This is a genomic window from Blautia sp. An249 (assembly GCF_002159835.1).
In the GTDB taxonomy this organism is placed as follows: domain Bacteria; phylum Bacillota; class Clostridia; order Lachnospirales; family Lachnospiraceae; genus Blautia_A; species Blautia_A avistercoris.
This window is the reverse complement of record NZ_NFJL01000021.1, coordinates 1-57,671: the sequence shown is the minus strand read 5'-3', so window position 1 is coordinate 57,671 and position 57,671 is coordinate 1. Positions and strand designations below refer to the sequence as shown.

Sequence of the window (57,671 nt, the reverse complement as noted above, 5' to 3'; positions counted from 1 at the left end):
TCTGGGATCCAGCGCGCCTGCTCCCTTAAATGTATAGCCCAGATACAGAGACTCCCTGGTAGGTTCCCCCGTCTCTAAATCCAGGAAATACACGTATCCGTCCATGCAGGCATATATAACTTCCACCAGTTCATCGTCTTCCTTCGCCCAGTCATACATATTCATATGTGCCTTCACCTCTCTGGGCCATTTGGTCATCAGCGGCTGTCCTGTCCATCCGCTTCCGCTCCAGAAGGTTCCTCCGGAAGAGAGGGATCCGGTATCATGGGACCATTTCTGTGTCAGTGTATGATTCTGGATTTCCGCCGTTCCATATGCAGGACTGTCCCGGAAATTATTTCCGCGGAAGGTAAGGATTCCCTCTGCATCTGTATAATCCTCTCCTACAGAAAAGGAAATCTCTGCGTCGGGAACATACTGGGCTGTGCTCTCCAGTTTCGTTCCGTCCACTTCCACTTCTGTATAACTAATCATTTTTTCCGGAGCAGTTGTCTCCACGCAATGGGGCTCAAAGAGAATATCCTTGCTGGGTTCCATGGCAATCGGGACGCTTTCTTCTCCCTTCTGAATTTCCGCCCCTGTCTCCTGGGCCTGCTCTCCTGAGAATTTGTCGCCTCCCGGGGATTTTCCCAGGAGCAGATATGCTCCCACCCCCAGCAGAACTGCCGCTTCAATCACAAGAAGAATTCCGGTGAAAAGCAGACGCCTGCTGTGCCCCTTCTTTTTCCGGGCATGTCTGACCTGGCCCCTTCCCCCGCGGGCCTGTTTTTTCTGTTTCATCTTATTTCTCCTTCAGTTTCTGTTTTTTCACAGCGAAAGAAAAAGCCAGGGTATGTTTTCTCCCTGGCCCGCTGCTTTTTAGTCGAATATTATTTTATTCCCTTTTATTACCATATCACATTTTTCTCGATTTTTCTACATCAAGATATGACAGAACATCGCTCCTGCTGATTTACGAACCCTCTTAAATGTGCTATGATGATAATCAAATTCAGCAAAGGAGTAATTCGTATGCCAATTTTCGATTTTCGTAACGAACCACCGAAAAAGAATCAACCTGAATGTACTTATACAATCGTCCGTTCCAATGAATCCTGCTCTTCTGTAGAGCATCCCATTCTGGTACTGGACAACCAGGCCAAAAACTGGAAACACCACTCCTGTGGTCTCTTTACCAATCCCAACACCAGAACCTCTTTTGAATTTGACGAGGATGACGGAGCCGTAAGCGCAGATATTCTGAAAATAGATGCCCGCTTTGTCCCTCTTCTGCGCTGGCTGGGAGAAAACCATATCCGCGTACGCTTGTCCGGCCAGAACACAGAAGAAGGCTACGCAGTCTATAAAATCCGGGAAATTTCTGCGGGAGTGGGAACGAAACTTTCCGCCTCCGACGGCTTTTTACAGCTTATTATTGAGAGACTTCTGGCCAGCCACGCCCCTGCCCCGGAAACGGAAGATGACGATGCGGAAGAAACCGGCGATGAGATGAAACTTACAAGTCTGCAGAGTATCTCAGATTTCATGACCTGCGCCGGGAAAACCCTGCCGGATACCATCAGTCTCTGGGCGAGGAGGAATCTGGCCGTAGCCCGTTCCCATGAAGTCACTCTGGAAGAACGCCGCCATGCCCAGCGTGCCCTTTCCATGGTTTTAAACATCCAGTGGAAAAATGACTACTTTGAATCCATTGATCCCGTGGAAGCCCGCCGTATTCTGGACGAAGAGCTCTATGGCATGGAACGGGTAAAACAGAGAATTATAGAAACCATTATCCAGATCAACCGCACCCATACTCTGCCTGCTTACGGACTTCTGCTGGTGGGACCGGCCGGAACCGGAAAATCCCAGATTGCCTATGCAGTTGCCCGGATTTTAAAGCTGCCCTGGACCACTCTGGATATGAGCTCAATAAACGATCCGGAACAGCTTACAGGAAGCTCCCGAATCTACGCCAATGCAAAACCGGGTATCATCATGGAGGCTTTCTCCATGGCCGGGGAGTCCAATCTGGTATTTATTATTAACGAGCTGGATAAGGCAGCGTCCGGAAAGGGAAACGGCAATCCGGCAGACGTACTTTTAACACTGCTGGATAACCTGGGATTCACTGACAATTATATTGAATGTATGATTCCCACCGTGGGAGTGTATCCCATCGCCACCGCAAATGACAAAAGCCAGATCAGCGCGCCCTTAATGTCCCGTTTCGCAGTGATTGACATTCCGGACTATACGCCCGAAGAAAAGAAGATCATCTTCTCCAGATATGCACTGCCCAAAGTTTTAAAACGGATGGGGCTTCATGAACAGGAATGTCATGTAACCGAAGACGCCCTGGACGCTCTGGTGACAAAATATGTCACTACCTCCGGGATCCGTGATCTGGAACAGGCGGCAGAACATATGGCTGCAAACGCTTTATACCAAATCGAGGTCAACCATCTGACTGAAGTGGTGTTTGATTCTCAGGCACTGGAAAATCTGCTTGTATAGAAGGGGAAATGGCGGTGAGGTCTCCCTTCACCGCCATCTGAGGGCAGTTCTATTTAATAAAACACGCCAATGCAGCCGCCAGTCTTTTTATATCCTCTCCGCCGGTATTGATGCATAAATGATAATTCCTCTTATCTCCCCAGGTATTATCCGTATAAAATTGATAATAGCGCGCTCTTTTCTTATCAACAGAAACGATCTTCTGCTGTATTTCCCTGTCTGTCAGCGTTGCTGCGTCCATCCCTTTCCTGCGGCAGCGGGCGATTCTGGACGGCATATCCGCATAGACAAAAATCCGGTATGGATTCCAGTCATGCAGAACATAATCCGCACACCGTCCCACAATTACACAGTCTGATTTTTCTGCCATTTCCCGGATGATATTACTCTCCTGTGTATAAACAGATAAACGCTCCTCCATTACATAATTATAGGGAATTCCGAACGTCCTGCAGGTTGTTATCGGAGGCAATGGCAGAGGCCGGCTTTCATCCACTCTTTCAATGTAATCCTCTGCCAGTTCTGTCCTTTTCCCCAATTCCTCCACAATTTCCCGATCATAATAGGCTATCTTTAGGTTTTCAGCCAGTCGTCTTCCCAATTCACGGCCTCCGCTTCCAAATTCCCGCCCAATGGTAATAATGCGATTCATGCTAAATCCTCCTTATATTTTTTTCTTTTTTCTTTCCGTTGTAAGCAGTATAAATGCAGTAACTGCAGTCAGCGCCTCACTACAGGAATGACAAATCCAGACCATCTCGCTTCCCAAAAGCAGCGGCAGCGCCGCAATGAGTACCGGAGGCCAGATGACACTTCTTGACAGCGATACGGCGAGGGCTTTCCCTGTCCGTTCATTTGCCTGCCAATAGGCAATCATTAGAATATTGACCCCCGCCAGAAAGAAGCCCGAAAAGTAAGGCAGACTCCTGCTTTCCGTAAAATTAATCAATTCCATATCTCCCGGATTGAAAATAGTGAAGAAGTTCCGGGAGAAAAAGAAAATGAGTATATAACACAAAATTCCAATTGCCAGAAATATTTTAATGGAAAAATTCAACAGCGCCTTACTGCGGTCTTCTTCCCCCGTCCCCATAAAATAGCTGAATACCGGCTGCAGACCTTGTCCCATACCAAGAAACAGGGTCAGGATAATCAGCATAAGATAGCCGATAATAAGATAGGCCGCAAGGCCAATCTCCCCGAATCCATAATGAACAATGGCGAAATTATATACAAAAGTAATAATCCCAATGGTAAATTCCATAATGAAGGATGGAAATCCCAGCACATAAATGGAACGAATATGATGCCATTTACACTTTAATTTTGCAAAATATAAGTCTCCCCGCTTTAATATAAAATGGGGCAGCATAATCAGCACACTGAAAATCGGGCCGAGAGCTGTTGCGAATGCCGCTCCTGCAATTCCCATGTTCATGGGGTACATAAACACATAATCCAATACAATATTTGACACGGAACCAAACATCAGCGCGAACATGGCAAGTTTCGGACGGTTGTCATTACGTACCAGCCCGCTTAGCAGAAAGCTGAAAAGCAGGAATGGCGAAAACGTAAGGATATACCACATATAACGAATCGCTTTTTCATGAATGGCCGGAGTAGACCCCAGCAGTTCTGCCAGCGGATGAATAAATATATTTCCGAATACGCAGATACATATCCCCATCACAGCCGTACACAGTACAGAAAGATTGAAAATGGTCCGGGCTTTTTCTTTCTCGCCCTGTCCCAGATGAGCTGAAATCATGACCCCTGCCCCTGTGGCAACTGCCATAGACAGCGCAATTAAAATTTCCACCAACGGTACTGAAACTGCTGCTGCAGCCATAGCGTCACGCCCGAGACGATTGCCGATAAACACTCCGTCAACAATCATATAAACGGAATTGAATAACAATCCTATCATCTGCGGAACCGCATATTTCATAAATAAAGTATGTGATTTTCCTTTATACATGATTAAACTCCTCCTATAGAGAACGCCCTGCGCGGAAAATAAAAAGCCTGCGTTTTGTGTTACGCAGGCCTGATACACAATAAAATGAAACCCCGGCAGGTTGATTTTATTTCTGTTTTATTTACTATTTATTTTCTTATTTTTCTTAACAAGTTCTATGGCTTCTTTCCCGGTTTTATAATCGATATGCATTTCTAACATGCAAAGGTTTTCCCATTCCCGGTCAATGGCCTCTCTGCGCTTTTCCTCCTTTTCATGGGGTGCATATTTGGCAGCCAGTTTTTCGATCGCCTCGCGCTTCTTTCCCTCCTCTTCTATGATTTCTATCTGTCCGAATACAATCACACTTTTAAAATATGTAGTGTATTCTTCCGGAACAATCTGATCCTGGGCGACAACACAGAAAGAAGCTTTCCCATTCCCCCGTATTGCATCCAGCTTGTATCCGCTTTTGGCACAGTGAAAATAAATCTTCGCCCCGTCATATACGTAGCTGAGCGGAACCGCATAAGGATAACCGGCTACTCCCGACAGAGCCAGCACCCCGGATGTTCCTTTCCCTAAAACATCAGAAATTTCCTCCTGTGATAAAGCCTGCCGTTTTCTTCTCATCTCCTGAAACATAAAAACACCTCACTTACAGATACAGCTGCCGGCACAGGAAACCATATGGAATACTTTCCTATTACACAAAAAAGCCTTATCTCATCATTCCTGCTACGGCCTAATGGAATGAGAAATAAGGCTTACCCGGCGGCATTATTATCTTTAATTTTGCATCATCCTAGCACATGTAACGGAAAAAGTCAAGCTCATTCCTCTATTTTCCCTCCAAGGGTTTCTAAAAAGACCTGATTCAATTTCTCCCAGTCCTCCTTGCGATCCTTTGAAAGGGAGTCCGCAATCTCTTTTTGCCGTTCCAGTTCAGAAGCAATAAACTTTTGAATCTGAGGATTCTGAGGATGTAACTCCTTTTCATCAGAAACCATTTTGACCTTCTGCACATGGGCAATCTCTGTTCTCAGATTTTCCGGCAGCTCCTGTTTCATCAGATCCTCAAATAAAATCGGAGCCGGACAACGGTTTTCTTCAATATATCTGGCTGCCAGAAGAGGACGGATGGCATAGAAATATTTCTTATACCTTACCTTGTCTCCCTGAAGATACTGCATATAGGTGTTATTTGCCGTACCCAAATAGTGGTGTACGGCCGTCTTCACGGAAAAATACTCCTTCGCCGTTTCATAAATGTGCTCCCACGCCTTGCAGGTACGATATACAATGGGAGAAACTGCCCATTCAAACAAAGTGGCATTTCCCTTTTGAAACTGAACCAGCGCTTTCTTTAAATCCCATCCATTAATATCCAGCACTTCATCCAACTGCCACTCGATTACATCCCGAATCCCCTCCAGCCGCAGATAGTCTTCTGCCGGACGAACATAAATAAAACGCACGTCGTAATCACTGTCCGGAGAGGCAAATCCCCAGGCCCGGCTGCCGGATTCTGCTGCAAAAAGGATACGAACCTTCTCTTTTCTTTCAATCTCTTTTAACTTTTCTTCAATTTCTTTCTCAATATTTCTCAACTTATCTACACCTCCAGCGCTTTTCTGTTTATCTTTTCCACAAAAGCCTCCACTTTTTCCATATCCGGTTCTTCCGGTAAGATACTCTCTTTGGATGCCTTCTCCAGTCTCTGTTCATAATCCGCCAGAATATCATAAAACTCCGGTGCAAACCCACCGTCTTCCCGGCGGAAACCGCCGTTTCGAATCTTTAAGAGAAGTTCCTGTTCCCGGGTTCTTCTGGTACAGATCTCCCCTTTTTCCAGAATATCAATGGCCATCATAAACAGACGGATCGTATGCATGGCATGTTTATTCAGATGGTTATCATCTTTCTGACCCCGTTTTCCTATTTTATCATAGCTCTTTACCACACTTCGCATTACGCCCCACATATTTTCATAATCCCTCAGGGGCAAATGCCTGTAGCTGGCGTCTACAAAGATTTCCGTCTCAAACCCGGGATTCTCTGCCTTATCAATATACAGCCGGATGCTTCCTTTATCGAAGGATTCATAATGACTCCGAAAATCCTCCAGAGAATTCTGAACCGCGTGTAAAATGTGCTGTTCCTTCCGGGCCTGGGGCATGGAATCTCTGGCAATGGCATTCTGAAGCCGGCGAATCTGTCCCTGAGCGTAACCACTAAAAGACCTGGCCGCCCTTTTGGACAGAAATAAGGAACGGTTATCCAGAAGCTCCTGTCCCAGTTCCGTGAGGATCAGGTACCCTTCTTTTTCAAGTCCCAGAATTTCACAGGTATTGGGATTACAGTCCAAAAGCAGCCGAACCATTTTATTAAAGGAATAAATCACCGTATCTGTATCCCTGTCCTCAAACTGCTCAAATTGGGTCAGTCCCAGAAGATCGGACGGCAAATTCAAGGTAATCCCACGAAAGTCAATATCACTGTTTTCGTTGTCCGTCCCGTAGGCATAGCTTCCGCCCACTCCCAGAAGGATAATCCGCTTTCCCAGCCTGGGATGCTCCTTTAAAAATCCATATTCCTCTGTATCTAATAATCTTTTAAAATCACGCAAAACAAACACCCCTGTCTTACATTTGATAACAAAAATTGATAATAAAAATCCTCCGCCTTACGGCGAAGGACTTTATTCAGTACATCTGTTTACATCTTAGCAAGGACATAAGGAAAAGTCAATGGGTGAAAACAGGAGGAAATTTTTATTCTATTTTGTATTTTTCCAGCATCTTTTTCCACCTGCTGTTTTCTTTCATAAATCCGTAACTTTCCTCATACCGAAAGCTTTTTAGAAGGGTTTTCTTTAAATTCCTTACAATATCCGGGTCCGTTTTCTTAAATTCCAAATGTTCATAAAGGGGAGAGCTGTTAAAGTCTCCAATCTTCTCAACACCGGATAACATTTTCTCAGCAATTTCCAGAACCTCTTCTTCTTCCTGTTTTAAAGCGGCAAGTTCCAGCCCGCCGTAGACCTCATAATATTCCCCCATATCAAAAAGTTTTGCCAGCTGCGTCTGTTTTTCAAGATAGAACTGCGCCTTCTCAAGATTCTGTTCCTTTACTGCCAGGCTATACAGGCCGTTAAAAACCATACTTTCAATCTGGTAATCCGAAAACAACAGTTCTTCATAAGCTTTATAAGCTTCCTGTGTTCGTCCCATTTTACCGTAAAGCGCCGCCTGCTTTCTCTTTCTTTCCGGACTCTGCGCTGACAGATAATTCAGATACTTTTCCGCTTCTTCATATTGTTCATTCCTTAAATAAAAATTATACAGCGAATCTGCCCCGCAAGTTCGAATCTCTTCTTCCCCGCTTTCCAGGGCACGAAAATAACACGCTAAAATAAATTCATCATATTGTTCTGGGTCTGTAACCTTCTTCAACAGGCGGTGGGCATCCAGCATCACCGCTAACTGCCAGGCCAGCTTTTCACAGTTAGTATATTTGTGTAAATAGTTTTTAATTACCTGGAAAGTCTCCTCATAAGTACTTTCTTTAAATCGTCTGTCTACTTCTCCAATAATATTCTTTATTTCGGCTTCCGTCAGCTCGCTCTGAAAGGCCAGCAAGGTATCCAGAGAAATATTCAGAAGTCTGGCAATGGGCCCAAGCAGCAAAATGTCCGGATAAGAATTTCCGTTTTCCCATTTATTAACCGCCGAAGGGGTTACGCCCAGCCGGTTCGCCATTTCTTCCTGGGTCATATCTCTTTCTTTTCTGAATTTCCGTATCGTTGCTCCTATTTCCATAAAAAGCACCTCTTTTTCATTTATTAACATCGGCCTTTGTTACCCTCTATCATAGCAGACAACGCCCCTGGGGACAATTGAATCGATGTTAATTCCTGCTCTTAAAAATTAACCATTGCTCATAAAACAGCGGGTAATCGCAGAATTTTCCATGAAAACTATCCTCTCTGCATGTGCACCGTTCTTTCTGTCGTGTTATACTATACTTACTTCAAAAGGAAATTTATGGAAAGAATAGGAGGCTAAAACTTTGCTTTATTATATAACTGCCTGTATCACTTTTATCAGCGCAACTTTGGGCGCCTGTTTTGCCGTCCAGTCAGCCACAGCCCAAAACGGCGCCGGCCGGACAAACGCTCTTTATATGTTCGCCCGGAGTCTTGCACTATCCGGAATCGCTTTTATCCCATTCTGCTTACAGGCGCCGGCAATTTTAGAAATTATTACTGTGGCCATGCTCCTTGTACAGTTGGCCGATGGGATTATTGGTATTTTTATAAAAAGCAGATTACGCGCGGCCGGCCCGCTGTTCATGGCCGCATGCCATGGCATCTGTCTGTTTCTCATGCACTTTTAGGGAGGCAGCAAAAAACGAATGATTAAAAATGGAATTAACAAAAAACCTCCGTTCATACCTTGATACCTCCTGCTGATAATTAAATGACTTTACGCAATTCTTTCTTTATTTTTTCAATCAGTACAAGATCCGCAGGAAGCCAATTTACCTCATCTAATTCATCCAACGTAAGCCATTTTGCTTTCTCTGCCTCTTTTAGAATCAGATGTCCTTTTATTACTTCGCACCAGAAACACTCCATTGACAGATGAAATTTCGGGTAATCAAACTCGACGGTATCAATCAAATCATAAATCTCTATTTGTGTCTCTAACTCTTCCATAATCTCACGTTTCAGAGCCTGCTTAGATGTTTCTCCTGTTTCTATTTTTCCTCCTGGAAATTCCCATTGCCCCTTAAATTCTCCATATCCTCTAGCTGTTGCATATATTTTTGTCTTATTTTGAACGGAGTCACAGATCACTGCTGCAACGACTTTAATTGTTTTCATCTCATTTCTCCTTTTATTTTGTAAAATTAACCATTAACGATATATTCGTATATATCTTCCCTTATGGGCGTATCAAGCACCCATTCAATTTCCACTGCTGTTTTATCCGTATTTGGCATAACAATTTCTTTCGTTCTGCCCGTTGCATTTATCCGTCCAAGGAAATAAAATTCTTTAGATATTTTATCTGCTTTGTTCTTTCTTACAAAAAGCTGGACATCGATTCCTCTCTCTTGGGAATTCAGGAAGTTCTGAACATCTTCCGACTGCATGCTTCTTCCGGATTTTGATATGGCAATCAAACGATTACTGCCTGTAAAATGATCCTCATACTTTATAGTATCACTTATATCATCAGATTTGTCATAGTTAATAAATACAGGAAATGTCTTTGTTTTCCTATCATATTTATATCCTCCAATATTAAGAGGAACTTCATTATGTTCCCATTCCAGCAGCCGGCAAACATCTTCGTAGGTATATTTCTGATAAAGTACCAAATTTGTATTCGGGTATCTATCTTTGTAGCAGGAAGCATATTTCCCGAGTCCGTAATCAACCAATTCCTCAATCATGTCTCGGAATTCTTTATCAAACAACATTTCTGAAAAAGCATCACTTATACAATACTCTCTGTCGTTCCCCAGCAGTTTTTCAGCATACGCTCGCATTCGTTCAGCTACTCGGTAATCTAAATTTGCTTCTCTATAAAATGCTTCCGCTTTTTCTATTGGCTCTGGCTGCATGAAAATGCATTTCTCATACGTTTTCTTTTGAGAACCTGATGAAAATTCGTTCGTCATGATGTTAATAATATTCTCTACTGTGTTCTCATTCATCTCTATTCCATAGTCGCGAAGCAATACCTCCTGCATATCACCAATTAAACCATGTGGCCTAGAAAGCATATTTTTAAGAAGAATTAACTCGTGAACTCGCTTCCCATTAGCTATTTTCTTAGATACGAATTCAATCATCAGCTCTTGGCTTTTAGTAAACCTCGTAGTATATTCTTTTTCATACTTTACAAGAAACTTGTAATAAGAACCTAAACTCTGATTATCAAATATTCTCTCTATATCCATCTCCCCATACTTATCAAAGTCAGCTAATGCCGGGATATGTCCCAGTTTATTCTTAAGATTAAAATAGTTTTCTTTAATCAGTTTCATGTCACTGAAATTTGCATTATCTATTGCCTGGAATATCCGCTTCTTTGATATTTCATCGAAATGCAGAGTACTCTCCCCGGGAATTATACGCGATCCTTCCATAATATATCTGCGCACATTGTCTTTATTATAGCTTCTGTCTCCCGACAGGGCGATAGGCACCATAAAGTTATTCTTATAATTGCCTATAAAATCAAGTACCACAACATACTCTTTTCCTTCGGCTTTTCTAAGCCCTCTTCCCAACTGTTGTATATAAACAATTGGTGACTGGGTTGGCCTTAACATAATTACCTGATTAATTTCAACTATGTCTGTACCTTCTGAAAAAACATCCACAGAAAGAATATAGTCCAAAGGCTGCCTTTCTTCTGTGGCATCACATGCATCCATAGCGAGCCTCTCTATGGCTTCTGTTCTGACTTCATCGGAATCTGTCCCGCTTAGTGCCATCGTCCGCAGGCCTCTTTCATTGAACTTTCTAGACAGTTCTTTTGCCTCATCTACCCTGCTGCAGAAGATAAGTCCTTTTACTCTTTCTCCACTGTAACCATAATACTTTGCCTGTTTGAGCACATAGTCTACTCTAGAATCGCAGGTCAAATATCTAAAATTCTCAAATTTTTCCTCATTGCGCACATTCTTACCCGTACCATCCCCGACAAATTCTAAATCCGTAATTCCAAAATAATGAAACGGACATAACAAATCTTCCTCCATAGCCTGCTGCAATCTTATCTCATAGGCAATGTTATGTCCAAAGATTTCATAAATATTTTTTCCGTCAAGATGATCATCTCGTTTATCCGGAGTTGCGGTCATACCCAAAGTGAATTTCGGTTTAAAATATTCCATTACCTTTTTATAACTTTTTGCGCTTACGTGATGAGCCTCATCATATATTATGGCATCAAAATGTCCCGGAGAAAATAAGCGCATATTTTCCTCTTTACTCAACGTCTGAATCGTAGCGAATATATAATCTCTATCTTCTTCCTTTTTATTAAGACTTCCTGAAAACAATCCCAGCGATATACTTTTTCCAAATACATTTCTATAGGATTCAATCGCTTGTTTTATAATCTGATTGCGATGTACCAAAAAAAGTACTTTTTTAAATCCCAATTCCCTCATAGCAAAAGCGGATGCGTATGTTTTCCCAGTACCTGTACTTGAGAGCAACAGAGCTCTGTCCACGCCTTGACTTCTCATCTCAGTTAAATTGTTAATAAACTCAACCTGCATTTTATTGGGCTTTAAAGTGTATCTATGGAATTCTACTATCTCTTCCGCTGCCGCCTGACGTTGCTGTTTTCTTATAATCTGCTGCTTTACATACTTCTTGCGGTATTCTTCTATATATTCCTCATAGTCCGCAGATTTGTCATCCTCCCAGAGATCACGAAATTCATTTACTATATCACTGGCAACTTGTCCATATTCTGTTGATACAATTTTTGTATTCCATTCTCTATTGGTTGTTATGGCACTAATTGTCATATTGGAACTGCCAATGATAATTCTATAAATTTCATCTTCTTTAAACACATAGCCTTTTGTATGAAAACCGTCTTTCACTGGATTACAACGATATATCTTTAATGATATATTCTTTAATTCTGCAAGTTTATCTAAAGCCTTAGGCTCTGTAAAGATCTGATAGTCCGTTGTGAGAATTTTGCCTTGAATCCCTCTTTTCTCCAGTTCTTTTAAAGTCATTAGAAAGGGAGTTATTCCACTCATTTTAATAAAGGCTACACTGATAAAAAATTCATCACAACGGTTTAATTCTTTATCCAATGAAACTAATACCTTTCTTCCCTGCTTGTAATCATTGGAAAGAAATTCCGGGCAATATGCAAGATTTGAATTGGTTTCTTTATCTATGAAAGCAGTTCCCATTGCCTTCATTAACTCTTTTGTATCCATTTCTTTTCCTCTAATAAAGCTTTCTCTATTTCAAAAGTTCATCTGCTTTACGTTGAATGCTTTTGCAGCATCCGAACAGACAAATCCCCTACATATTCAACACATAATTCATCTCATACCATTGTTCCCCGCCCCATGAGGATTCTGACAATCCGCAGTTACGAAACCCCATTTTCTCATACATCTTCACCTTTGGTTTCAAACATGTCAAAAATACCATTTTTCTGTCCCTGTTCCATTCTCTGCGGAGATACTGGAACACAAGCTCCCGCGCAAGCCCCTGTCCGCGGTATTCCGGAAGGACGTCCAAACCTAACAGCATAATATTCTTTCCATTTGGGGTATGTAAATCTACATTTGTAAAAAATTCATCTCTGAACGAATACTCATCTGTGGCGATTCCGTTTAAAAACCCGGCTATTCTTCCACTGGTTCTGTCAACCCCCACCAGAAACAATTCTGATGCTACGAGAATTCGCTCTCTCATTCTCTCTGCTGAACACGCCTCGTTTGGCGGAAAACAGATTTTTTCGATTTCAATGGCCTGTTCCGTTTCTTCGGGCAAAATATTCCTGAATTCAAACTTTTCATTCAATCTTTTGTCCGAAAAACTGTATTCCTCAAGAAGCTCCTGTGCCCGACGCCTGCCCTCCTCGGTCAGATAGAGATATTTTTCGTACCCTCTGCGATATTGGGGCTGCCAGAGCAGTTGTGCGTTTTCCAACTGATTAAGGACTTCAAAGTCATATCCTTTCCAACTCAATTCCCGATAACGGCAAAATTCATTATTATCTGACACTCTCGTAAGATAAAGTAGCATTAAAGTTAAATCCTGGATTGTCTGTTCATATTCTTTTTTATTCTTCACTGTTCCATACATCCTCTTTCCCGTTTTATCACTATTCTATATTATCTTTGTTTTTTTATCTATAGAATCCGTTTCTTTTTGCAAAAAAAGTGGTGTTCAGCAAAAACCAAAACTTCTAACCCTGCCTGGCGAAGTACATCCATCACCTTTGTGGCAACCTTAAACTTACAAAGAGCCCGTTCCGTAACAACTATGACTTTATGCATTCCAAACTTTTGTCTTTTCGCCTGCTTCTTTCGCTGAACCTGTCCCGAACACAGTCGGACAAAAGATATTCCATAAATAAGCACTCATATTCTGTGATTCCCACCCCCAGCATTACAACAGACGATTTAATTATCTGCACTTTACTTTGTATTCGCCAGAACGTGTGCCACTACAGCTCTCCAACCGTTTTCTCCGCAGACTCCATCCTGACTTTGATCTGTATTCTTCTGGAAATCCTTAAATGCCTTTACATCATCGTCATTAAAGGTTCCAGTTACTTTTGTTCCGAGCATAGTTTGCAGCATACTTGCACCGATTCCTTTGCTGCCTTTTTTGATATAAGGTAATGTCACCTTATCCAATACCGCTGTCTGCAACTTATTTGTCTCCTCCTTTTTTCTCTTTTCCTCCACCGATTTATCTACAGCGTTTTTGGTCTTCAGACCATACTGACCGTCCTGGGTTAAACCATAGGCTTTCTGGGCTGCCTTCACCGCTTTGACGGTGTTATCCCCGTATTCTCCGTCTGCCCCATCCGGGCCGCAGGAAAAACCTAAATAAATCAAGTCTTCCTGGATTTCTTTTACCAGTTCCCCGCTGTCTCCTTTTTCTAACCAATGGGACGCGTCAATTTTCAGCTCTTCCGTAACTGCCAGGAACCAGTCAGGCCTTGCAAACTTTGTTCCCGGAAGCTGGCTGTTATAGTAAGATTTCTCCCAAACCCCACCACCGTTGGCTACCACACCGGAAGCTCCAGACGTATTGCCTTCAATTGTCCAGAACCGGTCGCCAGAAACTTTGGTCACAATTCCAGTATGGGTAAATTCCCCATTTCGGTAAAAGCAGACAATATCTCCGACTTCCGGGTTTGCATACCGGGTAAATAGGTTCATAAGCGTTGGTACATAGACATATGGGTAATGCTTCAGCATCTTTTTCGCAATCTCTTTCCCAAAAGCCTGCTGAAACACCCAGGTCACGAAAACCACGCACCAGGGCTGTGCCTGATAGGAAGGATAAATATCGCTCCAATATTTCGTATAGTTGTTACTGCCCGCGTTGGCCGTCTTGCTGTCCAGACTACTGTTGCTGGCCTTTTCCAGATAGCCTACTTCGGCTTTTGCGATAGAGAGGACTTTGTTTATTACTTCGGTCTTGTTCATTCCATTTTCCTCCTTGTCATACTGTGTCAGGTTGTACTGATTAACCACTGCCGTCGTATTGGCCACATAATTACTGCTTGTGGCATATCCATCCGCTTTGATTGTCTCCAGGTAAGTCTGTGGGTCCTTAATGCCTTTTAAATTCTGATACCGGGACAATTGGATAAATTCAAAATATCCTTTCACGCCTTCTTCCATGCTGCCATAAACACGGAAATTATCCTTTATTGTAGTCAATGTCCCCGGCTGATACTCTTCCTGTGTGACCAGGTTGACAGAAGGTCCTGTCCACTTGGTACCGCATTTCAACCCAAAATAATTATGGTACTGGGCTGCCAGCCGGCTTTCTCCCCAGCCGCTCTCTAAGATAGCCTGGGCAATCACAGCGCTGCAGCACTTAATTTCATACTGCGGCGCATATTTCTGTACATACCCGGCGATCTGGTGAATAAATTCTTGTTTCGTCATAGTCAAAAGCCCTCTCCTTTCGTATTTTCCCATTAAAAAAAGAACCCGAAACGGATTCTTTTCTTCGATGTTTTATGCTATAATCTTCCTGTTACCGCCCCTAGACAGGTAAAGGAAGGGGGTGACACAATGGATTTTGTACTATCTTTCTTAGTCGCTGTCGCGGCTGGTGTGGTTTGCCACCTCATCATCAAATGGTTAGACAGCGACAAATAGTCGGTAACTAGCCTGCGGTTTTAAACCCTGCCGTTCCAAAAATGGGAATAGAAAAACCCCAGTGTTGCAGCACCGGGGTTTTCGTTTTCATCCACAATGGATTGTACTATCTTCTTGCCTATCGGCATTATAGCATATGCTGTTTTAAAGTTCAAGATACAGAATTTTTCTTTTCTGCTTCAGAGTCTTCTTTATTTACCATTTTATCTACTACTTCCAGGCCCTTAATCAGTATAGCCGGCACATGATAACCAGTCTCTACAAAATTTTCCAGGATAGACCTTATCTCATTAATAAGTAGGGATGCTAACACAAACCATCCAAGTAAAGTGGGTAATCCCGTAATCTTCTAATTTTATATTACGCAGCCTCTTTCTTTTCTCTATCGTTCTCACCTCTTTCTAAAAATTATCACTGTACGACTAACATCATTCTTATTTAAAAACTCCTCCCTTCTTTTGTCTATTATCATTAATATTTTCATATTGCAAACTCCGCCTCTAATACAATTGTATTTTGCAATTTTATTAACACAAATATTTTCATATTGCAAACTTTTTTCATTGACAGTTCTTCATATCGCAACTATAATTAAAGTATCGGAGGTGTACGAATGGGTAATTTGTTTAATGAAAATCTGAAAAAAGCAAGACTAGAAAGAGGCTATTCTCAAAAAGAAGTAGCTGAAAATATTGGAGTAGCAAAATCCACGTATTCTTTATACGAGAGTGGAAATAGGGAACCTAATGTAGAAACAATAAAAAAAATAGCTGACTTTTTAGAGATTTCTTCCGATAGATTACTCGGCCTCAGAGATCCAATTACCATTGCTGCCCATTTTGATGGAACCCAATATACACAAGAGCAACTTGAAAGAATTAAAGCTTTTGCTGCTTTCATAAAATCAGAAGATAACAATAAATAATTGGAGGGATTTCTTTGAACACATATGAACAATTGCTCCAAGAGGCATCTGACCAAAATATTAGAGTTTATGAATCTTTTGATTTAAACGGCCACGACAGTAATAACCAACTATGTATGAAATTGCTGAATATCTAGATGTAACAGAAACATATCTGTCAAAAGCTATACAATGCTATCGCAGTAAATATGGTCTTTATACTTTTTTTGATAATTATATTATTTATTTTGAACCATATTTAATGGTTGCAGAATTTATCGATTAATTCACCATATGGTGTCTTAATAAATAACTTTTAAGGGAGGAAAGCAAAATGAAATGTCCCAAATGTGGAAGTGAAGATTTGGAAATTGTCAGTGATGTAAAAGGAAAAGGCGCAAGTTTTTGGAAAATCTGTATGTGTGGGATTTGTGGTTTATCAGGAGCCGGAAAAACACAAACAACTCATTATTGGGTTTGCAAACAATGTGGCCACAAATTCAAAGCATAATGGATAAAAAAGATAAAGTATGGGTAAATTCAATGGAATGGTTCTATAAATATTGGGGATGTCACCAATTATCTGAACGAAGTTTTTTTATTGGCAAATATCAGTTCCCAGTATGTGCCAGATGTACGGGAATTATAATTGGCGGACTGCTCTCTTTTATTTTTTCTTATTTTATTGACTTTTCCTACATCATTCTTATTTTTTGTTTACCGTTAGTTATTGATGGTGGTATCCAACTTAAAACGTCATATGAATCAACAAACTTTAAACGCTTTCTTACAGGATTTATGTATGGTTTTTCTATCATCGCTGGAATATTTCATACAATCAGAATTGCTGTTTCGTTTTTTCATGACGTATAAAAGCGCCCTGGCAGAAAACTTCTAAAAGGAGTGGCGGTAGTCTGTCAGGGTACTTTTATGTATTTTTCTCCAGTATTTAAAGTTAAATCCTGGATTGTCTGTTCATGTTCTTTCTTATTCTTCACTGTTCCATACATCCTCTTTTCCGTTTTATATTCTATATTATCTTTGTTCTTTATCTATAGACTCCACTTCTTCTCCACCTGCCTGAACCTGAATATTTTTTGTCCGGCAGTCTGCTTTCATACCAGTACAGTATCGCTCGAAAAAACGCTTCTCTGCCGTTCTAGTTTCCGGTACCTGTTCCGTTCTTCCTTTACTGCATCGCCTAAACGCTTCTTATACATCCATCAAACATTTTCTACATTTATTTTATCTTAATTATGAGTATATAGTGTGCTATAATGCTTGGTGATAAACGATATAATGTGTATTTTGAGTGTGAAGAACAAAGGAAAGGACAAAATGAGGAAAGGCGTTATATGGGTTAGGGTAATCGCCATAGAATACTTAAAAAAATTCTATACGTAAGTATAGACTATATTGCCCCTCAGTGTGCAGTATATGTGTTGCCTGTCATCACATATACTGCATCTATTCTTTTCATAAGTTTACAGAGCGGCAGAGCGTTAACTGGTTCCGGTCTTATTATTTTGCGCCTATTCTCTTGCAAATCTCTATACAGGTGCCGTTCACCTCCACCCTTTGGAATTTCACAGCAAACCAAATGAAATTCCGGAGGAAGAAAGATGAACGAAAACCATACTTATACAGGAGATAAAGTGAAAAACCACTTTACAGCATACTTATTAGAATTTATCCGTGGCAGAAGGACCGCATATCTGAATAAAAAGATAAAGGCTGCCAGAGGAGAATACTCTATGGAGGGAATTGAAGAACTGGAGGAGCGCATCGCATTTGACGAGATATGTGAAAAACAGGAACGGGAGCAGATGCTGCTTAGGGAAAGCTGTGGCAATTACCCGAAGTGGGATGACTTGTCAGACAAAAAACTGGTGGAGTCCCTTCTGCTGCTGAAGGAAGAAGAACGGAGGCTGATCTATCAGCATGTTTTTGAAAAGCGCTCCTTTAATGAGATGAGCCGGATGAACGGGCTGACACCGGAACGGTGCAAAGGGATTTATTACTATGCAATCCGGAAGATTCGCAAGAGAGTGGGGGATAAATAAGATGAGTTTTGATGAGTTATTATTCCGGGCGAAACCCGGTGATATGGAGGCAACAGCAAAGATCTTTGAAATGTACCGTCCGCTGCTGATTAAAAATGCACTGGTAAACGGAAGATTTGATGAAGATCTGTATCAGGAGCTGGCAGTAGAACTGCTGAAATGCATCCGGTATTTCCGGAATGTAGAGTAAAAGGAAGGGAACCGGGCGGCTGTGATCTGCCCGGTTCTTTGTACAAAAACGATTTTTCTTTCAATATGTGCATCTGACTGTGCAGTTTTTAACCATTCAACAAAAATTTTTTACTTACAGAACTATTGTATGCTGTAACCGCATTATAAAATAAATTCACCTGCTCCATTCTCTGAATTTTATCAAGGCTTTGACAGGCGTAATCAACACTTCTTACCATCGAATTAATGCTCTGTGCAATCTGCCTCTGACCCTCAATAAGAATTCTCTGATTTGATAATACCTGATCCAGTTTATCAATAATAATTCCTCTATATAATTCTTCTTCATAAATATTATAAGCACCCCGATCTGCTCCCTCGGCTTCCAAAGAATGGGTCCGACCTGTAGACAAGTATTCTAAAAACATTCCGCAGGCCTCAAGATGTCGATACTTCGGGTGTATAATATTCCATGCGTACAGTTGGTTCAGAAGTTCCTGCGTCTGCTGATGCGCTGCCTGAATCGGCCCAAAATTTTCATTAATCACAGCCATATCCTTTTTCCCCATCTCAGCTTGCTGAAACGCATAATCGTCCTCCTCCTTCTGCTTCTCAGCCGTTTTCCTATTCATATTCAAATAGCATCCGCCAGAAACCAGAATAATGATTCCACCTATAACTAAACTAGCGGAATCCGCGGTAATATTGGGAGATATGGTCGAGTAAATCCCAGCTGCTTCGAAGCAAATCGCCCATATACAAATACCCAAAGCAAAAATACTGGACGGGTTCTTTTGAATAATACGTTTTTGATTCCCCCTGTCAAAATTCTGTTTTGCAGCCTTATATTTTTCTGATAATCTTGTCATTGTGTTCTGTGCAATTCTTTTTTGTTTCTCCAGTCCATATACAGCTTCAAGATATTCAATCAACTTTTGTTTTTCCATTTTTCTTCTCCTTTCACGTTTTTGGTAGTGTCAAAAAACTACCCTGCACTTCGGGAGGACTGAACCGATTCATTGCATGCTCCACGCTTTAGCGTTTGAAGGAAAGACAGCCTTGTCTCTCTCTGGGATAATAGTAGTGGTCATAATGACTGCAGTACTGCCGGCCATTATGGTCTTTGTCGTACGGATTCCAATAGATGCAGCCTTCGGCGCAATTATGACCGCAGAATTTTCCCTCCGGTAGATTTACAGTACATTTCTGTTCTCTTTTACTTGTTTTTCTCATTTTATGTTTCCTCCTCTGTTTATTATTTCTATATCATCATCAACAATATCTGTAATGCCATTTCTCCGATTAACGCAATACCCTTTGATATTTCGGCCTGGAAAGACAAGCGGAAAATATAGCTGCATAATATTTCGCGGCATGACATTTAATATGTCAATGATATAGACCCTATCGTCATGTGACAGTTCTGGCCACTGTGGGGCATGTGTGTGAAATATACCCTGGAATTCAATTCCATCCTCTGCCCATTCTTCAATTACTCGATTAAGGAAAGGGATATTAGGAATATATACACCGCCATTGCCGGTACGTATTCCTTTATCAAATCGGATGTGATTTATCGTATTCTCTCTGTCTGCCCCCAGTATGCCGCCGCACTCTGGTGGGACACTGGGGCAATCTATCATTTTGTGGTATATATCTTCAAAGATTTTCATCCGTTTGTACCTCTTATGCTAACTAATTTCATCTATTGAACTAAAGGCTTTACTGAACCGTTCTATATGATTTGTCTTATCTAGTCATCGGAATCCTGTGATTCTATTTCATATAAGGTCTGTATGTCGGGTTGCCTGGTCGAGCAGATCTCAAGGCTCCATCCCCACATGATACCCACCAATACAATGAACAGAATTCCAATCACCGCCTTCATAACAATACTATTATGAATACACTCCTTAATCTTCTTCATGTTTTTCATCCTCCACTTCCATACAGGCAGGTATTCTGCAGGAAACGAACACTTTCATAACGAATTCACTTATTTCCTGCTCGTCAACAGACGCCCAGTCGGCTTTATTGATCTGTTCTAACAGAAAAACTTGATGATTAGGGTTATCGACAGGAATAAATACCGCGAATTCTCTGTCATCTGCATATATCCATTCAACATCACAAAAGACTCCATCAGTGCTATCCTTCACCAGCACTCGTTCCAATACACCCTCCTCCTCATAATTTTCATCTTTAACCCAAAGATGGTACGCTGGCTCTTCATTCAAAAATGCACTGGCTCTAACCAATGTATATGTAAGCAATCGCTCATATTTGTAATTTTCCCATGCACCGTAAAGAATTAAACCAAACACAATGCTATCGGTAATGATAGAGTAGGTTCCTCCAAATGGCAGGCTTATAGGGCACGGAAGCAGGGTTAAACTATAGAGGGTTCCCATGATTACTCTGACAGACAAGATTGTAAATGATGCCGTATACACCAACTGATACCTGTGGATCCGGAAATTTTTTAATCCCAACAGCCGAAAGAGCAGGATAAGGAATACCGCCATAAATAGAATGAAACCTGCCACTGCAATCCAGCCTCCATAGAAAAGTAATTGAAGAATATAATTGTTCCGATTAATAAGCCAGTCATGTATATAAGCCGATGACAGCAGTGTGCTTGATGTTCCAGACAGAGAGGCATGATTGATGATGTAGCGTGCCCCCTCGCAGTATTCTGGCCACTCTGTTCCATACATAAACTCCGTAAAACTCGTTCCATCATAGGCCAAAAAGCTAAGAAATAAAACATTCAGCAACGCATAAAGTATTAGACATCCAACCACATTCCCCTTTTTGATTTTCTGAAGCGGGAAAATGTATTTCATCGTTCCAACGACAACTGTACTTATGTTAATTACAACTAAATCAATCAGCCATATATTCCTCATTGCCAGGAAAAAGAGAAATCCCAGCAATGATAATAAAAGAATTGGGATGATTCCCCATATTGTAGTTCTGAGGCTCATTTTCTCATTGACGATGGATTTTAAAGCCATTTCAACGACGACTGGGAAGAAGAGCGCTGCAAAAATATCAAAAATATATCTTTTGCTCAGTGTTATGGCAAACACTCTTATTTCTTGCTCACTGATAATAGAAACAACTCCGGTAGTAATCTCTATAATGAGAAGCGCAATCGTAATTACGCATACTATGTCACAAAATGTAGCGCTCTTTCTATAATTTGTATCCGTCAATGAATCAAGTGAATCCAAAATCCCAGTAAAACACCAGTAATAGAAAAGTGTTCCCAAAACTGCGATTACAGCTTTTCCTAAATAGACATTCATGTCATCGTTGTCAATATAGCTATTCAGGCGAATAAATGTATGGAGCCAGATAAACCCTAAAAAGAAAAGAATACTGAAAAAACTATTGCGTAATATCTTACTCACATTTAGCGCCTCCTCTATCGTGCGAATTCTGGTTTTGAATTATCATTGCTGATAAACTGGGAAAAGAAATTGCCACAGAGTTCTGTGAGCCCAAATCCTGTGCTTTCTTCATCTTTAACTCCTCTGACTGTTCTTTTCAAACAGTCTCTCTGAGCGATATATTCTCCAGTTAAAACCGGTGCAACCAATTCCGTCGTTATTTTGGCATCATAGAGCGCTCGATGCGCGCCTTTCTGATTGAAATCCACGCCATACCATTCAGTAGCTTCATGAAGAGACATCCGTCTGTTTCGATTTCTCAGTTCCATAAGCTTCGGAAAAATCACCTGGAAATCTAACCATCTTGTCATATTGCTGGGATAGCAGATGTGCTTATAGCCACATTCTCTTCTCAACTGAATCCGATCACTATTGCTCCAGCTGTAAATTCTCGTTTTTTCCGAACCAATCCATCCTGAAAAATTCTGGAGCGCTTCAGCAAAAGAAGCGGCCTGATAAACATCTGTTGTTTTAATTCCTGTTAATTTTGTGATATACCTGGCAACATCAGAACTAAATTCCGGTTTTACAAAGCAGCTGAAGGTATCTATAATTTCTCCGGAAGAGTTTACTTTGGTAGCTCCAATTTCTATAATTTCTCTATGCAGCTGCTGTCTGGCCTTTTCATATTTTTTTGCTACTGGGTTCATTTCGAAATCTAATATAATGTGCTGAGCATACATATATGGACAACTCCTCTCTTTCTGTTCTTGTTTCTATATATAAAAATTCGAGAGGATTTCTGTTTTCCCGATAAATTTTTAATTTTTCTTATAAAATTGGTATATCAGATAAAATTATGTGTCATAGGATACTCGAAAATTAATGGAAGATTCTCCACAACCATAGGGTAACACCGGTCATGGAAAATTACAGTTTCGCTTTTCTTTAAATGCTGAAGCCTTGAAACTGATAGCAGAGGACGGTCAAATTCATTCTTCCCTGCAAGTTTACTAATGTACTCCAAGAAGCTTATTTCACGGGTATGGAGATAAATCAGATTTCCACAGTTATCCATAACCGTTTTACTAACAGGCTCTCCATATTTGTCAATCATCTGACTATAGGACTGAAGCACGATATGGAAACGAATGTTCCGACTTCTGGCCGCAGTCAGCATAGCAACAATATCTTCCAGCTTTGGCATATTACAGAATTCTTCCAGAATAAAATTGACGCGGACCGGCAGGGAGCCTCCATATTGATCTGCTTTATCAAGCAGGCTTTCGTAACACTGGGAGATAAAGAGTGTCGCCAGAAAATGATAGGTTGTTTTCTCGTCAGGAACCACCAGAAAGATTGCTGTTTTTTCCTTTCCGATCTTCTCCATCGAAAACGTGGTATTTGACATCATTTCTGTCAGCGCCTTTGATGATGCAAATAAGCCTGTCAACTGATCGAAGGTGGATTCTATACATGTTTTTGTACCTTCAGCTGTTAAATTCATGAAACCGGCTAAATTCTGATAAATATCGGAATTAGTCGGAAGTGTCATGAAGTATTTTTTTAGTGTGCCGTCCTTCATTTTGGCATGCCGCCATTCCAAAATAGATTTCATCGAAAGCGGCTCATTAATTTTAAGGATCAACTTACAAATTCCCCGCGCAACCTGACCGGCTACCTCGTTCCAATAAGAATCCTTCCCCTTCACTGTACGACCAAAGAACAGGCTTTGAAGTAAGTCGTTTAAATAATTCTCAGATTCGTCTTCTTCTCCCCGATTATAGGCTTTTTGAACCCGCTCGAATGGATTCCAGTTATCCGGCGACTCCTGCGGCCGTCTCCAATTCAGAATAACTTTTTTATACCCTTTATTATCTAAAAACGCTCCCGCTTTTCGGACGAGTTCCCCTTTGGGATCAACGATAACCATAGATTCGCTCGCCATAGCGCAGGAATAAATCAAGGGTAAAACAAATTTGAGAGTTTTCATTGATCCTGTGTCTCCAATGACAAGATCATGCACATCGCTTCCATCAGTAAAGCAGAGATTATCTTTTCGAAACAGAACAGGCCCGCCCACATAAGAACCATGGGAAGCTTTCAGATCAAAAGAAGCCAGATTATCTATAAATTCATGTTCATATGCCATTCTGGAATCAGAGTATTTGAGTCCATTGTTCAACATTTTTTCTCCCTCCCATTATCTTATTTTCGCATTAAATCCTATTCCGAAACTATTTGATCTATCGCTTAGACCGGAAATAATCTCTAAATCATCCTCCATAATCAGGTTATTGGAGTCTGGCTGAAGTATTTTATTCAGTTGGATTTGCTTCAGTAACTGCATTACAGCCTTTTTGTTCTCTACCAAAAACTCACTGCGCTCGTGTAACATCTTGTTTAATTTACACTTTGTATCATTCGTTACACTGTAACCGATGAACTCCGCTTCTTTGCAAAAAAAGTCAATGCATTCCTCTACATTTAATGTGTTACACCGGTAACGAATCCAGAGCCGGTTTTTAGTAAATTCTCCGTATAAGGCATCTTGATATTTTGATTTATTCTTTTCCGGGAACAGCATCAAAAAGCAAATCTCTTCATGTTCTTTAATAAATGAAGTTAATAGTTCCATGTAGCTATTGTATCCATATTCATTCCAATCTTCAGAACACTCAATAATGATAATCCCCTTATAGACGTCATAACAGTCCCTCGCGATACTGTAACTGGCCATTAAACGATTCATAAACTGTTCTGCATTGCTCATAGAATCATAATAAGGCATCAAAATTGAAAAACATGGAACAAGCCCTTTAAATTGAAGTAATTTCTTATCTTTAATAATTTTAGCTATTTCCATTGCAGTATCTTCAAGCAAACCAATGGAATGACCAGACAAATAGAAATTAGGGCACTTTCCCGGATAAATTCTATCCATGATATGAAAGCGATTTATAAAATTAATTTCAGCCATCAATATCCCCTCCTCTTCTTCCTTACACTTTCTACAAATAATAAATCGCTCTCTTCGTGAATTTCCCGACAAAATTGGCCTCGATATTGTTAATCGAGGCCAAAAAACTAAACAGGCTTAATTCTATGACAGGGCTCATGTCTCTTCAATACGCACTTCAAAACTTCCTGAAGGAACATTTGATAAAATCCCCTTTAAATATACGCCTTTTCTTTCTAAAGGAATATTTATTATCGATTGATCTTCAAATTGCAGGTATGCCTTTATCTTTTCAAATTCATTATTTTTCACAGTAAATTGCAGCATAATTTTATGGTTCTCTGCGTCATAAACGAAACAGGTCCCTTCGTCTTCTATATCTTCCATACGCAATATTGATGTTTTCCTACTCCTGCTCCCTCTAACGGCCGATGACAAAACCGGTTCAAAGGCAAAGGCAGCTATATTTTGCTGAATCTGCTCTCCCAGCAAGGTAACTGTATCCTGTACACATCTGTATGTGACTTTAAGGGAAGCTAAAATCTTTCTGACTGGAGAAGCAGCTTTTTCTCTCAGTGCAGTTGAATCAAATATCAGGCTGCTGTTTAAACTTGTCGCATCCAGTATCGTCCCAAATACGCAATATTGTTCAAAACATTCCCGGCATGACTTTACATGCTCCAGCTGCTGCTCTTCTTCTGGATTTAATAATTCTGCATCGCAAGATAATTCTGCCAGATGATACAGCTGATCTTCTGTCAAATGCTTCATCTATCACGTCCTCCTTTGATTAAACAGTAAATTTTATCCCGGTCAGAAATATATTCTACAGCGGATTCAACTAGCCTTGAGTCTTTCATAACGTTTTTCACTACCTCTTTGACCACTGTCCTGTGCATAGACTCCGACCAGTCTTCGATTTTGTTCTTGCCGTACACATCCGTATATATAACATCCTTCAGCAATGTTTTTTCATCGCCTGCACAAATTGTCTTCTCTAACTGAAGCCAGAAATTCTCATGCCATCTAAGTGTCTGGTCAATCAGTTCTCTCATCTCAGCTTCCGACTTTTCCCCAAGCTTCTGTACTGTTTTTCCTTTCATATGTTCAAAGGCCCATTTTGCAGATGCCATCTTTTCTTCTGGTATTACTTCAACCACATGAGGGAAAATTCTTGCATAAAACAGAGCAAGTTCTCTTGGCGGTTCAGCTTTCCCATTGGCAAGACACTGGCAATAAAGGATAAAAAGGGAATTAAATACCCAACGTTGTTCATCCAACGCTATGCCTGACTCGAGGCTGTTCCGGACATCTTCAATGGTATCGCCAAGATTTTTACCTCCCTCTTGCAAAGGCGCATCAAATGAAACCGGTGCTCTTCCCGAGTTATCACTAAAACGTCTTCTATATGTATTCTGAGTACGTACTGCATCCATCCCTTTATGATAATAGATTCCTTTGCAGTAACGAATAAAATCCGGATCAGGCGTCCCATTTTCTCTGCATTTACGAACTTGCTGCCAGATTGCCAATCTCGCTTCCTGTAAAGCAGTATGCTCGGACTCCTCATTAAAGCATCCGTTCTGTTTTAAAAGATTACGTACCTGTTTTCCATAGATCGAGTCTGTTAAAACGAGAAGCTGTTCAAAGAGATTTTCATCATTAGATACATAGTATTGCTCATATAACTGTTGCGCTTTTTGAAAACTCTCCCGCTTTTTACTGTACTGTATATCCATAGCCATTTACCTCTTTATCCATATATTTGCTTAGTAGCATTCATAGCAGGTAAAACCTCCCCAAAAGGCTTCATTTCGAAATGGTTTTCGTTTTCCATTTCTCTGTTCCAGTGTATAGAGAAAATTACGACTCTCCATATCCAGCATCTGATACGTAGTTGGATGAAACCACCCTTGTCTCCGTAATTCATCTATTGTCACACTTTTCAGATAGTCCCGTGCTTTACTCAGGGCAACTGGTGGTTCATTCCGGCCATTTGCATAGTAATAATAGAACGCATCCATAAAGACCGCAGAAGCCAGGTCGTTAACACTCCATAAATTAGATATGACATACTTTACCCCCGCCGCTGAAAGAGCACTTACCATTCCGTAGAATCCGGCATTAAACTGGACGTCATTCATTCCTGACAGACAGGAAGACAAGACCACTAATTTCGTTGACGATAAATCCATACGACTCACTTCATCTGCGGTTAATAAACCATTGCCATACAAAGGACTTATTTCCCCCGTTTGATACCAGTTTTTGATTCCTGCAAATACTAGACCAGAGGAGTAAAGTGATGCGTCTGTATTGTCTGGATCAAAATATCCATGCGTTGCAATATGGATATTTTCATATCCACTGGCAGAGAGGACAACCTGCTTCGCAGCGTATGCTCCCGTATATAATTCTCCTCCAATTCGGTCGCTGACGCGATAAGATTCTACTTTTGCAAAAGGTAATGAACTTATTTCGTTAACGTCTAAATTCCGTATTCTTTGTTGATCTTTTTCTGTTTTGACCGTTTTCTCCGGTTCAATCCCTCTCTCTCTAACTTCATATTCCGGATCACCGACGATCAAAGTGCCGCTGCTGCCCGAAATCTCATCACTTCCGAAAAGAAAATCCCTGGCACATTCTATTTTGACACAGTTATGCCGATCGGACAGACATATTTTTTCTTCTCCATACAGTAAGTCAAAAGGAAGATTAATTAGCTCACCATCTGGCGCTATATACACAGTACTGTATCCTTCAATGGCTGGCAAAACAGGTGCAATAATTGCGTCATAAAGGCGAAATCGTATTCCATCTATTTGGTCTAATTCATCTATTGTAGCTTCTCCACTAGAGATATGCTGCATTGATATAACAAATGCCCTGACATCTTCTAATATTTTCATTCCATCTGGAATTGTAATGCGCTGCATCCTACATTTTCCAGACTCTTTTCTTGTGATGTAAACATCAAATATAAGCTGATTTTCTGAACTATTATTGAGTTCAGCTTGTGTTTTTCCATAGCTTTTAACTGTACCATAATATTCCACCACAGCTGTATTATCCGGTATTTTGTCCTGTACGGCTTGTAGAGAAATCTCTGTAAAAGAAGCACCCTGAGGAAACTGTATGGCAAAATCTCTTTCCGCACGCCGCAGTTGTTCTGACAATTTTTCATAGTCTTTCTCCACGTTCCGAAATATATTTTCAGACTCTAATGCCGCCATCGCATTTTGGAGTCTCCGTATTTTACCAAGCAGTTCCGTGTTCGAACAACTTCCATGGATAATTCGGTTTCTTTCCCGGCCTGCAAGAGAAGCCAACGCCTTAAAGCGCAGCAGCTGTTCATAAGCCGTATTGATATTCTCCGTCTGCCTTATTACCGCATAACAGAAAAAAAAGTTTAGCTGCACCGGCCTTAAAATCATCAGTAAACGATAGTCATTTATATATTGTACATACTGCTGCCATGCTGCAGTAATTTTATCCAGTGCCATTTGGATATAATAGTGTCCTGCATCAAACCTCCCCTGTCTACACAGATAGGTTCCATAACTTTGAGCTATTGCCGCTTTCTGGGTATGCTGCAATCCATTAGTATCGAAATTATTTATTGTTTTTCGGAAGTACTCTTCTGCCTGCGCCTCTCCTATTTCGTATAATATTAATGCATTATAATAATAGAGCATTGTCATCTGCATAGGCGCCAAATCAAACACTTCTTCATTCTCTTCGATTTTACATAAAACAGAGCTGAACTTTCTCTGTTCAGAGATGGAAAGGCTATCCTGCTGAATCAAATAACAAATGCACGTAATGAAAAATCCAGCTTGTTCACGAGGGGCATCTAAAATACCATCTGATAAAATCCTATCATATGTCTCCTCCAGAAGTTTTTTGATATTATCAATCTCTTCCTGTTCCGCTGTGGTCAGCGCCTGTACTTGTATAGAAAGAAAAAGGGTATAAATTCGATATACATCTGATTCTTCAATGTGTTCTTCGGCATACTCATTTTCAATTGTTTTGAGTAATTCTACTGCAAGAGGATATGCCTTTTTTATATCATTTTGCAAATGATAAACTAATAGCAAATTACTCTGTACTCGTATGCGAGAGATTCCACACTTTTCCTCATTTGTTACATTTACACGCAGTGCATTCAGGAAAGCTGATTCCGCGCGAATGTAATCTCCCACATTCAAATAATATCCGCCTCGTATATTCCACGCCGTACGCATATTAATACAGTACTCACCTTTATATTCATATCTCTGACATAATTGCTCGTATATTTTCAAATATTTCTTATATTCAACAGGATCAGAAATATCCGTGAAATCCCGCAGCAGAGTATACAGAATTCTCGCTTCCTGTATTTGCAATTGTGTTTCATCCACTTCGGAATTAAAGAAACCCGCTTCGCTTTGATCCACAAAACGCTTAAGGTCGGCCCTCCCTTCACTCCCATCGGTCAGTTTGAACTTGCAATAAGCTATTTCACGCCGCGCAACTTCTGTATAATAATTGTTATCGCCCAAAATCTTTCTTCGTATTTGATAACACTTCTCAAATGCATAAAGGCAATCTTCGACACACATTAAGGACATTAAAGCGCATCCGTAAAACCAGAAAAAATCACCTGAATAAAGAGAGGTATCGTTCATAAAAAGGGAATACTCTTTCCTGCAAATTCTGCAGGTAGTCTCAGGACTGTCATCACAGATCTGGGTAAGGGCTCTGCATATCAGTTCCTTATGGTCGGGATTGTCCCGTTCCCTGCTAAACATACATAAATCTTCTAATAAACTCACAGCCTCAGAAATTCGATTCATATTCCGCAGATATTGCGCCACCTTCATAAAGAGCCAACACATTTCCGGTGTAATTTCTTTATTGATGATACTTCTCTGGTTCCAAACATAGCTTTGGTCTATTATTGCTCTGTCTTCAGAAGAGCAGATGGAACAGAGAAGATCATAGGCGTCACTTTTTACTGCATCAGATATTTCCCACTCATATTCAAGACTTTGCACATAAGAGATTAATTTCTCAATGTCTTCTTTCATCTGTCTGATATGATTAGATAGATGAAATCTAATTCCTTCACATTCGGCTTTGATTCGAAGAGCGAGTAACGCAGTCATTGCCGTGTTCTCCTCATCACGTCTCTTTCTGGTGTCATCATCAGATGCTTCCGCAGCGTCAGTATTCTCGTTTTCCCCTTGATAGACGGCCGCAAGCGCAGTAATCAGACGATTCAAATGCCGCTCTCTTTCCGCATCAATTAATTCTGTAATTTGTTCATATTCTTCTTTTGCATTCATATGTAGACCCGCCCCTCACAGGCATTGCTCGTTTTCCCTCACTCCCCTTTTGCCAATCTCTTGATTTCATCCTCAACAAAATTCCTCCTCAGCTCAGCAACCCGGCAAAAGAAAGGATCCACCTGTTCTTCATCTCCATAGGCAAGCATGAAATTGGCAACGCAGTGTTCGCAGAACCTGATGTTTTCACACGAATTGCATTTATAATTTAAAGTCGATTTCTTTTCAACAAATTCTTTCTGCAGATACGTCCATCCCTCATCAAAGCTTCCTTTTCTTAGATCAAACTTCCGGTAAGAGGCTCTGACACACCCCTGCATCTTCAGATCAGAGGTAATAAACACATGCTGGTTCGCGATGGAACAGGGGTACAAATAACCCTCTCTAAACCGCTGAATTGTTCGTTGCGGGCGCAGCTCAATTTCTCCTGTCAAAAGCTCTTTTGCTACATCTTTCCAGAACTGTTTTCTACCCTCATCCCGAACATCAAAGTCAAAAGCAGCCTCAGGCGTCAATCGGAAGGACACCGGTTCCATAGACCCATCGCTCATAGGATGGACATCCAAGATAACCACCATCGGCACACCCAACTTATTTCCAAACTCTCTTACCTTATACAGGTCGTCTATATTCTGCTCCATGGCCACAAATTTCAACTCATACTTGATGTCATTCTTCTGGAGCAGTTCCAGCGCATTCATAAATTTGCGAAAACTGCCTTTTACCCCAGTTACCTTTTCGTAAGACGCCTCAGAATATCCATACATGGAAGTGCTGATCACTTCAACAGGATATTCTTTAAAAAGTTCGATGTGATGCTGATTCAGCAAGGTGATATTGGAAAGAAGGGATACTAAGACTCCTTTTTTCTTTGCATGTACATACATCTTTTCAAAATCAGGCCTGGTAAAAATCTCACCGCCTGTAAAATAACAATCCAGAAGCCCACGTTCAACCAGGGTATCAAAGATGGATTTGAACTCATCTAAGGTAAAATCCTGATGGTTTCGATCCGGCTTTGCATAGCAATGAACACAATTTAAGTTGCATTTGGCGGTTAATTCAAAACCAGCTGTAAAAGGAGCGCGGATGTCTTCAAAATTTTCATCGATAAAATCATTCATGGATTGATTATGCATACAATAACGTTCTGCCATTTTTCTCCCCTCCTTTACTCTGCCAAAATCAGCTTACTTTCCAAAAGCTGATTGATAAATCCTTCTACTGCAGCTGCCTCGGCAGAACCAGTTTTCAGATTATATGAGCGGCAGACGGCATTTAATAAATCGGTTGGATCTTTCGCCTCGTCTGATAATTTCCAAATTAATGCGGCTACTTCGTTAAAATAGATTGGGTCATTGCTTGCTTCATTATATCTAATCGGCATAAGAATGTTTTTTCCGTAAATCTCTCTCAAAATCAAATCAGGGTTTTGTTTCATACATCCTCCTTCCCATAAACGGTAGTTTATGAGTTATTTTTCTGTCTCTCGCAGACTGGCACATAAGGTACACAGCTACGAGAGACATTTCTTTGCCCCTGCCTCAACATTGGCAGATAAAATCATTTGCCCTGATAGCAACAAGATTTAAACGTGCAGTGATATGGGTTTTCTGGCCCGTATGCCGCTGTTCTGTTACTTTTCTTCAAGACAACCATCTGTGGAAATGAAAACTTCTTCATATCTCGCTTCCTCCTTCCTCTTAAAATTGTGTTTATATTGTAACCGTAATGGCATAAACACCTTTATCTATTAGTTACTCCTTTTCAGAAAGCAGATTCTCAATTTTTATTCCTGAGACTTCTCACACTTTGCGACAGCATCCTTTGCTGAACAGTCAGCAAAGATAATATCCGTGATGCCCGGTGCATAACGCTTGTACATTCCAAAAATGCAATAAATGTTGTTTCTTATCACTTCAGTAGACGGAAGCACCCCATCACAATCCACATAGCTCTTGTACCTGATTTCACCATCACGGAAATCAAACTCAAAGGACCCGTTTAGCAGACTATGATTAACACGGCAGAAAAATTCAGCCATCCGTGCCATCATTTCAGCGTCATCCGGATCCGCGCTAATCGGACAGAAGCCATAGAATACAACTCCGTCCTTCTTTACATCCACAAGGTACTTGATTTTCTGAATCCTGCTTCCAGTTCTCACTCCGAAATCGAAAATACCAAGATTCTCATCAAAGGAATAATGCCAGTCATCTGCATCCAGAAACTGCTTAACAATTGCTGCGATCTCATTAGAATATGTAATCTTTTCCATGGTTAAATCCTCCTTTTTGTTTTAAATAGAACTTCATTCCTTTGTATAGGTACCAAATCCATCTAACGTCAGTGTTTTACCATCGATAGAAAAATTCCTCACTCCGCCGATATGCCACATATCCTGGCCCAAACCCGACTGAGATGGCATCTGGACCTCATTTTCTGTTCCTTCTGTAATCTGCCATGTCCCATTAGCAGGGCATGGGCTGACATAAGACCACGTTCCGTCAGAATTAAAAATAAGTTTTCTATCTTCATGTTCGTCATCTATCCATGTTCCAACTAAATCAGACTTTTCCGAACTTCCACATGCTGAAAAAGCAATTGTTCCCATTACAAATAAACATATTAATAAAATACCTAACTTAAACTTATTATGTTTCATTTTCTCTCTCCTCCATTTTCCTGTTCCCTGTAGACTGGTACATAAGATGAATGCAATGATACAGCTTCCAACCGGCTACGGAAATGAAAGCTTCTTCATATCTCGCTTCCTCCCTTCTTTTCTCGTTTGAATCATTGCTTGCTTCATTATATCTAATCGGCATAAAAATGTTTTTCCCGTAGATTTCTCTCAAAATCAGGTCAGAATTTTGTTTTACACGTTTTCCTTTGTTGTTCAAATTACCAATTTACAAGGACACCAGGCTGGAGAATCCTGCTTCAGCTACTCTAAATTCATTCCACCGTCACTTGTCATTCCGTCACTGGAAGCAGAATAATCATTGGATTCTGATATAGAACTGTTCATTTCCTCAGTCTCGCCTAAATCATTAAGCAGTTCTGAGTTATTTTCCATCTCTGTAATCTCATCACTATTGTCTAAATCTTCAATCATAACAGAGTTTTCTTCACAGCCAAAATCTTCACTCTCTCCGTTTTCAATATCATCCATCATAACTGAATCCATCTCCTCCGATTCTACTTCCTCTACTGATTTTGCTTCTTCAATTTCGATACCTTCCTCGGCTTCTATCTCCTCAGTTTCGGCTTCCTCGGATTCAACTTCATCAGCCTCTATCTCGTCTTCTGTCTCGACTTCTTCCTCTTCCTCAATTTCACCTGCTTCCTCTTCGATCTCTGTTTCCGTCTCTTCTTCTACCTCGGCCTCCTCCTCTTCTTCTGCCTCGACTTCTTCCCCTTCTTCCTCGGTCTCTTCCTCTTCTTCCTCAGCCTCTTCCTCTTCTTCCTCGGTCTCTTCCTCTTCTTCGGCTTCGGCCTCTTCCTCTTCTTCCTCGGCTTCTTCGGCTTCTTCCTCTTCTTCCTCGGCCTCTTCCTCTTCTTCCTCTTCTTCCTCGGCTTCTTCCTCTTCTTCCTCGGCTTCGGCCTCTTCTTCGGTCTCGACTTCTTCCTTTTCCTCGCCTTCCTCTTCAGCGTCTACTTCTTTTGACTCTTCATCAATCATTTTAGCCTTTGCATCATTAGGTTCATCCGTAGCATTCATGTCTTCCGTATCAATCTTTTCTTTTGAATCGCCTAACGGCGGCAGCTCATGATCAGGATAGGCAGCAGCATGCAGTTCTCTCCAAACTGGATCCTGAGAATATTCCGCATAATCATCCCTGCCGTAATTATGCTCATTCATATACTGCGTTAATTGTCTCTGTGCATTTTCCTGCGTAAGTGGCGGCAACTCACAATCGGGAAATGCTTCTCTTTGCAATGAGCGCCACTCTGGATCCTGAGAATACTCTGCAAAATCAGCGAGACCATAATTGTGTTCACGCATATAGGCAGATAACGAATCTGATGTATTACGGATATTTGACAGATTCTCATAGTAATTCATAATTACAGGCTCTTCGGAATTAATAACGTTGACCGGAATATAACACCCCAGCTCCTTTGCCGCCATTGCACGATGACGGCCATCATCCTGATATTGGTAGGTGCCATTTTGATCCTGAACAACCTGAATCATTTTGTCATCCGAATAATATGCTGCCAACGTATCCTGTAATTCTGAATCGGCTTTAATTTCCGCATATGTTTTTCCATTTGCAAACGCATTCTGTATTTCTGGAAGTTTAGAAGCTAATTCCATGTAGTCTTCTTTCGTATATCCATGGTGATTCCAGAAATTATCGCTTATATTATTAATGTTCTGTATCTGCGCAGCGTCAATCACCTGGTATCGGGGAATACCCTGATTCTGCAAGTTAATCTGATTTAATAAATTATTAATCTCAACTGCCCGTTTTTCACACGAGTCATAATTTTCCGTGTCTGCAATTAATTCCCGTAATTCGCTATATATACTTTCAGATAATTCATTACGTGCATAAGCACACTCAATAGTATTAAGTAGTGCAGCCTTTTTTTCCGGAGCTTTCACAGCAATTACATCTGCAAGCCCATCATAATACTCTTGTCGCCCAGACAGATACTCCTGATATTTTCCCTCATCCTTATATTCGTTTCTCAAAGAACTTACTTTTTCAAAAGCTTCATTATTGGCATCCAGCTCAGATGTCATTACTTTGTATAATGATGCTCCATATTTATTGTAGTGACTGCTTATTCCATCTGAAGATACCATATCTTCAATTCTCATCAATTTCTTATCATTTTCAGAGAAAGAAACGCTGCCTGTGGATCCTCTGCTTTGATTCGCGTGTTCCGATTCATGATATAAGGTATCAAGATCTTCAAATGGATTGTCCGTCAGCCTTATCTCAATTCTATGTGCGCCACTACTATAGCCACCATGACTGCTTCCATAAACTTGTACAACTTTTGCGGCAGGTCGATTATGCGCAGCAGCCTCTCTATTTTCAATTTCCTGTAAAACAGCGATTTTGCCTTTATCTGTTTTGATATTCCAGTTTTGACCTTTAAATTGAGCAAATAACTGCCGTTCTGAATATTTACTATAATCTTCTGTTATTTGACTGCGAAACTTTTTTCCGGCAAATACCGTTTTTTTCTCGGCTTGTGCGGGCCTGTTATTCTTATTGTCTCTCGAGAACAGTCCCATACTACAAGACCTCGCTCATGAAGTGTTCTGCAACATCACGACTTTCAAGCAGCATATTTTCAAAATCCACTAAACGACGGATTTCCGAAATTTCTGTCCCACTTGCATCCTTTATAAGTTCCAGAATTTCACCACACATATTTCTTCCGGTTACAGTCATTCCAAGACGTCTGTTTCCATCAATAAGCTTAATCGCCAGCATAATGTCAGATGTCTCTAATTCTTCTTTATTTTCAAAATAAATCTGCAGCACTTCATTTGCCTGCTTCAAAAGCCCTCTGGAGAGGCCTGTTTCTTGCAGTTCTTCGGCATAAAAACTGGCTAACCTCAAAGTATATGCATAAAGTCTGTAATCTTTATTTTTTTCGTATATATCTGCTGCTTTTAAAATAGAAACAAAGACTGGATCCGTGATTTTCTCAGTTCCTGGTCTCATTCGGAAGGCATTTAACATTCCTTTCGTAACTCTTACAGAGGTATCTTCAATATCTAAGGATGTATAATGACATTCCGGACATTTCTCCATCATATATTGCATTGCTGTATGCTTATTACCACTTAATCCTATATTGTCAGAGGAGAAAGAAAGTACTCTGTCGATGCTTACTTCACTTCCACAGCATGCACATATTATTTTTTTATTTACAATCTTTGACATAATTCGCCCCTAATCTATCAGAATATCTAAAACAACACTAAGATTGTTAAGAAATATGCAATCCCTGATAATCCATTTATAATCATTTTTGAATTAGCCTTTTCAAAAGCTATTGTTTTAATGTTGGCGGTGTCCTTCCACGAAAGTGCGACACTACAGGTACACCAGAATAAAATTGTAAAAAGAATTACTGAAAATAAAGATGCGTTTATTTTTCCCAAATATTGCATCGTAGTTTCCAACAGAATCCATGGAAGCGCTCCATATATTACTGTTCCATAAATTGTTCCCTTCACCCGAACAAAATTTCCCGCATAAACAAACAGAAAAACAAGTCCTATACAAAGGATTATTGTGGATTTAGTAAAATCATTAGCTATGAATACGGTCAGGAGGAATGCTATCATATAACAGGATGCCAGAAGGGCTTTTAAATAGCGTCTCTTTTTATAGTCTTTATCAAATCCAAATACATTTTTCACAATATAGAAAAAGGAAAGCGCGCTGATATGAAACAATACAATATTTGCAGGCTCAGGCGCCACATGATTGAGCCTCCCATAGAGAAACAGGAGAATCGTTCCCAAAATAACAAATCCAATAATAATATCCTGCATTATTTTTTCTGACAAAATGCAGAGCACACACATAAGGAAGAGTCCTATTAAATAGATCCATGTTATACCCTGTGCCTTTAGAAAGTTCTCCACGAAAGATATATACTGATTGGGGTAAAGCAGAATAAAAACAGATATTTCCACAACCAGTAAAATTGCCTTTGCCACATCTTGGGGCTCGAACTTCTCTTTTGTATACGCAGTCCAGAATGCACTCATGAGAAATACACAAAAAATCACATTTTCTATAAGTTCGTATTTAGTAAAACACGCAGCACACATGTGGATTACAATTGCCCAAATCGAATATCTTCCTAATATATTGAAAACATTTTTCAGAACATTGGACTGACATAAATTTGGCGCGAATCGGTATATTAATAATATAAGCACACCTATCAGATAAAAATAAATATGCGGCGTTGACAATACTACTTTCATATACGATTTTGCTGAAAACTCAAACTGTTTCCCCAAAGTCCCAAAAATCCATGTAAAACTTTCAAAATACAGAATGCAATTTTTGAATATTTCTCCAGAAATCAACAGCGCCGTAAGAGAATAAACAGATTCATAAAAACTTGTCTTCTTATCGCAGAGGTATATACTAAGACCCAGCAATACCGCGTATATAGCTCCAATCAACAGTCGCTTGTCATTCAAAAAATCCATAATAAAGTATATTGCCAATAGAAAGACAGCAAGTATTGTAATTAACGAATTTTCTATTTCAATTTTTTTATTGCTATTTAACATCATACCTTTCGCTCCCTTACAATATCAATACGATCAAAATCATGCACCCCAGAATGAGAAACCAATAGCTAAAATCAAAGATAAGCTTCTTTTCGTATGTCATGGCAAACAGAAGATTTCCAGCAACTAACAGCGCTGTATTGAAAAGAGCAAAACCCAAATGATTGCTAAAGAATCCAGTAACCAGCATAAATAAAAGCGCAAGCACTGAGCCTGCCAGACACACCACTGCCGAATACATCGCTTTATCTCTTAGTTCAAGCAGACTGTTTAACATAGCTCGTTCTTCTTTATCCTGCTGTCTGCTCTTTTTATGAGGATAGGTCAGGTAAAACAGAGCCTTATTGTAATCTTTGTAAGTCCCATATCCATAGAAATATGACTTACTTAATAATGCCGCTGCCGAACCCACTCCATTTTCAAATAATGCTTTACTCTTCTCTAAGGCCACACGATAGTCCCTGCACTCATATGCAGCTTCTGCACTGCTTAATTCATTCAGAAGAACCTCTTTATCATCAACCTTAAGTTTCTCTGGTGTAATCGTCACCGGTATCCCAGATACATTTATTCCTGCGACCTTATAAAGTAATCTTAATAAATGTTCCATATGTGCCGGCTCATTGCTGTCATTTTTCCAAAAGCGATCGCCACTGTAAATCTGTGCAATAAATACATTATATTCCGCGCGGCTTACTTCATGATTCTTATTTCTTAGCGCTTCGGTTATTGATTTGTACAGTGCATTTCCGCCTAATAACGTATGAATACAGTAAGCGTCATCTCTTAATGGGCCTTTCGGATATTTATCTAATAAATTCACCAAAAGTTGATAGTCTGTGTGAAAAATTGCAGCTCCATCTTTTTCATAAAGTTGCATTAAATATTCTTCCATCCAATCCCTCCGCTATTGAAATATCTCCGCTTTATGATAATAGGCAATTAATTTATGGATTTTTTCGAAAACAAGCTCCTGGGTATACTGTTTCGGAATATCCATCGTCAGAATATGATGAAAAAAATCACATATCTTTTGATCTGTTTCTGACCACTTCTCAATAATAGCCCTCTGTCCAATCAAAAAACCTATTTGATTACGCTTTTTTTCTCGTTCGAAAATAAAAATCTTTTTTCTGAAATTATTATAAAAAATCTCAAACTGATATTCTTCATCTCTGGAGAAGGACGTCATCATCCCGGAAAAAGGATTCCATTCATACATATATTCAAAAATAATTGCAACCAATGAAAATGCATCAAGCGCCCACGGAATCGCTGAATAGTTCTTTGCAAAGCAGTCTGGAACCCTGTAAATACTGTTTCGATTGTGGTTCTTAAATCCGTTGTATCGAAACTTAATTTCACCTGATTTAAGCAATATTTGTTTTTTATCAAATCCATTGAGAAAGATTCCGCTTCTGTGAATGTCTTCTAACACATTACATAATTGTTGGAAAAATTTCACTTTATCATCTTTGCTGCAGCTCGCCAGATTATGGTCAATAGAATCAAAGTCCAAAAATGATACAGGATAGACAAAGCCGATTTCATTCTCATATATATAGGTATTCGATTTTCCGATTAAATCTATCGGATAGACGACAGCCTCGTGAACCGGCAGTTCAAACATAAGGTTCTTCAGATTTGGCAAATCGTTGCCTATTCTTTCAAAAAGTATCACATACTCCGTATTATATTCATCCACGGTTTTCACACATTTTTCGTATGAAGACGGACTATGTAATTCTTCTCTTACACAATATCTGTTTTTCAAGCTTAAAGAACTCGTATAGTATTTTTTCTTATCAAACATGCATATACGTCCTTTCAATATGTAATTGCAACTATTCCCTTGTCAGGGTGAGTTCTCTGCCTTCATTGCTCAGCTTTAATTTTACTGCATCTTCGGTAACAGTCAGTATAACAGCCCCGTCATATGCGGTTTCAAAAATTCCTTTAAAGAATGCTGGATCATCAGACTCCATCAGCCGACATCCTAATATCTCACTGGATTCTTCTCCATTCAGATCAATATCCGCGCTATTACTGCCATCTAGTCCTTCGTACATATTGTATTCGTCAGTGTTCAGACCATCATTATCAGATTCATCCTCCAGCATTTCTTCACCTGCCGTCTCGTCCTCCGCCATTTCTTCCGCCAGGGCGTTAACCGAAGTTTCTTCAGCCATAGCAGGATCAGGGCTTTCCTGGATACATAACTCCGCTTCTAAATTATCCAAAAATGAAACCTTATATTTGGTTCCATCTGGCTCTGTTGCCGACCACTCAGAATTTTCAAAGAACCATTCATTATTTAAAAGAGTAATTTCAGCAGGAAGGCTTACTGCCTTCCAGACTCCATCTACTAATTTGAAAGTCAACTTTACGCCATAATCCGTACTGCATAAGTCTTTTGCACGGATAATATCAATATCTGCTGTAAAAGACTTTTTATCATCCGCCAAAAGTGTTTCCACATCCCAGTTATCATCCATTTCAAACTCGAAATCTGAATACTCTTCTTTAACAACCTTAGCAATTTGTTCATCTGAATATACTTCTGGTATTCTATTAGAACAATATCCCCTGATTGATACGAATCCCGTAGCAACTACACTGATGACAACTATTACAATCAACACCAGATTAAGCATCACTCTAAAGGGTGATCGTTTATTCATAAATATCATCTCCTTGTCTCATTGCTTTTTTGGATTTTCCGATTACCTTCCTTGCTTTTATATTCAGAATGATTACAATCACCATGCATACTATGGTTACTGGCAGGCAAATAAGCAGATTGGTGAATTCTGCACTCAATATGATTGCTGCTGCAGAAAACAATACGTTTACAATTAGCAAACCGAATACATATCTGTCATATTTTCTGCTTCTTCTCATATTTGCACGTCTCATTAATAAAACACTTACAAGAGCAACCACAACAATTAACAGAATGTATCCCGTGTAATTACAAAGTGAAAGTAAGTTTCTGGTTTTTAAGTCCTCAGAGGTCTCGATTACAAAAACCCTGAAAATATTATTGGCAAGCAGCAAAAAGAGTACCGCAAATTGTTCGAAAAACAGGCCTCTGATTACTTCACCATAGGATGGGTTATCGCTTTGATAGTTCTTATACCTGGATATTTTTTTTCGTAATTGATCACTGACCCTGACGTACCCGAATATTTAGTTTTCTCATCAATACGGTGATTGTACTTCTGCAAAGTATCAAAAAGCTTTGTATAATCCATCTGGAGACTGTCCTTATTAACACTGATAAAAGCAATGTAATCCGGATCAGACATACTCATACCCCGATTATGATATTTCTCATCAAAATCTTTGATGATCTGATTACGAATATCATCCTGAGAAATATACTTTCTGGTAAGAAGTATTTCATATACTTTATCCCAGTTCACATAGGAATTTTCAAGCAGTCCACCGATACTTTCTGCTAATACGTGGTTTTCATGATCTTTAAATTTCTGAGTATAGATGACACTGCCTGATTTATACATATCCCAGTGTGCATAGTCAAATGTATGAATATCGGACGCTTTCCAAAAGCTATCCTGCACCTGGAGCATCAACTGGGAATAGTACTGATTTCCAAATTGAGTATGTAAAAGGCTGCCAAGTCTGCCGCACAGTTCCTTACACTTCAGATAACGTTCATAATCAGATCCAGCCGTTGCTGTTTCCTGAGCAATCCATTTCTGACAGGCCAGATTAATCTTGTTAAAAGATTCTTTATGATATTGCAGCTTTTCTAAATACTGGAGAACACTGACAAGATTCCTGTCATCTTTCAAAATTTTATTATCCAGTTTCGCCGCCCAATAACTGTCATAAGAAGGTATATATTCCTTATTTAAATATGAATTATTAAACAAGCGGGGTTGTTTCGTCTCAAGAAAATCATATATCGCAATACTGCTGTCAGAAGAAGTCGATAAATACAACTTACTGATATAAGATGCCAGTTCGTTTACGCTTTCCTCTTTCACTACAGCAGCAAGCACTTTCAATACGGCAACAGAAACCTTCTTCTTGTCTCTTGTCAGGAAGTAGATGATTTTGTTAAGCAGACGATCCTCACGCTCGTTGGTTTTCGCCTGTTGTCCATACTGACGAATCATATTTTCTAATTCAAAAATCGGAACGCACCCAATATATTCCAGATATAAATCACAGATTTCTGGATTTGAAGACTTACAATACTTATCTTTAAGGCATCTTAAAAATTCAACATCCGCAGCGGCGCTTATGTAATCTTCAATGGCATTATATGTCTCAAGCCAGATGAAATCTTCCGCTTCATCCACATCATTATATTCCTGTAAAATTTTCAAACGATACTTATCGTCTTCCTGATGAATGACATCCTTAATACGTGTATAACAACGTTCCCTGAACTGTTGATTTTGTGATTTGATAAAAAGATTAACCAGTGTATTGAAAACAACTTTGTAAAATGGTTCATCGTCATCACACAAAATATTGTAGAAAAAGCCTTCTCTGGCATCTGCATTTGCACTGTTATACATACGATTCCAGATTTTCTCTTTACCGGGAATATCGCACTGTTTAAAGACAGTAACAATCTTCCAGTACAGGGCTGACTTCCATTCCGTTTCAAAAAATTCTTCGTACAGTTGGATATACTCATTAACTAAGGAGACGTCCAGCTCTATCTTATTTATCTCCACAAATTTCTCGAGTATCGTACCTGCTCTGGTATGTAATTCTTCCGACTCAAATACCAAAGTGAATAGTCGTTTTTTCTCCTCCGTTGACGCGTTATTATAATTTTGAATCAAATTTTCTTCAATCTGAGCCATGATTTGTCTGTCAGATTCTTTTTCAGAATCCAGTTTTCTATATAACTCAAAATTAATATTAAACGCTTCCATGTAATGGTTGGAATCCACAAATGGCAGTAATCGGACTACAATTGAATTAATCACATCCATATTGGAAGCCGGAAGTGAGAATACATCATTAATGAATGTAAATTGCGTCTCTGCCGTTTCTGATGCAAACATCGAAGGTTTCTGCGATAATTTCGAAAGCTTTGATATAACATACTCTGCTTCGCTGCCTTCAGAAAGCTTAAGGTTATCCCTGAATGTCTCCAGAACGCCAAAATAATCCTTCAGCGCTTCGTCAGACATCGTTAACAAATCCTCCAAATAAAAATCCATTATTTCAACAGATGAGTTGTTAACGAAGCACTCGCCTGTATTTATATCGTAGGTTATATCTGTTTTTTCCGGATCTTTCTCCTGAAGAATCTGAACCGTTACTCCAATGCTGCTCGGTACGCTTCTGCTGCAGAAGGAAATCTTCTCACGTAATTCATACGGCAGCATGCTCATGATTAAATAACCCAAATGACGCATAACTTTATTCGCATTTTTGGAATTATCAATCCGAAGACCGCATGAATAGTTTTTATTTTTGGAAAGGGACGTGTAAACTGCATTTAAAAACTTTAAATATCCTTCATTGTTAAGCTTATATTCCTGAAAAATATAGTCTTTACTCAGCTCAGCATTCGCAGAGATATTTAAAGCCTTTAAAGCAAACATCTCTTCCCGATGATTTACTTTTCTTGAAAGGAAGTTCTTATTTGTGAATCCCCAAATTTGTTCCGGATTCTTAACAAGTTCCCTGTACTCCGTATCTTCGATTAACAACCCATGGTTTACAGAATTACTTCTTCCCATTGAAAATTCTCTCTGGAACGTAGCAAGACAGAATCGATGCATCTCTTCAAAAGGATAAAGCATAAATGGGGAATCCGCTCCTGAGCCCAAATCTCCAATATCTGAAGCCGCCATATCCATGACAACATTCACACGGTGGGCTTCCTCTTTCGATAAACCACGAGAACAATATTCCATATAACCTTGTTCAACTGTTCGTCTATATAAAACTTGCTCAATCATTTTTTCTTACCTCCAAAAGGCCCCAGATTCTTCAACAGGTTCTTCCACCAGTTCCCGCTTACTCCCGACTGTTCCGGATCATTTTGTACATTTGACGTATACACGTTTCCACGGGCGATAATATCCATTTCACTCAACAGCCAGAAAAGGGGTTCCTCAATACGCAATGACCTCAAATCCCCATTCCCTCTTGGATAACCCTGCATATAAATATCAAAAGAGTAATCATCCATCTCTTCTTTCTTGCTGCTGATGTATCTGATTAAATCTCTCATGGACAGCGTTTCATTTCCTCCATGGTCTGCCGCAACCAGTTCTATAATTTCATCCTCGTCAAACCTCTCATAGACAGCCTCTCTAACGTCCGCCCGGGTATTTAATATAGATTCATCCCTGAGAATTTCATCCAATTTTCTGGCAACCTCGTCGCTCTGATCAAAAATGAAAGATCTTCTTACAATAATATTATTTGTATCAATGATATTATCAGCCGGATTGGCTTCCTGATCCTCCAGGTCAAGCTGGATATTTTTCAGCTTCTTGCTTAAAACCCCAAATTTCTTCATATACGCTTCTATGTAATTGCTTTTCCATTCATCCCTTGAAACTAACTCGAAGGTAAGTTTCTGATCTACCCCGTCAAGAAGAGCAGAAACAGCAAAGAAGGAAGGATTGGCAATTTGCTGTTGCACATTTACATAAAAAGGATTGGCTTTTGAAGTATAAAATCTTCTAAGCTGTCCGCTTAAGAGGGCATATTCGTCAGCATAAAAATATTTCTTCTCCGGATCCCATGGAATATTTTTCATTATTACTGAATTGGGATTAAAGAAAACGCCGTCCGGATTGAGGCTTTCCTTAATCAGTGCGCTGGAAAGAAGCAAATCTGATTTTGATATTGTAATTGCCGTAGGTACCGGAACCTGTCCGCCAAATACCCTATATAAAGTTGAAATCATATTACTGGCCGGATATTTGGGTATTGGATTGTTTACTAACTGCATCGGATCGATAAGCATGATAATGGCATCCGAGCTTTTAATATAACCGGCAAAAAATTCAAACCTGTTCGGATTTTCCTTCACAAGATCAACAAGAATTTCTCCTGCAACATCATAAATAACAAAGTCATACGTTTTTAATTCCTTCTTCTTTTCAAAGGTCATGGTCACAAAATATGGAACCTTAAAGTTTAGCGTCTTAGTTGAATCCGGCAATGGCTGATTTAAGGTCAGGTAGGAATTATCATCATCTGGTAATGACAACTGGTCAACAAAAGAACCATTAACATGACTCAGGATGCCCCCCTGCAAAGAATCCTGAAGTTTAGACAGAAGCTGTTTCAGGAATACCGTCTTACCTGATGTTGATACACCCAGGATCGATATAAACTTCTGTGGATTTTTTCCGTAATGAAGGGGTAATTTATTATGACAATATGGGCAAATTCTGGTTTTACTCTCAAAATGACCGCATTTATCTTCAATTTTTTCTATAAAACCATCGTTATCAGCGATGTAGTCCCCTACAATCATGTCTGATTTATTCGATGGATCCACCCAGGGTATAAAGAACGAATCTTCCACATTGGGTGCTGGAATCCCTCCACGTAAACTTCCCCAGACTTTATCGTATTTCGGATCCACTTCTTCTCTCTTTAGAAACTTAGAAAATTCCTCCTGTTTCGCAGGATCTTCTTTCTTCGCTGCCTTGTTCTTCGCATCTTCACATGCCTCTTCTGCAATTCGAAAATGCACTTCATCGTGTGCAAATTCTGCAAAACAGTAAGGACATTTAATCCTTTTCCATGATTCTTTCATAGCTACTCCTCGCTTATCGTCAAGTTATATTTGCTGTTCAAATTCTTTGTAATACACGGCTGACATGTGGAATTTTTAGGAATTTGAATACTAATTGTCTGACCAAGCATTGCTGCTGTCACGGGATACCTGAGGTTATCAACCATATATTCTGCTACTATTTCATCTCCTTTTACCGGTAAAGAGTCATTGACAAATGTAAGATGTTCCGCAGCCTTAAATACCGGAAAAAAGGACTTTCTCTTTTTTATGCACTTAATAACCCCTTTAATCGTTTTCTGAAGTTTGGCACATTCTTCCCCGTCAGCCGGAATAAGAATTTCATTCTTTGTAACAGGCAGCAAGATAACATCAACCGGCGCTTTTATCGTAGTTGTTAAAATTTGTAATGAAGTCTGTCTGGTCACCTTTTGCCAATACACACCATTTCCCTGATGTCTCATTTCTTCACAGTGATTTTCCAATATTTTTTTTAATTCATCGTAAGTTATCCATGAAGACTTGACGCATACCAATATGTCCGGATGATATACAGACGCCAGCCAACTAATCGAATAATTCTGGTTGACAATTTTCGCATCCTGAATCATGATCTGATTCTGTGGGTTCATATATTTGATCTCCATTATTTCACCTCCGGTTTCAGAGATAAGGTATGGAAATCAATTCTTTCCACACAATCTTGCCTGCTTGATTCCAAAGGTTTATAATTGTCAGCAAGCCTCAAAAGTTTTGAGTTCGGATGGATTAATATTAATACATCTCCTGTTTCCATCTTCTCTAATTTAAACTGAAGATTCATCCAATTAATGCAAATATTTCTGGTAACACTGTCTTTTTCACTGATTTCTTCGAACATCTTCTTCGCTATATCAACCTTTCCAACGCGCGTGTTAATTTCCTCTTCAAAAGACTTGTAATAAACAGGATTACTGTCAAATATCTGCAGTAATATTGAATGTAAACGATTTTTCAGTAAATCCTCTTTATCCGAACAGGCATCCAGCTTCGCAATAATCTCTTCTGCATGGCTTGCAAAGTAATCGTCCACCCGCCCTCCATAATAGTTCGTTAAGTTTGCTTCTTTTTCAATTGCATGAATCTGCAGTTCCGGACTCCTTAAACATTCCAGCAGCCATTGATAAACCTCACTGGTATGATCTATTTTCTTCATAAATTGCTCTGAAAAAGCGGCAAATATTCTTTCCGTGATTTCATCTTCAATTACCTGATTCGCATATTCCGTTAAAACCTTACTGTAAGTTCCTTCATCAGAGATTTGTCTCTCATGCAAAAGAGCTGTTTTAAGACTCCCCAGCAAATCTTTCTTTTGGCGATTTCCTTTCAGGAAACCTTCAACTGCATAAAATGTAAGCAGCGGCTCTGATAATTCGCCGGAAAAGTCAACCTTCTTCGCCCGCGATCTATTAATCTCGCTTACCTTCTGCTTTATCATTGCGTTAAAACACATTGCTGCGATAGGATAATTCCTCTCTAAGGATGCAATCCCCTTTTTTATATTCGCCTTTTCTTTCTGCAATTTCTTATTGTCTGGCAGATACTTAAAATCCGTTTCTCTGAATAAGAAAGAACCCGTTCCATATGCAGCCTCTCGCTGAATACTTCCTCTGTATCTTCTCAAAATATCCTGATCAAGGTTTGCGTACTCCGGACAATTACAAACCTTTTCCAGTAACCTGCGAATGGAAAACTGAACAATTTTTCTGGTTGGCTTCTCCAGCAGATTATAAGAAAAAGTATACGCATTATTGTCATTAAAGTAATGGGAATCAATACTCATTATGGCTGTGATATTGGCTGCCAGTCTTGCAATCTTTAACCCGCTCTCTCCTAACCACATCGCACCATTAGACAGTCTGTTGGAATATACAAACTGATAACAAATCCGATCGCGGTTTTCCATAAGGTTTAAAAGATTCTTTTCAGACGTTTCAATCTGATTCTGTCTCTCATAATCTAAGAATTCGTGCAAAATAATTTTGTACAACGGGCTGTTAAATTTTTGCTTCAAAAAAAGACGCAGATCCTCCAAAGTGCATTTTGTCATATTAACCAACACATGGATTTGAATCTCACTGAGGCTCAAATATAACGGGTTTGCGCGAACCTGATTCTCAATTGCCTCAAAATCCGATTCCCTATCTGCCCTTGGAATATTCAAATATACGCCCGGCCACAACTGTTCCAGAAATTCATAATAACTGTCCAATGCTTTTTTATCTAAATTATAATTAACAATAATGGAAGGATTTCTGGGAGCCTGTGCGTCATATCCTACTGCCCCGTTTCTTTCAGATTTGTTTCGTATCTCTGCCACACAGCAATCTATTAATTTCTTCATTTCCATCCTCCCTGGTTAATAATCTCCTGTGGCCAACCATCATTCATCGCTCATATATCCTCTAATCTCTGCAATAGCTTTCTTCACACTGTCAAACTTTTCAACTTCCCTCCTGACAATCTGCTGAATGCCATAGAACCTGAGGAAATTATCCCTGACTAATGTATTACCCGGCAGATTTCCCTTGGAATTAATCGGGATGGCATTTACTGGTGAATTCAGGACTCCTTCTAATTCAGAAATTCTCTGGCTCACCCTTTCCGTATCCATCCTTCCATCCTTTTTTAGGTCTTCCACATTAAACAGTTCCCCTTCCATTTCCTTAAACTGTTTAACATATGCCTGTCCGCCTGTCGTTGCAGTTGCTCCCTCAAAATAGATAATCCCCTTTGCTGCTGCGTCATCATACAGCTTCACAAGTTCTTCCGCATTTCTAGTATACTTTGGCTCGAGACTATAGGGATACGGGAAGGTTAGGATTTCTCTCCAATTTGGTTTATTCTCACAGAGGTGAAGGCCAGATTCCTGATAACTTTCATATGCGCCAAGATACTGAACCAGCCCCCGATACGCATGCATAGGGACACCACTTATGATTCTCAGGATATGGAGCCTGTCGTAAATAAACGCCTTTCTCACTTCAACCCAATTATCATTGCTGAGTTTGTACTGGTCTGCTGCCTGCCAGACACAGCTTGCTGTGCCTGGCACAGTCAAAATGGTTCTGTGAAGGGTCTTCGTGTGATCGCTAACCATCGGCTCATCGGTCCAGAAAATCGGAGCTGCTGCATCTGCAAGCGGCTCAATAATCCGTTGCTGAATAGTATTCGCAAAGTTTCCGGCAGGCGTCCCTTCCATATTCCAATTTTTTCTCAGGAAGCTTTCAAGGCTTCCTGAAAGAGTTGGACGGAATTTTCTCAAAACATACTCCGAAATCTTCGCCTTCAATTTAGATTCCTCACGTTCCATCCAGATCTCCGGATACGTGGTAAGAATTTTTAAAAGGCCTCCCGTTTCTACTACGGGATTCAGCTTCATAATCCCCATATCCAGCTCCGGCTGAATCTGAGAGAACTTTACAAGCTGCTTCGTGAAGCCGTCCTGTGACTGGTCTCCCTTCCCCAACTGGAAATAGGTACGATTCGCCTCAAACGTCTCCATTAACTCCGTTGTAATTTCATACAAGGGCTTCAAGTATCTGTTATTCATGGAACGGAAAGCTTCAATCAAATTTTTCATCAGACGCTCCATCTCTTCAAACAAATCCGCCTGTGCCTGCCAGTGATACATACTATTCAGTATCGCTGCATATTCCTTCATATTTCTGCTTTTATTCAGAAAACTGGAATTACCCAATTTTCTTTTAGCATCTGGCTCTTGACTTGCAAAAAGAGCCTCCTGATCCCTTGCATGCTGCCTCTGATCTGTATAATATTTCAGCCTGCCCTCAAGATAGTGGAAGATGTCCACCCCTGATTTGTTCATCATCCCATAGGCATAGATTGGCCCTTTCCCGGGATCCTCTGCCAGTTCGATCAATTTATTTAATGCCAAACCGGGGATGGAGCTGGCGCCTGCCTGAAAAACATATGTATTAACATCCTTTTCCATGGATCCTCTGTTCTGAATCAGAAGGGCTTTTCGCTGTTTTAAAGATGTTTCTGTAGGGGCGAGCATCGCATATGGAAATTTCCCGTTATTCATGTTCGCTTTTATCCAGTCAAAATATTTTTTAACCAGATCTTCTGTAATCTGGATCCATCCAGAACCGCCCTGGGCTATCTGGTTTTCCAGCTCCCTGAAGCAGCTGTCAGATAGTTTCAGATAATCTGCGAACTCCTGTTCAATCTGGTCATTATCCGGCATTTTCGTACAGATGGTAAGCTTCTTAAACAGCTCAGTTGCTAAGTAGGTGGCCATCTGGGTGGTGGGAATCTCCGCATTTACAGAACCAATAATATGGTAGTTCTGAGAATAGCCACGTCCATGTTCCGGATCTATTCCTGCTAACCCCCACGGCATGCCGGCAGCAATCCCAGCCAGCGCGACTGGCTTCCCACCATCCGCCACCTGCTCTTTTGATATAAATGCAAGGATATAATCTCCGATTACATTTAACGCGTATTCGTACCCCTTCGATACAGGAACTCCCTTCATGTTAGTTGAAGATACAAAATGGCACATATCAACTAATTGTTCCTGCGTACGGATCACAAACGAACCGTAATCCTGCTCAAACCATTCATGGGAATCCTTCAGGTTCATCAAATGTTCGATCTCCAGCAGCGATGCCATGCCATTCCTCTGATTATTAGCCCTCCTGACAGGATCACCAATAATTTCCTCCTTGGAAATAATTGCATCCGGAAGGACGAAGTAGCCGAACACGTTAGCCCCTCTAAATCCTAATCCGTCAATTACCTCCCTTGCAATATAACATACATCCACGAAGGAACCGGCCCCCATCCCGCCGGAAATACTGGATACAATGTGAACATTTAAGCTATTGCCAGTCCGCTCAGTACAGGCCTGGGTGATCACCTGTGTCAGTTTCCTTTTAATGTCATTTGCACTGGCAATGGTAAGCCATCTGCCAAACGGACGATAGGCTCCGGTTCCGTCTGGAGTCGGAGGGAGATGGTTTAACATATAGTCAACATTCATCCACTGCATTTCTTTCTGGCTTTTAAGACCATCTAACATAAGCGATGAAAAAATATGCTTATAATTATAGTTCTGAATATTTAACCTTTCTTCCTTGGTAAGTCCGGATCTTTCAAGCCATTTACTGTCAGCATCAATCCCCAGAAATTTAATATGATCGTACCTGGGTTCATCCCCCCTGCTCCTTACATCGTTCTCATTGTCTGGTTCAATCTGTCTGTGAACCTTGGTTTTTAAGCGAGAGACAGCATCAACACCGGTTCCGCCAAGCCCGATAATTACCATGGGTTCTGAAGATTGAGGAACCTGTGTAATAGAATTAACGATTCCTCCCTCCCGGTTACCAATAAATAATGATTCCAACATCGTATCACCCCTCCGTATAATTCCATATGCATCTGGTCGCATCCATAGCGGAGCGTTTGTTCTTTAATAGGAACTCCTTCCCCCAAACCGGCAAAGGAGTTCCCTCATCAGTTAATGATTTCATTTACACCAATGCACTTCACATCGTCAGCATTATGAGAATATTCCGCAAGTAGTCAATAAAGAAAGCATAGAAGGCATCAATCTCTTTTTGTTCTGATTTTCCCGCAAAGTTCTTCGAAATCATCGCCAGTATCTGAGGATTGTACCTGGCCAGAAGCTCCTCTGCTCTTTCCTTCTTTTTCTCTGAGCTCATCTCGTTAAAGCTGGTATTGGCATTTTGTTTAATATCCGCCTGAACCTCATCCTCTAATGCTGACACACTCTTAAACGCCTGATAATACTTACTGGGTCCAGAATAGGGCATACTGTTATCACACAACATGGCTGCCTTCTCCATTCCGAACTGCACGTATTTGTAGGACACATTAAATCCCTCATCCTCGAACAGCCCTGTAAAAACCGCATCGAAAAAAGTTTTTCTAAGAGTTTCCAAACGACTCATATTGCTCATAGTTTCTTTAATCTCTGCAATAGCTTTCTTCACACTGTCAAACTTTTCAACTTCTTTCCTGACAACCTGCTGAATGCCATAGAACCTGAGGAAATTATCCCTGACTAATGTATTACCCGGCAAATTTCCCTTGGAATTAATCGGAATGGTATTTACTGGTGAATTCAGGACTCCTTCCAATTCAGAAATTCTCTGATTCGCCCTTTCCATATCCATCCTTCCATCCTTTTTTAGGTCTTCCACATTGAACAGTTCCCCTTCCATCTCCTTAAACTGTTTAACATATGCCTTTTCGCTTGCCGTTTCAGTTTCACTTTCGAAATAGATAATCCCCTTTGCTACTGCGTTATCATACAGCTTCACAAGTTCTTCTGCATTTTTGGTATACTTCGGCACGTAACTATAGGGATAAGGGAAGGTTAAGATTTTCTTCCAATTGACGTCACGCTCATGGAGATGAAGGCCTGACTCAGAATAGCCCTCATATGCGCCAAGATACTCCACCAGCCCCCGATACGCATGCATGGGGACACCGCTTATAGTTCTCAGAATATAGATCCTGTCATTAATACTCGACCTTCTCACTCCAATACTAATATCGGCACCTTTGTGTTGGTCTGCTGCCTGGCAAATACAGCTTGCTTCATTTGGCACTGTCAAAATAGAACGGTGCGCCGTCTTCGTGTTATCGCTAACCATCGGCTCATCGGTCCAGAAAATCGGGGCCGCTGCATCTACAAGTGGAGCAATAGTCTTTTGCTGAATAGCATCCGCAAAGCTTCCGGCAGACGCCTCTTCCATCTTCCATTTTTTTCTCAGGAAGCTTTCAAGATTTTTTGAAAGAGTTAGATTGAATTTTCCCAAAACATACTCCGAAATCTTCGCCTTCAGTTTGGATTCCTCATGTTCCATCCAGATCTCCGGATACGTGGTAAGAATTTTTAAAAGGCCTCCCGTTTCTACTACGGGATCCAGCATTCCAATCTCCGCATCCAGTTGCGGCTTAATCTCAGAGAACTTTGCAAGCTGCTTCGTAAAGCCATCCGGTGACTGGTCTCCCTTCCCCAACTGGAAATAGGTACGATTCGCCTCAAACGTCTCCATTAACTCCGTTGTAATTTCATACAAGGGCTTCAAGTATCTGTTATTCATGGAACGGAAAGCTTCAATCAAATTTTTCATCAGACGCTCCATCGCTTCAAACAAGTCTCCCTGTGCCTGCCAGAAATATTGGCTATTCAGTGTTGTTGCATATTCCTTAATACTCTTTTTTTTATTCCCGAATTTAGAATTCCCTAATTTTTTTCTGGCATCTGGCTCTTGACTTGCAAAAAGAGCCTCCTGATCCCTTGCATGCTGCCTCTGATCCGTATAATATTTCAGCCTGCCATCAAGATAGTGAAAGATGTCCGCCCCTGTTTTATTCATCATCCCATAGGCATAGATTGGCCCTTTCCCGGGGTCTTCTGCCAGTTCGATCAATTTGTTTAATGCCAAACCGGGGATGGAGCTGGCGCCTGCTTCAAAAACATATTTATTAACATCCTTTTCCATGGATCCTCTGTTCTGAGTCAGAAGGGCTTTTCGCTGTTTTAAAGATGATGTTATAGGGTTCATCATCGCAGTTGGAAATTTCCCGTTATTCATGTTCTCTTTTATCCAGTCAAAATGTTTTTTAACCAGATCTTCTGTAATCTGGATCCATCCAGAACCGCCCTGGGCTATCTGGTTTTCCAACTGCTTAAAACGGCTGTCAGATAGTTTCAGATAATCTGCAAACTCCTGTTCAATCTGGTCATTATCCGGCATTTCCTTGCGGATGGTAAGCTTCTTAAACAGCTCAGTTGCTAAGTAGGTAGCCATCTGGGTGGTGGGAATCTCCGCATTTGCAGAACCAATAATGTGGTAGTTCTGAGAATAGCCATGTCCATGTTCCGGATCTATTCCTGCTACAGCAGCAGTAATATTTGTAAGATTTCCCGACATTGTGATTGCTTCCCCACCATTCTTCACCTGTTCTTTTGATACAAATGCAAGGATATAATCTCCGATTACATTTAACGCATATTCGTACCCATTCGATACAGGAACTCCCTTCATGTTAGTTGAAGATACAAAATGGCACATATTAACTAATGGTTCCTGCGTACGGATCTGAAACGAACCGTAATCCTGCTCAAACCATTCATGGGAATCCTTCAGGTTCATCAAATGTTCGATCTCCAGCAGCGATGCCATGCCATTCCTCTGATTATTAGCCCTCCTGACAGGATCACCAATAATTTCCTCCTTGGAAATAATTGCATCCGGAAGGACGAAGTAGCCGAACACGTTAGCCCCTCTAAATCCTAATCCGTTAATTACATCCCTTGCAATATAACATACATCCACAAAGGAACCGGCCCCCATCCCGCCGGAAATGCCGGATACAATGTGAACATTTAAGCTATTGCCAGTCCGCTCAGTACAGGCCTGGGTGATCACCTGCGTCAGTTTCATTTTAATATTGCTTGCACTGGCAATGGTAAGCCATCTGCCAAACTGACGATAGGCCCCAGCTCCGTCTGGATTCTGAGGAAGATGGTTCGATACGTAATCGATACTCATCCATTGCAGTTCTTTCTGCTTCTTAAGCGCATCTATTTTCGCAGGAGAAAAGATAACCTTATAGTCACGATTTTGAATATTCAATCTTTCTCCCTCGGTAAGTCCAGCTCTTTCAAGCCATTTGCTGTCGGCATCAATCCCCAGAAACTTAATATGATCGTACCTGGGTTCATCCCCCCTGCTCCTTACATCGTTCTCATTGTCTGGCTTAATCTGCCTGTGAAGCTTGGTTTTTAAGTGAGAGATAGCATCGACGCCGGTTCCGCCAAGTCCGATAATCACCACAGGTTCTGAAGATTGGTCTACCTGGGTTATTGTACTGATAATCCCGCCGTCCCGATTGCCAATATACAGTGAATTCAACATGTTGTTCTCCTCCTTATTTTAACTCTCTTCAAGAGAGATACTAATCGTATCATTATATCCTGTAGAATCTTCCTGAGAAGTCGATCGGATATCGTACGGCATTCCTGTAACCATATCCAGGGATTTCACTGCCGTTTCTCCCGATGGCGACAGGTAATAGAATGTCTTTGGAGAAACCAGCCGGAGTTTATGACTTCCATATCCAGGTACACTCTTATCAGGAAGTACTTTAAAATACATTCCGTTATCAAACTGATGGTTCATAAGACAGAAGTTCGACAATAGATACTTTCCGGTAAATTCAGCTGCAGGTCTGGAATTACTGTCATCGACCTGGCTTGCTGAGAATACGCTCAAGTAACCTGCGAAGAACCTCTTCTTTGCTTCAATAATCTTTAAAATAATGATTCCGATAATAACAAGCAGCAGAACTCCACAAATAAGAAGAGGAATCCATGTGAGATTTCTCACTTCAATCTGGATTACTCCTTTAACCGTTCCTCCATTCTTATCCTCCGCCTGAACTGTCATCTTTCCGTCAACAAGCTTCTTTAAGGTAACTTCGTTGCCATCAGGCCCCTCAATGTCGCCATCTTCATAAGAAGATGCAATCACTGACAATGCAAGATTCTGATCCTCTTTATCAGAGAAATACTGACCAATATCAATGGTTTCTTCTTTATTAAATAATTTCGTAATTTTAACTGTTTCAACCTCATCTCCTGCTGAGAATTCCGGAAGAGCATCGCCAACAGAGATCGTAATCGGCTCGGACATACTCTCAAACTCACCGCACGTCAGTACTGCATATACCTCATAAGTTCCTTCCTTATCATATGACAAAGATGCTTTAAATCCATTCTCGCCATCTGCATCCATAGGATAGTACTGTTGGGCGTCTTTCTCGTCTTCGCTGTCTGCAGAGTCAACGACCACCGTACCAGCGTAATACTCATAGTATTTTTCACCAATCAGTTTTTCGCCGTCAGAATAGAATCCGGCTGAGAATTCCACATCTTCATTTAAAGAAAACGAATTCTCTTCGGAAGTCGTTTCCAGGCCAACTGTATTGTCCGTATTGAAAACGAAATCAAATGTAATTTCCGTTCCTTTTTTCCCTTTTACCGTTACATCCCACAGTCCCTCGTCCGGTTCTGTGATCTTAATAAAGTAATAATCGCCAATGAGAGACGAGATTCCGCTAAACTCATTTTCGGACATATCCACGCCATCCGGTTTGGTTATTGCCACGCCCGATAGTTTGGAAGCATTATTAATGGTGATGTTTAGTTCTTCCACACCATAGGATGGCACTTCGATAGACTTGGACGCCGACCCGTCCTTTATCGTTTTTTTATCAGAAATAAACCTGGTTTTAAAAATCTGTCCATAAAAATCTTTCAAAGCAGTAACTAAGTTTTCTGAACTTTTAACTTCCAGGAAAGAGCCTCCTGTAGAAGAGGTCATGTCTTTGAATTCCTCCAGATTTGCCGCGCCATTACTGTTCAGACAGATACCATACACTTTAATTTCATCCGCAACGCACTGTTCAATTGCTTTGCGTTCAATTTCAAGGGATTCTTTGTCGGCCTCTTTGGACCCCATATCTGTATTTCCATCACTCAGCAAAAGAATAATCTTCTCAGATTCATCATTACTGGCATTCAGATTATCCGCTGCCGTCTGAAGGGCAAGACCAATATTCGTATCACTTTGATCCGGCACATATTTCTGAATCTGCTTGCTTAGCTTTTCTTTTGAATTCTTACTGTCTATCTCACTTAACCCGGTATCTTCTTCGATTTTGGACGTGAATACTACAGAACCCACATTATTTCCATTTTCACGAAGGGTCTGTAAAAAAATATCAATTGCAGTATAACGGTTATCTTCCGGATCCGTTATCTGCAAAGAACCGCTGGCGTCTACAACTATCTCAATATTATAGTGTGTATCCCCGTCTTTCGTTTCTTCTGCCATAACCGACTGCCCGCCTGCAAATGACGTTATTATCAAAACCAGGGCAAATAACATCACAGCAAACAATTTATTATGTTTCATCTTATTGTTCCTCTCTTTCTTTTGTCAAAATATCTTCTTAATCATCCAGATAAGTGCTGCCATCATGATAAATACAGGCATAAATGCGCCAACCATGTTACCTGTAAAACTCAATAGCTCATCGAAATGAGCAATTATGGCCAATACTTCCAGAACCAGCAACGTAATCAAGCATAATTTTACTATTCTCATCATCCATACACCCCTATCTAATATGCAGAATATATCGGCAGAAAATATATCCCAGCAGCACGACGATCAGCGCTACAATCACGTATTGTAAAATAGGCACAGTTGCATAGAATAGAAAATCCAATACTGCAGTTATATTGATTACAACCAATACCATCGCGATAAGATATAGCACAAGCAGTACCTTTTCCACAGAAATTCCGCTTTTTTTACCTGAACCTGCACCTGTTCCCGTATTCCCCAATGCGCGGACTATTCTTGAAATAATATTTGTTTTTTTGACAGAACCATAACCGCCTGGATGATTTCCCATTTCCGGATTATCATAGCCATCATAACCGGAACCCGTATCCGGAGGGTAATTATAATCCTTTGGAGAATAATCATCATCTGTCCTGAAATTTCCCATATCCCCACTCTCCTTTCATCTATAGCAATCCGTCTACAAAAATTCTTCCCGAATTACTATCAATTAAGAACAACTGCGCTTCAGAAAGATTCGTCAGATCCGTACCCTCAATTATCAGCCTTTTTTCATCTGTCACACTGAATCCTTTTGAAACACTGTTATTCAAAATTTTAAATGCATCTCTATTGGCAGACTCTTCCTCCGAGACCTTCATATGATAATAGTATCCGATAGATGCCGTGATTTTTTCTGCTGCTACCGCATTATCGTAGTGAAGCAAAAACTTCGTTTGCGTCTGAGATAAAAAATCATCCAGACCATCTTTGCTTAAGACTACCGATATATCCATAGCTCCTATACAAAATCTCAGACCGGTACTCTGGAGGAGATAATCTTCAAAGTTTGGATTATTTTTTATTAAAATATCATCTAATACAATATAAGGACATTTTTTCGAGCAACATTTCAACTCGTTGCAAAAATATTCCAGCATCTCTGTCTGATACTGATCAGCTATTTCTATAAAAAGCACATTATTATTCCGAACTTCAGAACAAATATTTATTTTCTCAGGGCACTCACTCTGATAATATGACTGAAAATAATTATTCATTTCCTTCAGCACACGTTTGACGGTTTCGGAACCATTTTGTGCTCTTGCAAAAAACTTACTTTCGGTAACTAATCCCAGGGATTTTGCAAGAAGAGATAATTCTTCATCGGACTTTGAAATAAGGTAAGTAGGTAATCATCCGTGCCTTGACAAAATATGAAAATCCCCCAGCATTTACCGGGGGAAAATTAGTCTCTCAT

50 protein-coding genes and 1 pseudogene (1 of these 51 running past the window's edge) are annotated in these 57,671 nt (G+C 40.3%); 7 read left to right on the top strand and 44 right to left on the bottom strand.

Features of this window, described 5'->3' with window-relative positions; genetic code table 11:
* Nucleotides 1-780: the 5' end (the start) of an outer membrane protein assembly factor BamB family protein gene (locus tag B5F53_RS16160; protein ID WP_087225511.1), read on the bottom strand. The gene continues 1,014 nt to the left of window position 1, outside the view; only the first 780 of its 1,794 coding nucleotides appear in the window; its start codon is at nucleotides 778-780; its stop codon lies beyond the left edge, outside the window.
* A gap of 231 nt (nucleotides 781-1,011) precedes the next feature.
* On the opposite strand from B5F53_RS16160, the gene B5F53_RS16155 reads away from it, so the two are divergent.
* Nucleotides 1,012-2,496: an AAA family ATPase gene (locus B5F53_RS16155; RefSeq protein ID WP_087225508.1), complete on the top strand. Its 1,485-nt coding sequence runs from the start codon at nucleotides 1,012-1,014 to the stop codon at nucleotides 2,494-2,496.
* Between the two features lie 49 nt (nucleotides 2,497-2,545).
* On the opposite strand, the gene B5F53_RS16150 is transcribed toward B5F53_RS16155, so the two are convergent.
* The 6 genes from B5F53_RS16150 to B5F53_RS16125 form a co-directional block, all read right to left on the bottom strand.
* The gene (locus B5F53_RS16150; protein ID WP_087225505.1) at nucleotides 2,546-3,148 is read right to left on the bottom strand and encodes a cytidylate kinase-like family protein; all 603 of its coding nucleotides are present in this window, start codon (nucleotides 3,146-3,148) and stop codon (nucleotides 2,546-2,548) included.
* Nucleotides 3,149-3,160: 12 nt separating this feature from the next.
* Entirely contained in the window at nucleotides 3,161-4,477 is a 1,317-nt protein-coding gene (locus B5F53_RS16145) for an MATE family efflux transporter (protein ID WP_087225502.1), read from the bottom strand.
* Between the two features lie 117 nt (nucleotides 4,478-4,594).
* Entirely contained in the window at nucleotides 4,595-5,101 is a 507-nt protein-coding gene (locus B5F53_RS16140; protein ID WP_087225499.1) for a pyridoxamine 5'-phosphate oxidase family protein, read from the bottom strand.
* Between the two features lie 188 nt (nucleotides 5,102-5,289).
* Complete coding sequence (locus B5F53_RS16135) at nucleotides 5,290-6,066, bottom strand: nucleotidyltransferase domain-containing protein (RefSeq protein ID WP_330396227.1); 777 nt, start codon at nucleotides 6,064-6,066, stop codon at nucleotides 5,290-5,292.
* Between the two features lie 5 nt (nucleotides 6,067-6,071).
* Entirely contained in the window at nucleotides 6,072-7,085 is a 1,014-nt protein-coding gene (locus B5F53_RS16130) for a DNA polymerase beta superfamily protein (RefSeq protein WP_087225496.1), read from the bottom strand.
* A 145-nt stretch (nucleotides 7,086-7,230) separates the two neighbouring features.
* The gene (locus B5F53_RS16125; protein ID WP_087225550.1) at nucleotides 7,231-8,277 is read right to left on the bottom strand and encodes a helix-turn-helix domain-containing protein; all 1,047 of its coding nucleotides are present in this window, start codon (nucleotides 8,275-8,277) and stop codon (nucleotides 7,231-7,233) included.
* Between the two features lie 250 nt (nucleotides 8,278-8,527).
* On the opposite strand from B5F53_RS16125, the gene B5F53_RS16120 reads away from it, so the two are divergent.
* Complete coding sequence (locus B5F53_RS16120) at nucleotides 8,528-8,854, top strand: hypothetical protein (RefSeq protein WP_087225493.1); 327 nt, start codon at nucleotides 8,528-8,530, stop codon at nucleotides 8,852-8,854.
* A 79-nt stretch (nucleotides 8,855-8,933) separates the two neighbouring features.
* Here the strand turns inward: B5F53_RS16120 and B5F53_RS16115 are convergent, their stop codons facing one another.
* The 5 genes and pseudogenes from B5F53_RS16115 to B5F53_RS20885 form a co-directional block, all read right to left on the bottom strand.
* Nucleotides 8,934-9,344: a (deoxy)nucleoside triphosphate pyrophosphohydrolase gene (locus B5F53_RS16115; protein ID WP_087225492.1), complete on the bottom strand. Its 411-nt coding sequence runs from the start codon at nucleotides 9,342-9,344 to the stop codon at nucleotides 8,934-8,936.
* 26 nt (nucleotides 9,345-9,370) lie between these two features.
* Nucleotides 9,371-12,445: a DEAD/DEAH box helicase gene (locus tag B5F53_RS16110; RefSeq protein ID WP_087225487.1), complete on the bottom strand. Its 3,075-nt coding sequence runs from the start codon at nucleotides 12,443-12,445 to the stop codon at nucleotides 9,371-9,373.
* 88 nt (nucleotides 12,446-12,533) lie between these two features.
* Nucleotides 12,534-13,313, bottom strand: a complete 780-nt coding sequence (locus B5F53_RS16105) for a DUF6429 family protein (protein ID WP_330396226.1) — start codon at nucleotides 13,311-13,313, stop codon at nucleotides 12,534-12,536.
* 347 nt (nucleotides 13,314-13,660) lie between these two features.
* Entirely contained in the window at nucleotides 13,661-15,151 is a 1,491-nt protein-coding gene (locus tag B5F53_RS16095) for a glucosaminidase domain-containing protein (protein WP_087225481.1), read from the bottom strand.
* A gap of 367 nt (nucleotides 15,152-15,518) precedes the next feature.
* Nucleotides 15,519-15,704: pseudogene (locus B5F53_RS20885) on the bottom strand (phage holin family protein); the annotation flags it as partial.
* Between the two features lie 276 nt (nucleotides 15,705-15,980).
* Here B5F53_RS20885 and B5F53_RS16085 point away from each other — a divergent pair.
* The 5 genes from B5F53_RS16085 (at nucleotide 15,981) to B5F53_RS16065 (ending at nucleotide 18,524) form a co-directional block, all read left to right on the top strand.
* A complete protein-coding gene (locus B5F53_RS16085; protein WP_087225478.1) occupies nucleotides 15,981-16,292 on the top strand; it encodes a helix-turn-helix domain-containing protein in 312 nt (103 codons plus the stop codon).
* Nucleotides 16,293-16,605: 313 nt separating this feature from the next.
* A complete protein-coding gene (locus tag B5F53_RS20155; RefSeq protein ID WP_204246949.1) occupies nucleotides 16,606-16,782 on the top strand; it encodes a hypothetical protein in 177 nt (58 codons plus the stop codon).
* On the top strand, nucleotides 16,758-17,144 hold the full coding sequence (locus B5F53_RS21000; RefSeq protein ID WP_442856301.1) for a DUF2085 domain-containing protein: 387 nt from the start codon (nucleotides 16,758-16,760) through the stop codon (nucleotides 17,142-17,144). The genes B5F53_RS20155 and B5F53_RS21000 overlap by 25 nt, the downstream gene beginning before the upstream one ends.
* A gap of 749 nt (nucleotides 17,145-17,893) precedes the next feature.
* On the top strand, nucleotides 17,894-18,334 hold the full coding sequence (locus B5F53_RS16070; RefSeq protein WP_087225470.1) for an RNA polymerase subunit sigma: 441 nt from the start codon (nucleotides 17,894-17,896) through the stop codon (nucleotides 18,332-18,334).
* A gap of 1 nt (nucleotide 18,335) precedes the next feature.
* A complete protein-coding gene (locus B5F53_RS16065; protein WP_087225467.1) occupies nucleotides 18,336-18,524 on the top strand; it encodes a helix-turn-helix domain-containing protein in 189 nt (62 codons plus the stop codon).
* 88 nt (nucleotides 18,525-18,612) lie between these two features.
* Here B5F53_RS16065 and B5F53_RS16060 read toward each other — a convergent pair whose 3' ends face one another.
* The 32 genes from B5F53_RS16060 to B5F53_RS15910 form a co-directional block, all read right to left on the bottom strand.
* Nucleotides 18,613-19,452: a hypothetical protein gene (locus tag B5F53_RS16060; protein WP_087225464.1), complete on the bottom strand. Its 840-nt coding sequence runs from the start codon at nucleotides 19,450-19,452 to the stop codon at nucleotides 18,613-18,615.
* A gap of 88 nt (nucleotides 19,453-19,540) precedes the next feature.
* On the bottom strand, nucleotides 19,541-19,738 hold the full coding sequence (locus B5F53_RS16055) for a hypothetical protein (protein ID WP_087225461.1): 198 nt from the start codon (nucleotides 19,736-19,738) through the stop codon (nucleotides 19,541-19,543).
* Nucleotides 19,735-20,178: a hypothetical protein gene (locus B5F53_RS16050; protein WP_087225458.1), complete on the bottom strand. Its 444-nt coding sequence runs from the start codon at nucleotides 20,176-20,178 to the stop codon at nucleotides 19,735-19,737. The genes B5F53_RS16055 and B5F53_RS16050 overlap by 4 nt, the downstream gene beginning before the upstream one ends.
* A gap of 80 nt (nucleotides 20,179-20,258) precedes the next feature.
* Nucleotides 20,259-20,432 (bottom strand): hypothetical protein, encoded by a 174-nt coding sequence (locus tag B5F53_RS19985; RefSeq protein WP_162610636.1) that lies wholly within the window; start codon nucleotides 20,430-20,432, stop codon nucleotides 20,259-20,261.
* Entirely contained in the window at nucleotides 20,419-21,921 is a 1,503-nt protein-coding gene (locus tag B5F53_RS16045) for a hypothetical protein (RefSeq protein WP_087225455.1), read from the bottom strand. The genes B5F53_RS19985 and B5F53_RS16045 overlap by 14 nt, the downstream gene beginning before the upstream one ends.
* A gap of 14 nt (nucleotides 21,922-21,935) precedes the next feature.
* Complete coding sequence (locus B5F53_RS16040; RefSeq protein ID WP_087225452.1) at nucleotides 21,936-22,643, bottom strand: 3'-5' exonuclease; 708 nt, start codon at nucleotides 22,641-22,643, stop codon at nucleotides 21,936-21,938.
* Between the two features lie 104 nt (nucleotides 22,644-22,747).
* The gene (locus B5F53_RS16035) at nucleotides 22,748-24,088 is read right to left on the bottom strand and encodes a VirD4-like conjugal transfer protein, CD1115 family (RefSeq protein ID WP_087225448.1); all 1,341 of its coding nucleotides are present in this window, start codon (nucleotides 24,086-24,088) and stop codon (nucleotides 22,748-22,750) included.
* Between the two features lie 15 nt (nucleotides 24,089-24,103).
* Nucleotides 24,104-24,880 (bottom strand): hypothetical protein, encoded by a 777-nt coding sequence (locus B5F53_RS16030; protein ID WP_087225445.1) that lies wholly within the window; start codon nucleotides 24,878-24,880, stop codon nucleotides 24,104-24,106.
* A gap of 135 nt (nucleotides 24,881-25,015) precedes the next feature.
* Nucleotides 25,016-25,630: a hypothetical protein gene (locus tag B5F53_RS16025; protein WP_087225442.1), complete on the bottom strand. Its 615-nt coding sequence runs from the start codon at nucleotides 25,628-25,630 to the stop codon at nucleotides 25,016-25,018.
* Nucleotides 25,627-26,598 (bottom strand): hypothetical protein, encoded by a 972-nt coding sequence (locus tag B5F53_RS16020; protein ID WP_087225439.1) that lies wholly within the window; start codon nucleotides 26,596-26,598, stop codon nucleotides 25,627-25,629. Before B5F53_RS16020 ends, B5F53_RS16025 begins: the two co-directional genes overlap by 4 nt.
* 30 nt (nucleotides 26,599-26,628) lie before the next feature.
* Complete coding sequence (locus tag B5F53_RS16015; RefSeq protein ID WP_087225436.1) at nucleotides 26,629-30,192, bottom strand: CHAT domain-containing protein; 3,564 nt, start codon at nucleotides 30,190-30,192, stop codon at nucleotides 26,629-26,631.
* Nucleotides 30,193-30,230: 38 nt separating this feature from the next.
* A complete protein-coding gene (locus tag B5F53_RS16010; RefSeq protein ID WP_087225433.1) occupies nucleotides 30,231-31,349 on the bottom strand; it encodes a radical SAM protein in 1,119 nt (372 codons plus the stop codon).
* Between the two features lie 14 nt (nucleotides 31,350-31,363).
* On the bottom strand, nucleotides 31,364-31,633 hold the full coding sequence (locus B5F53_RS16005) for a PqqD family protein (RefSeq protein WP_087225430.1): 270 nt from the start codon (nucleotides 31,631-31,633) through the stop codon (nucleotides 31,364-31,366).
* A gap of 348 nt (nucleotides 31,634-31,981) precedes the next feature.
* Nucleotides 31,982-32,470, bottom strand: a complete 489-nt coding sequence (locus B5F53_RS16000; protein WP_087225425.1) for a YbjN domain-containing protein — start codon at nucleotides 32,468-32,470, stop codon at nucleotides 31,982-31,984.
* 33 nt (nucleotides 32,471-32,503) lie between these two features.
* Nucleotides 32,504-32,857: a hypothetical protein gene (locus tag B5F53_RS15995; RefSeq protein ID WP_087225422.1), complete on the bottom strand. Its 354-nt coding sequence runs from the start codon at nucleotides 32,855-32,857 to the stop codon at nucleotides 32,504-32,506.
* 282 nt (nucleotides 32,858-33,139) lie between these two features.
* Entirely contained in the window at nucleotides 33,140-35,026 is a 1,887-nt protein-coding gene (locus B5F53_RS19980) for a hypothetical protein (protein WP_162610635.1), read from the bottom strand.
* Nucleotides 35,027-35,450: 424 nt separating this feature from the next.
* A complete protein-coding gene (locus B5F53_RS15980; protein ID WP_087225416.1) occupies nucleotides 35,451-36,107 on the bottom strand; it encodes a hypothetical protein in 657 nt (218 codons plus the stop codon).
* Nucleotides 36,108-36,133: 26 nt separating this feature from the next.
* Nucleotides 36,134-37,483 carry a hypothetical protein gene (locus B5F53_RS15975; protein WP_087225413.1) on the bottom strand — a complete coding sequence of 450 codons (1,350 nt, stop codon included), beginning with the start codon at nucleotides 37,481-37,483 and terminating at the stop codon, nucleotides 36,134-36,136.
* Nucleotides 37,484-37,496: 13 nt separating this feature from the next.
* Nucleotides 37,497-38,375, bottom strand: a complete 879-nt coding sequence (locus tag B5F53_RS15970) for a hypothetical protein (protein ID WP_087225408.1) — start codon at nucleotides 38,373-38,375, stop codon at nucleotides 37,497-37,499.
* Between the two features lie 12 nt (nucleotides 38,376-38,387).
* Nucleotides 38,388-39,293 (bottom strand): hypothetical protein, encoded by a 906-nt coding sequence (locus B5F53_RS15965; protein ID WP_087225405.1) that lies wholly within the window; start codon nucleotides 39,291-39,293, stop codon nucleotides 38,388-38,390.
* Nucleotides 39,294-39,324: 31 nt separating this feature from the next.
* Complete coding sequence (locus tag B5F53_RS15960) at nucleotides 39,325-40,161, bottom strand: hypothetical protein (RefSeq protein WP_087225402.1); 837 nt, start codon at nucleotides 40,159-40,161, stop codon at nucleotides 39,325-39,327.
* Nucleotides 40,154-40,381 (bottom strand): hypothetical protein, encoded by a 228-nt coding sequence (locus B5F53_RS19690; RefSeq protein ID WP_140398262.1) that lies wholly within the window; start codon nucleotides 40,379-40,381, stop codon nucleotides 40,154-40,156. The genes B5F53_RS15960 and B5F53_RS19690 overlap by 8 nt, the downstream gene beginning before the upstream one ends.
* A 194-nt stretch (nucleotides 40,382-40,575) precedes the next feature.
* Nucleotides 40,576-43,437 (bottom strand): hypothetical protein, encoded by a 2,862-nt coding sequence (locus B5F53_RS15950; protein WP_087225396.1) that lies wholly within the window; start codon nucleotides 43,435-43,437, stop codon nucleotides 40,576-40,578.
* Nucleotides 43,434-45,257, bottom strand: coding sequence for a TRAFAC clade GTPase domain-containing protein (locus tag B5F53_RS15945; RefSeq protein ID WP_087225393.1), 1,824 nt, complete (start codon nucleotides 45,255-45,257; stop codon nucleotides 43,434-43,436). The genes B5F53_RS15950 and B5F53_RS15945 overlap by 4 nt, the downstream gene beginning before the upstream one ends.
* Before the next feature lie 2 nt (nucleotides 45,258-45,259).
* Nucleotides 45,260-45,883, bottom strand: coding sequence for a hypothetical protein (locus tag B5F53_RS15940; RefSeq protein ID WP_087225390.1), 624 nt, complete (start codon nucleotides 45,881-45,883; stop codon nucleotides 45,260-45,262).
* Nucleotides 45,883-47,619, bottom strand: a complete 1,737-nt coding sequence (locus B5F53_RS15935) for a hypothetical protein (protein ID WP_087225387.1) — start codon at nucleotides 47,617-47,619, stop codon at nucleotides 45,883-45,885. The genes B5F53_RS15940 and B5F53_RS15935 overlap by 1 nt, the downstream gene beginning before the upstream one ends.
* Nucleotides 47,620-47,658: 39 nt before the next feature.
* A complete protein-coding gene (locus B5F53_RS15930) occupies nucleotides 47,659-50,649 on the bottom strand; it encodes a tubulin-like doman-containing protein (RefSeq protein ID WP_162610634.1) in 2,991 nt (996 codons plus the stop codon).
* A 139-nt stretch (nucleotides 50,650-50,788) separates the two neighbouring features.
* The gene (locus tag B5F53_RS15925; protein WP_087225381.1) at nucleotides 50,789-54,196 is read right to left on the bottom strand and encodes a tubulin-like doman-containing protein; all 3,408 of its coding nucleotides are present in this window, start codon (nucleotides 54,194-54,196) and stop codon (nucleotides 50,789-50,791) included.
* An 18-nt stretch (nucleotides 54,197-54,214) separates the two neighbouring features.
* Entirely contained in the window at nucleotides 54,215-56,257 is a 2,043-nt protein-coding gene (locus B5F53_RS15920) for a vWA domain-containing protein (protein WP_087225378.1), read from the bottom strand.
* 24 nt (nucleotides 56,258-56,281) lie between these two features.
* Nucleotides 56,282-56,452, bottom strand: coding sequence for a hypothetical protein (locus B5F53_RS19975; RefSeq protein WP_162610633.1), 171 nt, complete (start codon nucleotides 56,450-56,452; stop codon nucleotides 56,282-56,284).
* 10 nt (nucleotides 56,453-56,462) lie between these two features.
* Complete coding sequence (locus B5F53_RS15915) at nucleotides 56,463-56,858, bottom strand: hypothetical protein (protein ID WP_087225376.1); 396 nt, start codon at nucleotides 56,856-56,858, stop codon at nucleotides 56,463-56,465.
* Nucleotides 56,859-56,877: 19 nt separating this feature from the next.
* Entirely contained in the window at nucleotides 56,878-57,471 is a 594-nt protein-coding gene (locus B5F53_RS15910) for a hypothetical protein (RefSeq protein WP_140398261.1), read from the bottom strand.
* Nucleotides 57,472-57,671 lie beyond the last annotated feature (200 nt).

Excerpts from the sequence above, each read along its gene's own strand:
- B5F53_RS19690 (WP_140398262.1), bottom strand. The coding sequence starts at position 40,381 with ATGAGAAGAAGCAGAAAATATGACAGATATGTATTCGGTTTGCTAATT.
- B5F53_RS16145 (WP_087225502.1), bottom strand. The coding sequence starts at position 4,477 with ATGTATAAAGGAAAATCACATACTTTATTTATGAAATATGCGGTTCCG.
- B5F53_RS16055 (WP_087225461.1), bottom strand. The coding sequence starts at position 19,738 with ATGAGAAAAACAAGTAAAAGAGAACAGAAATGTACTGTAAATCTACCG.
- B5F53_RS15925 (WP_087225381.1), bottom strand. The coding sequence starts at position 54,196 with ATGTTGAATTCACTGTATATTGGCAATCGGGACGGCGGGATTATCAGT.
- B5F53_RS19975 (WP_162610633.1), bottom strand. The coding sequence starts at position 56,452 with ATGATGAGAATAGTAAAATTATGCTTGATTACGTTGCTGGTTCTGGAA.
- B5F53_RS15975 (WP_087225413.1), bottom strand. The coding sequence starts at position 37,483 with ATGATGTTAAATAGCAATAAAAAAATTGAAATAGAAAATTCGTTAATT.
- B5F53_RS15945 (WP_087225393.1), bottom strand. The coding sequence starts at position 45,257 with ATGAAAGAATCATGGAAAAGGATTAAATGTCCTTACTGTTTTGCAGAA.
- B5F53_RS16025 (WP_087225442.1), bottom strand. The coding sequence starts at position 25,630 with ATGAAGCATTTGACAGAAGATCAGCTGTATCATCTGGCAGAATTATCT.
- B5F53_RS16150 (WP_087225505.1), bottom strand. The coding sequence starts at position 3,148 with ATGAATCGCATTATTACCATTGGGCGGGAATTTGGAAGCGGAGGCCGT.
- B5F53_RS15930 (WP_162610634.1), bottom strand. The coding sequence starts at position 50,649 with ATGTTGGAATCATTATTTATTGGTAACCGGGAGGGAGGAATCGTTAAT.
- B5F53_RS15915 (WP_087225376.1), bottom strand. The coding sequence starts at position 56,858 with ATGGGAAATTTCAGGACAGATGATGATTATTCTCCAAAGGATTATAAT.
- B5F53_RS21000 (WP_442856301.1), top strand. The coding sequence starts at position 16,758 with ATGTGGCCACAAATTCAAAGCATAATGGATAAAAAAGATAAAGTATGG.
- B5F53_RS15980 (WP_087225416.1), bottom strand. The coding sequence starts at position 36,107 with ATGTCAAAGATTGTAAATAAAAAAATAATATGTGCATGCTGTGGAAGT.
- B5F53_RS16000 (WP_087225425.1), bottom strand. The coding sequence starts at position 32,470 with ATGGAAAAGATTACATATTCTAATGAGATCGCAGCAATTGTTAAGCAG.
- B5F53_RS15940 (WP_087225390.1), bottom strand. The coding sequence starts at position 45,883 with ATGGAGATCAAATATATGAACCCACAGAATCAGATCATGATTCAGGAT.
- B5F53_RS15935 (WP_087225387.1), bottom strand. The coding sequence starts at position 47,619 with ATGAAGAAATTAATAGATTGCTGTGTGGCAGAGATACGAAACAAATCT.
- B5F53_RS16035 (WP_087225448.1), bottom strand. The coding sequence starts at position 24,088 with ATGTTGAACAATGGACTCAAATACTCTGATTCCAGAATGGCATATGAA.
- B5F53_RS16155 (WP_087225508.1), top strand. The coding sequence starts at position 1,012 with ATGCCAATTTTCGATTTTCGTAACGAACCACCGAAAAAGAATCAACCT.
- B5F53_RS16020 (WP_087225439.1), bottom strand. The coding sequence starts at position 26,598 with ATGGATATACAGTACAGTAAAAAGCGGGAGAGTTTTCAAAAAGCGCAA.
- B5F53_RS16040 (WP_087225452.1), bottom strand. The coding sequence starts at position 22,643 with ATGTATGCTCAGCACATTATATTAGATTTCGAAATGAACCCAGTAGCA.
- B5F53_RS16030 (WP_087225445.1), bottom strand. The coding sequence starts at position 24,880 with ATGGCTGAAATTAATTTTATAAATCGCTTTCATATCATGGATAGAATT.
- B5F53_RS16085 (WP_087225478.1), top strand. The coding sequence starts at position 15,981 with ATGGGTAATTTGTTTAATGAAAATCTGAAAAAAGCAAGACTAGAAAGA.
- B5F53_RS16050 (WP_087225458.1), bottom strand. The coding sequence starts at position 20,178 with ATGAAAATCTTTGAAGATATATACCACAAAATGATAGATTGCCCCAGT.
- B5F53_RS15970 (WP_087225408.1), bottom strand. The coding sequence starts at position 38,375 with ATGGAAGAATATTTAATGCAACTTTATGAAAAAGATGGAGCTGCAATT.
- B5F53_RS16115 (WP_087225492.1), bottom strand. The coding sequence starts at position 9,344 with ATGAAAACAATTAAAGTCGTTGCAGCAGTGATCTGTGACTCCGTTCAA.
- B5F53_RS16095 (WP_087225481.1), bottom strand. The coding sequence starts at position 15,151 with ATGACGAAACAAGAATTTATTCACCAGATCGCCGGGTATGTACAGAAA.
- B5F53_RS15910 (WP_140398261.1), bottom strand. The coding sequence starts at position 57,471 with ATGAATAATTATTTTCAGTCATATTATCAGAGTGAGTGCCCTGAGAAA.
- B5F53_RS16060 (WP_087225464.1), bottom strand. The coding sequence starts at position 19,452 with ATGGAAAAACAAAAGTTGATTGAATATCTTGAAGCTGTATATGGACTG.
- B5F53_RS16015 (WP_087225436.1), bottom strand. The coding sequence starts at position 30,192 with ATGAATGCAAAAGAAGAATATGAACAAATTACAGAATTAATTGATGCG.
- B5F53_RS15920 (WP_087225378.1), bottom strand. The coding sequence starts at position 56,257 with ATGAAACATAATAAATTGTTTGCTGTGATGTTATTTGCCCTGGTTTTG.
- B5F53_RS16140 (WP_087225499.1), bottom strand. The coding sequence starts at position 5,101 with ATGTTTCAGGAGATGAGAAGAAAACGGCAGGCTTTATCACAGGAGGAA.
- B5F53_RS15965 (WP_087225405.1), bottom strand. The coding sequence starts at position 39,293 with ATGTTTGATAAGAAAAAATACTATACGAGTTCTTTAAGCTTGAAAAAC.
- B5F53_RS16070 (WP_087225470.1), top strand. The coding sequence starts at position 17,894 with ATGAACGAAAACCATACTTATACAGGAGATAAAGTGAAAAACCACTTT.
- B5F53_RS15960 (WP_087225402.1), bottom strand. The coding sequence starts at position 40,161 with ATGAATAAACGATCACCCTTTAGAGTGATGCTTAATCTGGTGTTGATT.
- B5F53_RS16110 (WP_087225487.1), bottom strand. The coding sequence starts at position 12,445 with ATGGATACAAAAGAGTTAATGAAGGCAATGGGAACTGCTTTCATAGAT.
- B5F53_RS15995 (WP_087225422.1), bottom strand. The coding sequence starts at position 32,857 with ATGAAACATAATAAGTTTAAGTTAGGTATTTTATTAATATGTTTATTT.
- B5F53_RS20155 (WP_204246949.1), top strand. The coding sequence starts at position 16,606 with ATGAAATGTCCCAAATGTGGAAGTGAAGATTTGGAAATTGTCAGTGAT.
- B5F53_RS16010 (WP_087225433.1), bottom strand. The coding sequence starts at position 31,349 with ATGGCAGAACGTTATTGTATGCATAATCAATCCATGAATGATTTTATC.
- B5F53_RS19980 (WP_162610635.1), bottom strand. The coding sequence starts at position 35,026 with ATGAGAATTGAAGATATGGTATCTTCAGATGGAATAAGCAGTCACTAC.
- B5F53_RS16005 (WP_087225430.1), bottom strand. The coding sequence starts at position 31,633 with ATGAAACAAAACCCTGATTTGATTTTGAGAGAGATTTACGGAAAAAAC.
- B5F53_RS15950 (WP_087225396.1), bottom strand. The coding sequence starts at position 43,437 with ATGATTGAGCAAGTTTTATATAGACGAACAGTTGAACAAGGTTATATG.
- B5F53_RS19985 (WP_162610636.1), bottom strand. The coding sequence starts at position 20,432 with ATGAAGAAGATTAAGGAGTGTATTCATAATAGTATTGTTATGAAGGCG.
- B5F53_RS16065 (WP_087225467.1), top strand. The coding sequence starts at position 18,336 with ATGAGTTTTGATGAGTTATTATTCCGGGCGAAACCCGGTGATATGGAG.
- B5F53_RS16125 (WP_087225550.1), bottom strand. The coding sequence starts at position 8,277 with ATGGAAATAGGAGCAACGATACGGAAATTCAGAAAAGAAAGAGATATG.